General features: G+C 56.7%; 45 protein-coding genes. 29 read left to right on the top strand and 16 right to left on the bottom strand.

All coding sequences use genetic code 11. The features are described from left to right. Positions 1–96: 96 nt before the first annotated feature. On the bottom strand, positions 97–1,218 hold the full coding sequence (locus AB1L88_RS25940; RefSeq protein WP_367099623.1) for a DUF4917 family protein: 1,122 nt from the start codon (positions 1,216–1,218) through the stop codon (positions 97–99). 261 nt (positions 1,219–1,479) lie between these two features. On the opposite strand from AB1L88_RS25940, the gene mobF reads away from it, so the two are divergent. Both mobF and AB1L88_RS25930 read left to right on the top strand, forming a co-directional pair. Beyond that, on the top strand, positions 1,480–4,191 hold the full coding sequence (mobF, locus tag AB1L88_RS25935; protein ID WP_367099622.1) for a MobF family relaxase: 2,712 nt from the start codon (positions 1,480–1,482) through the stop codon (positions 4,189–4,191). Beyond that, a complete protein-coding gene (locus AB1L88_RS25930) occupies positions 4,163–4,570 on the top strand; it encodes a hypothetical protein (RefSeq protein WP_367099621.1) in 408 nt (135 codons plus the stop codon). The genes mobF and AB1L88_RS25930 overlap by 29 nt, the downstream gene beginning before the upstream one ends. Positions 4,571–4,584: 14 nt before the next feature. Here the strand turns inward: AB1L88_RS25930 and AB1L88_RS25925 are convergent, their stop codons facing one another. From AB1L88_RS25925 to AB1L88_RS25900, 6 genes are all read right to left on the bottom strand, one after another. Next, positions 4,585–4,827, bottom strand: a complete 243-nt coding sequence (locus tag AB1L88_RS25925) for a hypothetical protein (protein WP_367099620.1) — start codon at positions 4,825–4,827, stop codon at positions 4,585–4,587. After that, complete coding sequence (locus tag AB1L88_RS25920) at positions 4,821–5,405, bottom strand: hypothetical protein (RefSeq protein WP_367099619.1); 585 nt, start codon at positions 5,403–5,405, stop codon at positions 4,821–4,823. Before AB1L88_RS25920 ends, AB1L88_RS25925 begins: the two co-directional genes overlap by 7 nt. Positions 5,406–5,407: 2 nt before the next feature. Next, a complete protein-coding gene (locus AB1L88_RS25915; protein ID WP_367099618.1) occupies positions 5,408–5,821 on the bottom strand; it encodes a hypothetical protein in 414 nt (137 codons plus the stop codon). 37 nt (positions 5,822–5,858) lie between these two features. After that, the gene (locus AB1L88_RS25910) at positions 5,859–7,742 is read right to left on the bottom strand and encodes a ParB/RepB/Spo0J family partition protein (RefSeq protein WP_367099617.1); all 1,884 of its coding nucleotides are present in this window, start codon (positions 7,740–7,742) and stop codon (positions 5,859–5,861) included. A 79-nt stretch (positions 7,743–7,821) separates the two neighbouring features. Then, positions 7,822–8,175, bottom strand: coding sequence for a hypothetical protein (locus AB1L88_RS25905; protein ID WP_367099616.1), 354 nt, complete (start codon positions 8,173–8,175; stop codon positions 7,822–7,824). Positions 8,176–8,258: 83 nt separating this feature from the next. Then, on the bottom strand, positions 8,259–8,516 hold the full coding sequence (locus AB1L88_RS25900) for a hypothetical protein (protein WP_367099615.1): 258 nt from the start codon (positions 8,514–8,516) through the stop codon (positions 8,259–8,261). A 1,095-nt stretch (positions 8,517–9,611) separates the two neighbouring features. On the opposite strand from AB1L88_RS25900, the gene AB1L88_RS25895 reads away from it, so the two are divergent. From AB1L88_RS25895 to AB1L88_RS25885, 3 genes are all read left to right on the top strand, one after another. Further along, positions 9,612–10,751: a hypothetical protein gene (locus AB1L88_RS25895; protein ID WP_367099614.1), complete on the top strand. Its 1,140-nt coding sequence runs from the start codon at positions 9,612–9,614 to the stop codon at positions 10,749–10,751. Between the two features lie 1,035 nt (positions 10,752–11,786). Further along, entirely contained in the window at positions 11,787–12,719 is a 933-nt protein-coding gene (locus AB1L88_RS25890; RefSeq protein ID WP_367099613.1) for a DUF1559 domain-containing protein, read from the top strand. 18 nt (positions 12,720–12,737) lie between these two features. Further along, on the top strand, positions 12,738–13,820 hold the full coding sequence (locus AB1L88_RS25885; protein WP_367099612.1) for a DUF1573 domain-containing protein: 1,083 nt from the start codon (positions 12,738–12,740) through the stop codon (positions 13,818–13,820). Positions 13,821–14,290: 470 nt separating this feature from the next. Here the strand turns inward: AB1L88_RS25885 and AB1L88_RS25880 are convergent, their stop codons facing one another. Together AB1L88_RS25880 and AB1L88_RS25875 are read right to left on the bottom strand one after the other, a co-directional pair. Beyond that, positions 14,291–19,468: a DEAD/DEAH box helicase family protein gene (locus AB1L88_RS25880; RefSeq protein WP_367099611.1), complete on the bottom strand. Its 5,178-nt coding sequence runs from the start codon at positions 19,466–19,468 to the stop codon at positions 14,291–14,293. A 320-nt stretch (positions 19,469–19,788) separates the two neighbouring features. Next, positions 19,789–20,112, bottom strand: a complete 324-nt coding sequence (locus tag AB1L88_RS25875) for a hypothetical protein (protein ID WP_367099610.1) — start codon at positions 20,110–20,112, stop codon at positions 19,789–19,791. A gap of 327 nt (positions 20,113–20,439) precedes the next feature. Here AB1L88_RS25875 and AB1L88_RS25870 point away from each other — a divergent pair, with 327 nt between their 5' ends. The 13 genes from AB1L88_RS25870 to AB1L88_RS25810 all read left to right on the top strand — a co-directional run bounded on the left by AB1L88_RS25870 (position 20,440) and on the right by AB1L88_RS25810 (position 29,299). Then, positions 20,440–22,365, top strand: a complete 1,926-nt coding sequence (locus AB1L88_RS25870) for a HEAT repeat domain-containing protein (protein WP_367099609.1) — start codon at positions 20,440–20,442, stop codon at positions 22,363–22,365. Positions 22,366–22,405: 40 nt separating this feature from the next. Beyond that, complete coding sequence (locus AB1L88_RS25865; protein ID WP_367099608.1) at positions 22,406–22,792, top strand: hypothetical protein; 387 nt, start codon at positions 22,406–22,408, stop codon at positions 22,790–22,792. Positions 22,793–22,951: 159 nt separating this feature from the next. Continuing rightward, positions 22,952–23,173, top strand: a complete 222-nt coding sequence (locus AB1L88_RS25860) for a hypothetical protein (protein ID WP_367099607.1) — start codon at positions 22,952–22,954, stop codon at positions 23,171–23,173. 370 nt (positions 23,174–23,543) lie between these two features. Further along, positions 23,544–24,338, top strand: a complete 795-nt coding sequence (locus AB1L88_RS25855; protein WP_367099606.1) for a ParB/RepB/Spo0J family partition protein — start codon at positions 23,544–23,546, stop codon at positions 24,336–24,338. A gap of 106 nt (positions 24,339–24,444) precedes the next feature. Then, entirely contained in the window at positions 24,445–25,824 is a 1,380-nt protein-coding gene (locus AB1L88_RS25850) for a hypothetical protein (protein ID WP_367099605.1), read from the top strand. Between the two features lies 1 nt (position 25,825). Next, positions 25,826–26,422 carry a hypothetical protein gene (locus AB1L88_RS25845; RefSeq protein WP_367099604.1) on the top strand — a complete coding sequence of 199 codons (597 nt, stop codon included), beginning with the start codon at positions 25,826–25,828 and terminating at the stop codon, positions 26,420–26,422. A 44-nt stretch (positions 26,423–26,466) separates the two neighbouring features. Then, on the top strand, positions 26,467–26,727 hold the full coding sequence (locus AB1L88_RS25840; protein WP_367099603.1) for a hypothetical protein: 261 nt from the start codon (positions 26,467–26,469) through the stop codon (positions 26,725–26,727). Positions 26,728–26,809: 82 nt separating this feature from the next. Next, positions 26,810–27,004 carry a hypothetical protein gene (locus AB1L88_RS25835; RefSeq protein ID WP_367099602.1) on the top strand — a complete coding sequence of 65 codons (195 nt, stop codon included), beginning with the start codon at positions 26,810–26,812 and terminating at the stop codon, positions 27,002–27,004. 58 nt (positions 27,005–27,062) lie between these two features. Next, a complete protein-coding gene (locus AB1L88_RS25830) occupies positions 27,063–28,172 on the top strand; it encodes a hypothetical protein (RefSeq protein WP_367099601.1) in 1,110 nt (369 codons plus the stop codon). Continuing rightward, positions 28,169–28,627 (top strand): hypothetical protein, encoded by a 459-nt coding sequence (locus AB1L88_RS25825; protein WP_367099600.1) that lies wholly within the window; start codon positions 28,169–28,171, stop codon positions 28,625–28,627. The genes AB1L88_RS25830 and AB1L88_RS25825 overlap by 4 nt, the downstream gene beginning before the upstream one ends. Next, positions 28,624–28,863, top strand: a complete 240-nt coding sequence (locus tag AB1L88_RS25820) for a hypothetical protein (protein WP_367099599.1) — start codon at positions 28,624–28,626, stop codon at positions 28,861–28,863. The genes AB1L88_RS25825 and AB1L88_RS25820 overlap by 4 nt, the downstream gene beginning before the upstream one ends. Beyond that, the gene (locus tag AB1L88_RS25815) at positions 28,860–28,982 is read left to right on the top strand and encodes a hypothetical protein (RefSeq protein WP_367099598.1); all 123 of its coding nucleotides are present in this window, start codon (positions 28,860–28,862) and stop codon (positions 28,980–28,982) included. The genes AB1L88_RS25820 and AB1L88_RS25815 overlap by 4 nt, the downstream gene beginning before the upstream one ends. 32 nt (positions 28,983–29,014) lie before the next feature. After that, positions 29,015–29,299 carry a hypothetical protein gene (locus tag AB1L88_RS25810; RefSeq protein WP_367099597.1) on the top strand — a complete coding sequence of 95 codons (285 nt, stop codon included), beginning with the start codon at positions 29,015–29,017 and terminating at the stop codon, positions 29,297–29,299. Here the strand turns inward: AB1L88_RS25810 and AB1L88_RS25805 are convergent. Both AB1L88_RS25805 and AB1L88_RS25800 read right to left on the bottom strand, forming a co-directional pair. Further along, positions 29,296–29,478: a hypothetical protein gene (locus AB1L88_RS25805; protein WP_367099596.1), complete on the bottom strand. Its 183-nt coding sequence runs from the start codon at positions 29,476–29,478 to the stop codon at positions 29,296–29,298. The genes AB1L88_RS25810 and AB1L88_RS25805 overlap by 4 nt on opposite strands. 182 nt (positions 29,479–29,660) lie before the next feature. Beyond that, entirely contained in the window at positions 29,661–29,843 is a 183-nt protein-coding gene (locus tag AB1L88_RS25800) for a hypothetical protein (RefSeq protein WP_367099595.1), read from the bottom strand. Positions 29,844–30,070: 227 nt separating this feature from the next. Here AB1L88_RS25800 and AB1L88_RS25795 point away from each other — a divergent pair, with 227 nt between their 5' ends. Together AB1L88_RS25795 and AB1L88_RS25790 are read left to right on the top strand one after the other, a co-directional pair. Continuing rightward, positions 30,071–30,670: a ParA family protein gene (locus AB1L88_RS25795; protein ID WP_367099594.1), complete on the top strand. Its 600-nt coding sequence runs from the start codon at positions 30,071–30,073 to the stop codon at positions 30,668–30,670. Continuing rightward, positions 30,667–31,050 (top strand): hypothetical protein, encoded by a 384-nt coding sequence (locus tag AB1L88_RS25790; RefSeq protein WP_367099593.1) that lies wholly within the window; start codon positions 30,667–30,669, stop codon positions 31,048–31,050. Before AB1L88_RS25795 ends, AB1L88_RS25790 begins: the two co-directional genes overlap by 4 nt. A gap of 1,279 nt (positions 31,051–32,329) precedes the next feature. On the opposite strand, the gene AB1L88_RS25785 is transcribed toward AB1L88_RS25790, so the two are convergent. Beyond that, positions 32,330–33,820, bottom strand: coding sequence for a hypothetical protein (locus tag AB1L88_RS25785; protein WP_367099592.1), 1,491 nt, complete (start codon positions 33,818–33,820; stop codon positions 32,330–32,332). Between the two features lie 708 nt (positions 33,821–34,528). Here AB1L88_RS25785 and AB1L88_RS25780 point away from each other — a divergent pair. The 4 genes from AB1L88_RS25780 to AB1L88_RS25765 all read left to right on the top strand — a co-directional run bounded on the left by AB1L88_RS25780 (position 34,529) and on the right by AB1L88_RS25765 (position 37,182). Further along, entirely contained in the window at positions 34,529–34,930 is a 402-nt protein-coding gene (locus tag AB1L88_RS25780) for a hypothetical protein (RefSeq protein ID WP_367099591.1), read from the top strand. Positions 34,931–35,038: 108 nt separating this feature from the next. After that, positions 35,039–35,989, top strand: a complete 951-nt coding sequence (locus tag AB1L88_RS25775; RefSeq protein ID WP_367099590.1) for a DUF1559 domain-containing protein — start codon at positions 35,039–35,041, stop codon at positions 35,987–35,989. Between the two features lie 187 nt (positions 35,990–36,176). Then, a complete protein-coding gene (locus AB1L88_RS25770; protein ID WP_367099589.1) occupies positions 36,177–36,641 on the top strand; it encodes a hypothetical protein in 465 nt (154 codons plus the stop codon). A gap of 109 nt (positions 36,642–36,750) precedes the next feature. After that, positions 36,751–37,182 carry a hypothetical protein gene (locus AB1L88_RS25765; protein WP_367099588.1) on the top strand — a complete coding sequence of 144 codons (432 nt, stop codon included), beginning with the start codon at positions 36,751–36,753 and terminating at the stop codon, positions 37,180–37,182. Positions 37,183–37,604: 422 nt separating this feature from the next. Here the strand turns inward: AB1L88_RS25765 and AB1L88_RS25760 are convergent, their stop codons facing one another. Genes AB1L88_RS25760 through AB1L88_RS25750 form a run of 3 tightly spaced genes read right to left on the bottom strand, consistent with a single transcriptional unit; the run spans position 37,605 to position 38,735 of the window. Further along, positions 37,605–38,165 carry a recombinase family protein gene (locus AB1L88_RS25760; protein ID WP_367099587.1) on the bottom strand — a complete coding sequence of 187 codons (561 nt, stop codon included), beginning with the start codon at positions 38,163–38,165 and terminating at the stop codon, positions 37,605–37,607. Positions 38,166–38,187: 22 nt separating this feature from the next. After that, positions 38,188–38,487 carry a type II toxin-antitoxin system RelE/ParE family toxin gene (locus AB1L88_RS25755; RefSeq protein WP_367099586.1) on the bottom strand — a complete coding sequence of 100 codons (300 nt, stop codon included), beginning with the start codon at positions 38,485–38,487 and terminating at the stop codon, positions 38,188–38,190. Then, positions 38,487–38,735 (bottom strand): ribbon-helix-helix protein, CopG family, encoded by a 249-nt coding sequence (locus AB1L88_RS25750; RefSeq protein WP_367099585.1) that lies wholly within the window; start codon positions 38,733–38,735, stop codon positions 38,487–38,489. The genes AB1L88_RS25755 and AB1L88_RS25750 overlap by 1 nt, the downstream gene beginning before the upstream one ends. Positions 38,736–38,979: 244 nt before the next feature. Between AB1L88_RS25750 and AB1L88_RS25745 the strand changes: the two genes are divergently transcribed. The 3 genes from AB1L88_RS25745 (at position 38,980) to AB1L88_RS25735 (ending at position 40,340) form a co-directional block, all read left to right on the top strand. After that, a complete protein-coding gene (locus tag AB1L88_RS25745; RefSeq protein WP_367099584.1) occupies positions 38,980–39,204 on the top strand; it encodes a hypothetical protein in 225 nt (74 codons plus the stop codon). Between the two features lie 40 nt (positions 39,205–39,244). Then, positions 39,245–39,574, top strand: a complete 330-nt coding sequence (locus AB1L88_RS25740; RefSeq protein ID WP_367099583.1) for a WGR domain-containing protein — start codon at positions 39,245–39,247, stop codon at positions 39,572–39,574. Positions 39,575–39,692: 118 nt separating this feature from the next. Continuing rightward, complete coding sequence (locus AB1L88_RS25735) at positions 39,693–40,340, top strand: hypothetical protein (RefSeq protein WP_367099582.1); 648 nt, start codon at positions 39,693–39,695, stop codon at positions 40,338–40,340. A gap of 278 nt (positions 40,341–40,618) precedes the next feature. Here AB1L88_RS25735 and AB1L88_RS25730 read toward each other — a convergent pair whose 3' ends face one another. After that, entirely contained in the window at positions 40,619–41,737 is a 1,119-nt protein-coding gene (locus AB1L88_RS25730) for a DUF4238 domain-containing protein (protein WP_367099581.1), read from the bottom strand. A 112-nt stretch (positions 41,738–41,849) separates the two neighbouring features. Here AB1L88_RS25730 and AB1L88_RS25725 point away from each other — a divergent pair, with 112 nt between their 5' ends. Both AB1L88_RS25725 and AB1L88_RS25720 read left to right on the top strand, forming a co-directional pair. Further along, positions 41,850–42,110: a hypothetical protein gene (locus tag AB1L88_RS25725; protein ID WP_367099580.1), complete on the top strand. Its 261-nt coding sequence runs from the start codon at positions 41,850–41,852 to the stop codon at positions 42,108–42,110. Continuing rightward, the coding region (locus AB1L88_RS25720; RefSeq protein WP_367099579.1) for a Dna2/Cas4 domain-containing protein at positions 42,107–42,541 on the top strand (435 nt) is incomplete at its 3' end. The genes AB1L88_RS25725 and AB1L88_RS25720, both read left to right, overlap by 4 nt.

Genomic DNA, 42,541 nt, shown 5'->3' with positions numbered 1-42,541 from the left:
GTGCATCCGAGCCCGGCCCAGTGCCGTGCCTGCGGGGGGCGCGGTGCTTGCACGCAAAACTGCGTGTAATGAATAAGTTGCAGGAGTTAGATCGCTTTAGTTTCCCCAAACATTCGCAGATGCAGCGTCGTAGAAAGTTACTTCTAATGGGTAACGCTCACTCCGCTGACCAGCGATTAGCTCTGCCCGCCTCCTAATGGCCAGATTGCCTTCCGAGTCGGGATCACCGTATAGGCTGACATAGAGCGAACGGAGCCTTCCTTTGCTTATCTGTCGAAAAATATGTGCGTCATTTTCAGCGAGAGAGTGCCCGAAGATGAAAAGTGTATGATTTTGCGTGTTGCATGCCCCTCGAAATTTCCGAAGCCCAGTGTGCAGATAACCGGAATGCCTGATGCGCTCGAATTTTTCGTCTGTGTGGCCCTCGGAGACGAACAAGGGGAATCGGCCATCATCTAATGATTGGCGAATCTGGTCGATTAACGGTTTTCCTCCGGAGCGCTCCCAGCAGAGCTTTTGCAGCCGTGATCCGTAGTCATACAAATGCAATGCACCGTGCAGATAGTAGATGCACTGGTTGTAGGCTTCCTCCCCATCCCAAGTCACATATTCTGCTTCTGGTTCGTCTTCGGGGCTGCGAAATCCGTCATCATGTTGCAATGCTTCGAGAGTGATGATGGATGGGTTTCCCTCATTATCATGATGGATTAACCGGTCATGCATAGAAGTCCAGTAGAGGAGCATGTCATAATTTAACGTGCAAATGTAGCCACGCAAATCTCTCCCCCCAGTGTTATCCCCAGTTCGACGCTCACCTGCGAAGTAGGATAAAAACTCGCGGCATGATCGGTATTGAGCATCGGTGATCTCCGATGGACGAGCCGGATGCTTTCCAGCAATTGTTCGTACAAAAATGTCTTTCAAACGTTCTGCATGGAGATTCAGCCGCTCACAGAGTTCGGAATCATTATGATAGAGCGGTAGGATTGCCATTGTTTGCCTAAGCGCATGGATCACGGACTCGAAATCTGAGGTTTTTAATAGATCAAATGCCTGGCGAACTTCCGGAATGTCGCTGAAGTCGGCTTCCTCCAGGAGGGAACCGTAATGGAAACAGCCTGGAAACAGGCTGATACTGAAGCCGTTACCTAACAGCAAATGCCGCTTCTGGTGCGCGGTGAGGCTTAACGCTTCATTAAAACTGAGTGTTTCTGTCATCTCGCATGGGTCACTAGAAATTGGTTAGCAAGTTGCCGAGCCGGCATCGAAACGCGGCAATTGTACGCGATCCTATCAACAAAGTCAGCCGACTAACTCAAACGTCGATTTCCCGGGGAAATTTCCCCCTGCCTCGTGTCGAGGGGAGGGGTCTGTAAGAAAAAATATCTCAGAATGGCCGATTGATAATTCGCTTGGCAAGGGCGAATAATACGCTAGGATGTGCAACCGTTTGTTGTATCCATTCGGGCGTTCCTCCCCATGCTCAATCTTGAGATCCCTGCCAGTGCCGGGGCCGCCAGGGCGTATTATGCCAGGGCGGATGCGGGTGATTATTACGCGAAGGAACGCGGCGGCGACTATGCCGGGAGCTGGCAGGGCAAGGCTGCTGAACAGCTCGGGCTTTCCGGCCCGGCCAGTATGGATGACTTCCATGCCCTCTGCGATAACCGCGATCCGGCAACGGGCGGGCAGCTTAGCGGGAGTAACCGCGAGGACAGGCGACCATTATTTGACCTGACCTTCAGCGTGCCGAAATCTGTTGCCGTGATGCGCGGCCTGTTCGACGACAAGCGGATTGAGCGGGCGGTGATGGATTCGGTGAACGAAGTGATGGCCGGCATCGAAGCCGGGATTAAAACCCGGGTACGGCAGGATGGCAAAAACGAAGACCGGCTGATCGGCGGCGGCGTGTGGCTCCCCTTCTACCACAAAACATCGCGGCCGGTGGATGGGAAAGTCGATCCGGGTGATCACGTCCATGCCTGCCTGATGAACCTTTGCTATGATGCCACGGAGGAGCAATGGAAGGCCATCCAGCTTGATGACATCTGGAATGCCGCACCGCACTGGCAGGCGGTCTGGCATGCGAACCTCGCCCGCAAGCTCGAAGGGCTGGGCTTTTCAATCGAGCGGCGGGGCGATGCGTTTGAAATCAGCGGCGTGGACCGAAGCATCGTCGAGGAATTCTCGAAGCGCAGCGAGGTGATTGAGAAAACGGCGAAGCGGCTGGGTATCACGGATAACGACCGGAAAGCCGGACTGGCCGCCACTACCCGCGAAAAGAAGCTGTCTGATCCGGAGCCGGAGAAGCTTCAGGGCGAGTGGCGTGACCGGCTGGAGCCTTCGCAGCTGGCATCGCTCGAAGCCCTTCATGCGGAAAGCCTGAAGCGGGAAGGAAAGCCTGCACCGGAGCGATCGGATGTGGCGCTTGGCTGGGCGCTGGAGCATTTGCTGGAGCGCCAGAGCGTGGTGACGGAAGAAAAGCTGCTGACCGAAGCACTGAAGGAAGGTTTGGGCTCTGCGAGCCTGGAAGGCTTAAGACACGCCATGAGTCAGCGTGCTGACTTGATCCGGGCGGAGGTGGATGGCGTAAAGATGGTATCGACCAGGGCGGTGATTGACGAGGAAATCGCCGTGCTCAACTTCGCCAAAGACAGCCGTGGCCGGATGGAGCCTTTGAACCCCGGCGGGCAAATCCGCGATCCGATTCTCTCGGAAGAGCAGCGGCTGGCGGTGCGGCATATCTGGCAGGCAACCGATGCGGTCATCCTGTTTCGCGGCAAGGCTGGAACCGGCAAAACGACCACGGCAAAAGAAGCGGTGCGGGGCATTGAAGCTGCCGGCCGCGAAGTGCTGATGCTGGCCCCGACCGCCGAAGCCAGCCGTGGCGTGCTGGCTTCGGAAGGGTTTGAGCATGCCACGACCGTCGCCGAATTCTTAATCAGTGGAAACCTCCAGGAGCGGGCACGCGGCAATGTCGTCTGGGTGGATGAAGCCGGGCTGATGCCATTCCGCGATATGGCGAAGCTCACGCAGCTTGCGGAATCGCTCGATGCCCGGATCGTGCTTTCCGGCGACCGGCGGCAGAACCGGGCGGTGGCCAGGGGTGAGCCGCTGGCGGTGCTCGAGGATCTGGCCCATTTGCCGGTGGCGGAGCTGAAAACCATCCGCCGCCAGAAGGGTGATTACCGCAGCGCCGTTGAAAAGCTGGCCAGCGGCCAGACGGAAAAAGGTTTTGCCGCGCTGGAGCAGCTCGGGGCGATCAAAGACATGCCGGAATCCGATCCCTACCGGCCGCTGGTGGATGCGTATCTGGAAGCGCTTCAGGAGAAAAAATCGGTTCTGGCGTTGAGCCCGACCCGGAGCGAAGGCCAGGTGGTGACGGAGCAGCTCCGGGAGCGGCTGAAAGCGGCCGGGAAAATCGGGGCAGAAGACCATTCAGTCGGGCAACTGAAACCGCTGCATCTGACCGAAGCGGAAAAACGCGATCCGAAGCGGCTGGTCGGCACGACGGCCGTGTTTGTGAAGCATTCCGGCAAGTTCCGCTCCGGCCAGCGGGTGGAGGTGACGGAAGCCATTGCCGGGCAGGTTGCAGCGAAGCCGGATGCGTTTGCGGTTTACGAGCAATCGACGCTGAACCTCGCCAAAGGGGATACGATCAGGATTACGGCCAATGGCTGGAGCAGGCCGGAGGGCAAAGCGAAGCGCGGCCACCGGCTGAACAATGGCAGCCTCTATCAGGTCAAATCCATCGGCAAAGACGGCATTACTTTAAACAACGGCTGGGTGCTGCCGGAATCGTTCGGGCATGTTTCCCACGGCTATGTGCTGACCAGCTATGCCGGGCAGGGCAAAACCTTTGATCGGGTGCTGGTGGCAGCCTCCAGGAAATCGCTGGCGGCCGTCAATGCCCGCGAGCTCTATGTGGATGCCTCCCGTGGCCGCGAAATCGTCACCATCTTCACAGACGACCAGGAAGCGCTCCGGATGGCCGCAGGCCGTGAGGAGAAGCGGCTGCATGGGCTGGAGTTGCTCCGGCAGCAGGAAGTGAAGGCAGAGCCGCCGGCCCGGAAAGCGGGCTGGAAGGAGCGGATTGTCACGCATCTCCGCCTCATGCGGCGGGTGTTCGAACACCAGAAGCGTATGCTGGAGGGACTGAGGGATGGAAGAGCGCCGCAAATTGCTCGATGACGATCACGAGCTTCAGCTGATCGAAGGCAAAGCCATCCGGCATCGCAGCGGGCCGGTGGTGGGAGCGAATGCCAGGCGTGACCAGATCGCCTTCATCCCGAGAAGCGGCAATAAAGCCTTCAACGGCGGCGAGGGGCTTTCCATCGAGTATCACTATCTGGTGAAGATCAGCTTCCTGCTCGACTACAGCCGGCTGACCATCATCTTCTCCGATTGCAGGGTCATTCTCGAAGGGCCGAATCTGAAGCCGCTCTATGACCGGATTCGCATTCATCATGAGGATTTGGTCGAGGAAGCCGATCCGATGCATGCGATGCACGATCCGCTCGGCTGTTCCGTGACTTGCCTGATGCTGGAGCCGCTGAAGGAGGGGTCGTAAGATTTGCCGCAAAATCATGCGGGTTGCTCGCGGAAAACCCGCCCGGTGATGCGAAAAAACATCTCCTCGGCCGCTTCCCGGCTGATGTAATCGCCGATGGCCAGGACACCCTCATCCGGGATATGGCCGTAGAGCGTCCAGAACATGGCCTCTGCGTCGGGGCAGGTTTCGACATAGGAACCGCACTTGTCGGGATTGCCGCAATCATCGATCTGCTGGCAGCCGTGGATTTCGTAATGGTCGAAGGGTTTTAACATGATGACTCCGCGTGCTGGTGGTGAATGGATGCTTCGGCTTCGGCGAGGCAATGCTCCAGCCCGTAGAAACCCCAGCAGCTCTCCAGCGATTCAGCTGGTTGGCTGCCGGAAAGGATGCGCTCGATCTCAAATCCGTAAACCTCGCCATTGGTCCAGGCGGTGTAGGTGTCGAGGAAGCTTCTGGCTGCCGCCTCGCGGGAGGGGTAATCGGATCCCAGGTCATTGGGTGCGCCTTCCCAGAGCAGGATGCCGGCGACTTTCACGCTATCCCAGCGGCAGTACGGGCCCTCGCCCATCAGCGACCAGCGGCAGAGCCCGTGTTCAAAATAACTCAGCCAGTAGGCCGTGCCGCAACTCAGCTTCCGGCTCAGGCCGATACTGGCCGGAAGCGGCGAGCCACATCGGTCCAGCCCTTTGCAGTAGCGTTCAGGCTTGTCATACGCCGTGTGCCGGCGGCCGAATGAAATCAGCCGCCAGCTCTCCCACTCGGAAGGGCATTCGCAATCGTGGTCGGGATAGACGGAGATGCGGTAGGTTTTGCCTGCCAGCTCGATGGTTTTGGTGTGAATCGCTTCCATTTCTAGCCCTCCCCCGCTTCAGCGGATTCGGGTGCATCGCCGCATAGATGGCTGGCGTGGCAGCTCAGAACATCCCAGTTGATGCCGATATTGGCATCGTGCTGCTTTTCAGCCTGGAGCAGGATTTCCCATGCCTGTTCGTGGCTCAAATCCGGCCTGATGGAAATCACATCATCGATGCCCCAGATGCTGGCGATCTGGCTGCGTCCGGCAAGCAGGGCATGGACATCGATGATGGCCACGCCGGCTGCTGTTGCCTGCCCGATCGCGGCTTTGCCGATCCGGATGGCGGTTTCAGTGCCTGCGTCTTTGATATTGCCGAGCTGCCAGAGCTCCAGCTCGTGGATGGTGCGCCCCAAAGCCTCCAGCAGGAGCGCCGCCGCATCGGCATGCGATTGGGTTTCGTGTTGTTCCATAAAGAATCCTTTCTTCTTTGTTGATGGATGAAAATATTCAGGCAGCTTCCGCTGCCTGATCGCCTGATCCGCCGGAACCGGCGGTCAGGAATGCCATGCCTTCGGGCAGCCAGCGTTTCAGCCGCTCTGCCTGCTCAGTGGTGCGATCCGGTGCTTCCGGCTCCGCAAACGCCCGTTCCAGCTTTGCGGCGAGTTCGCCCTTCTTGTCTTTTGCTCTGGCCATCGCCCATGCGTCGCCGAGCAGTTCGCGGCCGAGCATCAGCAGCTGGTCTTTGGTGATGCGGGTGAGGAAATTCTGCTGGTCCGGCCGCCAGCAGGCCGCGACATCGCCATTGGTGCGTGAAAGCGCCCGCTCCACCGCCGAGGATTCCCGGCCGGTGGAAAGCTGCGGCTGGAGGGAATGCGCCACGCACCAGGCGAGCAAAGCCAGCTTCGATTCCTGCGGCAGTTCACAAAACGCTTCAAACCGTTCGGCTTCCGATTCACCGCTGAGCCATTCGAGCGGCAGGGATAACCGCACATCCTCGAGGATGCCGGAAGCGGTAGTGCGCTCTTCCCGAACGTATCGTGTCGGCTGGTGGCTGGTCAGCCGGATATCCGGGCCGCGTCGAGCCGGTATCCCGAATTCATCGCACGCAAGCGTGAAGGCCAGCAGGTCGAAGGCGATTTCGGGGTTTCGGGCGAGTTCTCCTTGCGATATCTGAAGCCGCCAGGACTCGAGGTCGAGCCGAAGCGTGTCGGGCATGGCTTTCCGGGTTTCTGCAACCGGCTCCGCCCCATTGGAAGCGGATGCCCGCATGGTTTCGCGGGGCATCAGGCCGCGCTCGATGGAAAGGCTGCCGTCATAGCCGATGGTGACGTAGCAACCTGCTCCTTTCATCGCTTCAGGGTCGTAAGTCGCAAGCGATTCGATTTCATCATGTAGAGTGGAGAGTGCCGCATCCGCCGCTTCCATTGCAGCAAACAGCGTGTCGGATGGATTCTCCTCGTAATCCATGCGGAGTCCCTCACACTGGTTTTCGAGCGCTTCCTGCCGATCAAGGAGCTCCTGCGGCGCTTCCGCCGGGGCTGGATGGATGCGGGTGTATTCATTGAGGAAACGCCAGTCACGCTCCTCGCTCACCTCCACCCAGCCCCAGCCTTCCGCTTTGACGCGCTCCCCTTCCAGAAAGAGTTTCTCATCGGCCAGTGCCTGGAGCAGTTCCGGGTGCTCGAGAAAGATTTCTTCGCTGAAGAGGTCGGAACGCAGCATTCCACCGGCTTGTTTGTAGGTATCCAGCCCGACGAAGCGGGCGAGCTTGTGCCCGGCTTCCATCATCACGCCGGTGATGGCGGAGCGAATCGCCCTCGGATCGTTTTGCTGCCAGCCTTGCAGGCTGTGGAACACGGCCAGCTGGCGGCTATGGTCGTCGGTGATGGTATAGGCCATCAAACAATCGAGCGTGAGTTGTTCGGCCCGGTACGCGCTGAGCAGCTTAGGTGCGACTTTGCCCAGTTTGAGGCGTTGCAGCACATGCCGGGATTCAACGCCGAACCGTTCGGCGATTTCCGAAGGCGTTGCGCCTTCGTCGATCAGTTTTGCAAATGACTCGAATTCATCGGCCGGGTGCATGGCCAGCCGGACGGTATTGGCGGCGAGGCTTTTCTCCAGCGCCTGCTCCGTGCCCACCACCTGGCAGGGAACCGCATGGTCTTCCGGGAGTTTGCCCTCCGCCTGTAGTGACAGCAGTGCTTCCAGCCGCCTTGCCCCTTCGATGACGCAGTAGCGGCCTGATTCTCCTTCCGTGACCACCAGGTTTTGCATCAGGCCGTGGGCGAGGATTGAGGCTTTCAATGAGGCGGATGCACCTTTGGTGACGGTGCGCCGTGCGTTGTCGGGCGATTTATCGAGCAGGTTGATTTGAATGAGGTGATGTTGCATGGTTTTAATCCTTATTCGTTAGTTGAATGATGGCCCGGCGCGTGTGGCAGCCCGCCCCGGGCGGTGATTTGTTGAAAAATCAGTAATCCTCCGGCATTAGGATGGTGGTGGCGGAGCGGTCGGCTTCGGTGATGATCCAGAACATGCCGGCACTGCTCGCATAAACCGAAAACAACCGGCTGCCGTGTTTCAGAGCGTAGGCGTTCTGCTTCGCATCCGAGGCGCTGAGTTCGCCCCAGTCGCCGGAAGCGTGGCGGGCGAGTGCCGCGTTTACCTCTGTGAGCGGCAGCTGCTCAGCAGCGTTGGTGGTGATGATCAGCCGCCCGAGCGGGAATCTGGGATGCTCCGGCCGGGTGATGCTTACCGCATCTGAGAGGATGCCGTCACTGATCGCGTAGTCGAGCGTGTATTCGAGGATGACGTTTGCAGTCATGGTTCTGTTCCTTTTGATTTAGAATGATGGACAAGTGCTGGAAAGAAGTGCGGGCGGCTTCGCCGCCCGCATGCGGTGCCGGTTCAGGCCGCCTGCTGCTCCTTCCTCGCTTTTGCGTCGGCTTTGAGCTGGTTGGCGATGTAGGTGTGTGCCTGGTCGAGCAGCTTGGCCATGATGAGCAGATCGTCGAAGCGGAGCTGGCTGGAATCCTTCCAGGCATCGTCGCCGCTCTTGAAGCTGCGGCTCGGTACGGCGGTGTACCATGCCCCGTTTTCGCCGGTGTTCCGCCAGATGGTGACTTGCAGGCTTCCGAAGCGGAATTTGTGTGCTGGTGTGGACATGAGTGTTTCCCTTTCTGTCTGGTTGTGCGGCCCCTCCATTAGGGCCTGACGAGCACAGTTCGGGAAGCGGCCCAGGCGTGGCGAAGCGCACCGGTCAACCGAAAACCGGAGGGTTCGCGAAGCGGAAACCGGTTTGGCAGGTTTACCGGCACGACGGCTGCTTCAGAACAGGGCCCGTGAAAGGCCACTGGAGGGGCTGTATTTAGACAGATGAAAGGAATGGCGGGCTGTCAGACCGGCACGGCTTCGCGTCACGGGAAACACGCAGCCATCTGGCATCGACGGGGAAACAGCGGTGTCAGGGTTAAGGATCGATCTGAAGCCGTGAGATATGGGAGCGGGTGATTGCGGGAGGCTTGCGCCTTCGCCCTCGAAATGCTATTGCCTCTGCTTATGATTGACCGGCCGACACCGTGGGATTTGCCCCAGTTTGATGCTTATGGGGAAGGAGTGCTGCAACGCATGGCTGATAACCGAGACGTAATGGGTGATGAGCACGGGGAACCCTACTACACCGTCTATGCCGCCGGGATCGAAAGGAATGGAAACCTGCGGCTCGACCTTGAAGCGGATTGCTCTGGGCTGGGCATGCCGGATAACACGCCGATTACTATGCGGATGGACCTGGGAAGCGAACCGAACCGGTGGTCGATAAAGAATACTCTGATGCCACGACCGACCGGCAAATGTCGCCAGGGGCCCTGACCGAAGTGTCGGATCTCCATACGCTCGATCACAGGGCCCTCGACGCTGAACCGGAACAGGCCTGGCAGCATGTCATCGAGAGTGGCAATGCCGTCGGGATCGGAGCGGGCCTCAGTCGGGTCGATCGGGCTACCCAGTCGAGCACAAATCACTCAGATGGAAAAAGTAAGTGCAGGCAGGAAAAAATCGACCGATTTCAGTTGACACCACTCTAAGGAGTGTGAATTAATAATCTCCATGCATTACAACAGTGAGGTGTGATCGATCGCGTGACCCATCTCGCGAACGCATCGCGAGATAAGAAGACCCGACAAAACCCGGAGTCTTGCCTATTTCCCCTGAGTTGCCCAACAAGCTTCTAATTTTGTCAGGAAACCCCGAGGATCTTGCTTGACCGGCTACCGGCGGCAAGCTCGCCCAACCGATGCTGAGAGGTTTTCTATGATTTTTATCGAGCGACTTCAAAATATAACTTATCTCTGCATTACAATTATTCTAGCATTACCGACTTGTTCATCGGCAACGGAAACTGATCTCAGTGTAAATGACGTTATGGAACGCTGTCGGTTAGCCTGGAGATCGCTTGAAACTCTACAGTTCACTCAAAGCGAGTTCAATGTTGAAAACGATCGCATAGCTCGTGAACGCGGATTCACCCGGTACGAGTTCTCACAGGCGTCCGGAGGAAAACGGTCATTGGTCGTTTGGGGCGTGTATCCAGATCGGGAAGAACTGGTCGAGAACTTTCGGCAGGATGGCAGACGACGATACACAATCGTTCCCTATGACGGCCATCCTGAAGTCGCCGAAAAAATTGGAATAAATATACAACCAGATTCGGATGATTATTATGAAGGCACCATGTCCAGCCTTCTGTGGCTGATTGTTCCTGCCGGCAAGCCAGCTTACGTCCACCTTGAGGAAGGGGGACGACTTGTGGCCGATCACCAAGATAATGATGGAGGGCTGATAGCAGTACAAAGTACATTTAAGGAGCAGCCGCTTCTCATCCTCATTGACCCGGAACGCGACTGGTTGCCAGTCAAGGTCGAAATTGAAGGGAGTATGAGTATCGTTGCTACCAAGTTTGACACCGATAATGGCCGCTGGTTCCCCGTGGAAGGACGGATGACAAAGCGTCAGACAGTCATTATCAAACCCGACGGCACGATTGAGGAAAACCCAGGAAATCAGACGATCGAACATTATTTCAAAGTCGCAAGCTTCCGCATCAATCAGCCTTTGGCATCCTCTTCATTCTCACTGCCTCGGGTCGAAAACGGCGTCATGATGGTAGATATGACTGGCCGAGAGGTTCGTACCGAAGTCCAAGGTGGCGAGTCGGCGTACCAGGAACGCGCCGCGAGATATTCACCACCATCAAACACAACCGATGACGCCCTCGCCGATCCAATCACGGCAAGTCGTAAGAAATCGGCTTGGCTCAACGCCTATTCCTTTATAGGACTAGGAGTCGCTGCTCTCTTAGCAGCATTGGGAGTTTTGATGCATAAGTCATCGAGTGGATGACCCTGTTGACGAAGGAATCGTCGTTGCGGAACCTTAACCCCAAGGAGTCCCCTCATGCGTGCGATTTTTCAGAACAAATTCGTCGCGTGTGGCATTGCTCTCACCGCACTGCTTCTAAGTGTCGCACCCTCCATTGGCGAAAAAAAAGTTGACGCACAAACATACGACGCAATGTACTGCCAGGGAGCCCCAATGGCATGTCCGTTCAACGTGACTAACTGTCCAAGATCCGGGTATTACTGCGTGAGCCCACTAAATTCTGGCGTATGTATGGGCCCAAGTACTAGTAAATGTTCGGACTTAGGAGAAGTCCAATGCGGTAATTTAAAAGACTGCTTTGGAATGGATACTAATCCACCTCAACGATGTGGCAACATGGTTACCACGTGCAGGACTGTAAACTGAATTATAAGATCCTCTGACAAAACCTCTAGAATGCCTGGGAGAATTGGGCAGGATCCTGGGTTTTTTCAGGGATTCTAAGAAGGTTCATCGAACTATACGCCTCGCTGAAGGCCCCAATCGACCCTCTCCGTTCTCTGAGCAGAATCGCCTAGATCTGTTCCTCAGCCCGACACGGAGTCGCTCCGGGCCGAATCGCAATCACCCGATTCGGCTCGCACTGATCTCGGTCGCTCATACACCCTCATCACCTTCTTTACCTCGGCCTAACCGTGATTCGGTGTATCCGGATGGTGATATCGGTCAACGGATTCTTCATTATATTCGAAATTCATGCATTTGACTCGCGATCTTCTCGGCTCCTCACACGACCTAGCAGGGCTACCGAATCATCGCATTGCATTAAGTGCTGAGCTCCATCCGTCGCAATGATCGATTCTTGCAGGGATTTACTCCGACCAACGGCTATGCACCGGCAATCAGTCACGGCTGTTCAACCTCTAGTACCAACACCGCAATGCGAGCTGACCATCCATGTCACCACGATCACGCATCCAATCAATAAAGGCTGTCGATAGGACTGGCTTCACACTGGTAGAGTCGCTCGTCATTATTGGGGTACTATCAATCATCATGGCACTGCTTTTGCCAGCAATTCAGAGTGCCCGAGAGGCATCGCGGCGTTTGAGCTGTAGATCGAACCTCCATCAAATCGGTTTGGCTCTGCACGCATACCATGCGACCCACCATACTTTCCCCGCCGTTTGGGGTATGCCAAATCGAGACCATATTCGCGACCAGATCATCCTGCTGAAGCAGTTCTCCATTTACACCCAACTGGTCCACCACTTCGGTGAGCCGGCACTGTATGATGCAATAAATTTCGAAACAGGAGTTGATGATTTCTACTTTTTCGATACCGATCATAGCCGGGAGAGAATCGCTCCAAATCAAACCGCGATTTCGACCCAACTCAACCTCCTGACCTGTCCTTCCGACAGCGTTCGCCATGAATACACAAGCGGCGGGACAAACTACCGTGTCAATCTCGGATCCGACCGCTGGTACTACTCGGTTGACGGTCCGCTAATGGCCATGTTTCAACACACTAGTATTGGCAATACGCATGACGGATCAAGTAACACCATCGCATTCAGTGAGAAGCTTCGGAGCATACGAGACGGCAGGCTCGACCCGAGGACCGACATGATCAAGGGTGGGTTAGGGTTGCCGTTCACAGCCGAAGAATCTCGCGCCCGCTGCTTGGAAGGGCCTGACGCACCGCTTCAGTACTTCGATGTAGCCGGGCTGACTTGGTTTGTAGGTACTCTTTCCCAAACAGGTTATAACCATACCTTGGAGCCAAACAGCAAGATTCCGGATTGCATACGTATATCTAACCCTATCAATGGCCTGATCTCGGCCCGCAGCAATCACCCCGGAGGAGTGCATGCGCTCATGCTCGACGGATCCGTCCGTTTCGTTCAGGATACTGTGGACCGAGAGACTTGGAGGGCATTAGGAACTCGAAATGGAGGAGAAATTGTGAATTTGCCGATCAATTAACATGCACAGGTATCACACATGATGATTTTCCGCAAAAGGACTCGGCTAGCTGTAGCTGTATCACTAATTAGTGTGGTCGGAGTAGTTGCCCTTGCGGGTGGTTTCATCCGGCACCTTACACTATTGGGGGACTCAACACATATCGGTATCTATCCTGAGAGCCGTCGTGTAGTTGCTAAGGAAGGCATCAACTCAGTCACAGCATCCTATAGAGTTCAGAATCGCACAAGAGATAACCTGATAATTAGTGGAGTAACTACTGGTTGTGGTTGTAGCGTTGCGTCGATCGAACGCGAGATGATTCCACCAGGCGATGACGGAGAGATCTTGATCCGAGCAACTGTCCTCCCAGGTGTCGAACGGACGCTCGATATGGTTGTGAATGTTGACGGCCCCCAGAAGAAGACAATCCCATTCCAACTCACGACTGTTGGCACTGCACACATCCCGCATGTTGCGAGTCATTCACCCTCCGTACAATTTGGCGAACTCGGAGAGCAAAGTGCTCCGGTCCCGCTGGTCCTCAGTACACGAGAGCGGGCCGGAAGCGATCCCTGGATTGGTTCCGTTAATACCAACCTTAGGGGGCTTTTCGCTGTCGGTGGGATCCTCGACGAGCAACCTTCGGGCGATGGTGTCGTCTATCGTACGTATCGCTACGAGCTTGCGTTCGAGAAGAGCCCAGATCCCGGCCGTTTTTCGGGGCGAGTCGATTTCGTCGACGGTAATGGTAAGATACTTGGAATAGAGCCGATCCCAATCCTAGGTTATGTTCGCGCGGCCGTATCTGCCGTTCCTCCCATACTTTATGCAACGTGTGATTCGCCAGCCGAACTGCCACAGCTCCGCCTCCGATTAGTTCGTTCTGAGCCCGGAGGAGAGTTTAGTGCAGAATTGGTTGAAAAGGGTTCTGGCGTGTTCGTCGAACAGGTGGGAGGCAATGGCAGCGAACCAACATTTTCGGTCCAGCCAGGATCTGGCCCCGGCGCATACAAGGGAACCCTAATATTTAGCACCGACGTAAAGGGAGCTGAACGGATTGAGGTTCCATATTTATTTCAAATAAACAAGTCTGATGAACCTGCTCTACCTTCGGGCTAATCTATCATCTCCTGGGATTTCTTTCACCCTCGGTGGATCCATTGAGTTTCCTGCCCAGGCCCACTCCCGAGACGCGTCACTGCCGGCGCCGATGAGATATGAGAGGTCTCGGCGTTCCTCGACGGTTAGCGTGACGATGTGCTTCTTCAAGTCTATCCTTCTGTCGCGGATATCGCCCCAGAAGAGCTGTTCCAAGCCCGGCCCTCAAGTCGTCAGTGTCCGCCTCCTAAGCGGCCGGGCCAAATCTTTCTGAACCTTTCGACCGATCGCCACGGGTTACTCTGCTAAAGTGCTCGCCTGAACGATGGCGGTTCGGGCGTCGATCAAAATGTTGAGAATCCCCCCTTCCGCCTGCATAGGTACTACTGACAATCGGGGCGAGTCGCCCGTCAAGATCGTCTACTTCATCCGGCACGCCGAGATACTCGTCCCACTTCGACTGTATTCACCACCATTTATTGAGAATTGATTTATTGAATATATATCCTATCGCCAGAGCGGCGGCTGGCATCCACCCGGCTGCGGAAACCGCCCGGATGCTCCATCCCGGATGACAGCAGCGGGATTTCCTGCGAGGCGGCCAGTTCCGGCGTTTGCGGTTTTGGTGCATCACCGGATTCAGGCTTGACGGCAAAAACCGGAACCGCTTCGGCAGGCGGTTCCACCGCCTCCGGCAGTGCAGCGGCTTCTGCCGCTTCCGGCAAAGGCTGCTCCGCCTTGATTCTCCTCCGGATACGCCGCGTAACCGGCTCTTCCGCCCGGGAAAGGCTCCGCCCGGTGGTGCGTTCCGGGCTGGCCTCAATGGTATGGGCGGATTTCAGTTCATTGATCCGCTCAGCCAGTTCACGGGCAGTCGGGCTTTCCGGCGATGCCGGTTTGTCCGGCGTGGCCGAGAGTGCTACTCTCAGCTGATCGCGTAAACTGTTCAGCTCCTTCAGATAATCCTCGTGCCCGAAGCTGCTGCCGAGCCGGGCCTGATACCCTTTCAGCTGCGATTCGGCGATAGATTTGTCACGCTGATTCGTTTCGATCTGCTCTCCGTAGCTGGCAAGCAGGCGGGTAACCGCATTGATCACCGCCCTTGGCCCGTGATGGTCGCGGGAGAGCATGGCATGGCGGGTGGCTTTGCCTTCGAGGAAGATTTCCGGGGCTCCGACCGGATGCAGCACCACGCCGAAGCGTAATCCCCTCCATTCGCCGAGTGGATAACGGCTGGTACGCTCGACCCGCTCCGGCAGTGCTTCCAGCCTGCGGCCGAGCAGCTCCGATGCTTCCTGCCGGTTGCAGGCTTGCCCGGATATCCGGTAATCGTTTTCGGAATGGGTATTGGCCATGGCATGGTCTGCTTCGAGCGAGAGAATCCGTTTTTCGGTGCGGGCAATCGTTTCCGGCAAATCGCGTAAAGCCCGGCGGGCGAGGAACTGCTCGTCGGCGTGGTTTTTCCTGAGGATGGATAAGCGTTGCAGCTCGGAATCGGCCTCGGCCAGCGTCAATACCGCCGGATTGCCGGAGGCGATGGCTTTTACTTCCGCATACGATAATTCCTGGCCGCCGATGTCGTCAGCCGAACGCTGGGTGACATCGCCCGTCATCACCTGCCCGATGAACTTCGCTTTCGTCTCCAGTGCCTGCCACATATAGGCATCGAACGAGCCTTCGGTCACATAGCGGTAGATCGCAACTTCCTTGTTTTCATTGCCCTGGCGCATGATGCGGCCTTCCCGCTGCTCAACTTCGGCCGGTTTCCAGGGCGCATCGGCGTGATGCAGTGCCACCAGGCGCTTCTGCACATTCGTGCCCGTGCCCATTTTCTGGGTGGAACCGAGTAACACCCGGATGGAACCGCTCCGCACCCGGTCGAAGAGTGCCTGTTTCTTGCCGTCCGTATCGGCATCTCCGATGCTGGCGATCTCGGAACGGGGAATGCCGCGCTCCGTGAGTTTCTGGATGATGTCGCCATACGCGCTGTAGCCCCATTGGGTCGGATGCACGCCCATATCGCAGAAGATGAGCTGCGTGCCGCGTGTGGGCTTTGTTTTCTCCCAGATGGATGCGACATTGTTGGCCAGGGCATTCGATTTGGAATCCGGATGATCCGTTGCATCCGGGCTGATCAGCCTGGCATCAAGTGCCAGCTTCCTTCCGTCGGTGGTGATCGCGAGCGCATTATCTTCCCTCGGATCGACTTTTTCGTTGCGGATGCGCTCATAACGCTCGATCAGCCGGTGCTGGATTTCGGCCTGATCGAAGCTCATCGGGCAGGCGACGATCTGCGGCTTGCCTCCGGAAAGCTCTGGCCGGGGTAAATCCAGCATCCCGGCGGTCTGCACATCGGCGAATGTCCGGAACATCTGCTGGAGTTCGGGCAAATTCACGAACCGGGCGAAGCGGCTGCGGGGCTTGAGGGAAGCGCCATCGGGCGAGATTTCCATCGAATCGACCACCTGGCCGAAGGTGGCGGCCCAGCCGTCGAAATGCCCGAGTCCCCGCGATTCCAGCCCTTCCGGGTCGAGAAAACGCTGCATCGTATAGAGTTCCACCATCGTATTCGAGATCGGTGTGCCGGTGGCGAATGTCACTCCGTGCCCGGGATTCCGCTCGCTCAAATACCGGGCTTTCATGAAGAGATCAAAAGCACGCTCTGAGCCGCCGGTCTGGATGCCGGCCACCCGGTCCATCTTGGTCGTGGTTTCGAGGTTTTTGAAGTAATGTGCCTCATCGACGAACAAATGATCAACACCCAGCTCATCGAACACGAGCCCGTCATCTTTCTTCTCTTCTGCCAGCAAATCCTTCAATTTCTCCTCGCGGCGGGCTTTTTGTTTTTCGATGGTCTTGATGATGTTTCGTTGTGAGCGGTCGCTGCCCATGCTGGCCCGGTCGCACAGGAGCGAATCGTATTCGGCGATCTGCTGGCGTAAGAATTTCTCCTGATAGTCTTTCGACATGCCGATCCGCTCGAAGCTCGAATGGGTCACGATAATGCCATCCCAGTCATTGGCTGCGATGCGGGCGGTGAGGCGCTTGCGTTTCTCCTTCGTGAAATCCTCCTTGCTGGCGATCAAAAGCTTTGCGTTCGGATAAAGCTGCATGAATTCGCGTCCGAACTGCTCCAGCATATGGTTGGGAACCACATACATCGGCTTATGGATTAATCCCGCCTGCTTCATCTTCATCCCCGTCGCGGCCATGGTGAAGGTTTTGCCCGCACCGACCGCATGCGCCAGCAGCGTATTCCCAGCGCTCATACCGCGCCAGATGGCATCCTCCTGATGCGAGTTCAGGTGGATGTTGCGGTTCATGCCGGGAAAGTCGAGGTGCGAGCCGTCGAACAGGCGTGGGCGGAGATTGTTGTAGGTATCGTTATAAGAGCGCACCAGCCGCTCGGTGCGCTCCGGTTCCGAAAACACCCATGACCGGAACCGCTCTTTCAGCCGGGACTGTTTCTCGCGGGCGGCGAGCGTTTCTTCCTGGTTGACCACCCGCTCTTCGCGGTCGCCGTGGCTGACGGTGTCGTAAATCACCGGGGTTTTGAGGTTGAGCGCCTGCTCCAGGAGTGATACGCCATTGATCCGGGCGGTTCCGTAATCGGCGGATGCCGCCACCGATGCGGATGCCGCGTAATCGGCATCGACGCTCCAGAGTGCGTCTTTCTTTAAGTGCCCGATGCGGATGGCGGATTCGGGCACGCCGAAGATTTCCGCTGCAAATTGCCTGATGTCGGATTCCGGAATCCAGGGTGATCCGAGATTGGCATCGATGTCGCCCGGCAGCACGTCTTCCGGCTGCACGGCCCGGAGTGCCTCAATGTTCCGGGCGTATTCCGCGCCCGAGCTTTCCGCCGCCTTCAGCTTCGCCCGCACATTGCCGGAGAGATAGGCATCAGCCGTTTCAAAATGGCCGCTCTCCGGATCGCGGTAGATCAGATCGTCCAGCTCTTCGAGGATGGCACTTTGGGGTTTGCCGTAGAGTGTTGCAATGAACGGCAGATCGACGCAGCCCTTTTGGTTCAGCGAAGCCAGCAGCCCCTCCTCGGCGCTTCCGACTTCCGTAACCGGCGGGGTTTTGCCGACCACATCCTTCAGCAATATCGCCGCTTTTGTGGCTTTGCTTGTCAGTTCATCATATTCCTCGAGTGCCATCACCAGCATGGCATCCGGGTCTTCCCGGAATTTGGCCAGATTGGGCATGCGGCGAATCACGCCGCCGTCTTTGGTTTCTGAGAAGGTCGTTTTGTTGATCGGGCCGTAATGCCGGGTGAAGCGGTCGTAAGCCGCATTCAGTGCCCAGCGGGCCTGGTTGCGGGCTGATTCCGGCCAGCCTTCGTTCTGCGACTCGAGCACCCTCCTTGCTTTGTCACGCAGGTCGATCAGTGCCGCGAGCCGCCTGCCCGTCATCGTGCCATCGGATTTCATCAGCGTACCGCCGTAAGTGACCGGTTCGGCGTTTCCATCCGCAACCTGGCAGATGATGCGGTGATCGTTGACGAAGAAACTGCCCTCGGCCAGATGCGGAAGCGCTGGCGGTGTGACCATTGGTGCTGGCGGCGGGTTTGGCCGCTCTGGCATGGATTGGATGGCTTTCCCCACCGGCAGCCGGGCAATGGCCTGCTGCAACTGGGTGGCGAGGTCGCCGTTAGCACTCACGCTGTAGCCATCGCCGCCATAGAGCCTGCTTTTACGGCTCCAGTCGCCCAGCACCATCTCCGGATGGTCCAGGAAATAGGCGTTGATCGGCACGTTTGCACCTTCGATTTCTATCGGGCGGGTAGAAAGCCATTCCGGATCGGCGTGATTTGCCTGCTGGCCGGGTTCACGCTTCCGGAGGAACACAATATCGGTGACGACTTTCGTACCCTGGTCGCGGAAGGCATCCGACGGCAGCCGGATTGCACCTAAAAAATCGGCTTTTGAAGCCATTTGCTCGCGGTGAGCCGCGTTTTGCTTATCCAGCGTGTAATGGGTGGTGACCAGTGCCAGCACCCCGCCGGGTTTGAGGGCATCGAGCGATTTGGCGAAGAAATAATCGTGCAGGGCCAGCTTCTGGCCTGCGTAGTCGAGCCGGACATCGGCAAACGGGACGTTTCCGATCACGGCATCGATGCTGTTTTGGCCAAGCCTCGTGTCGCGGAAGTTTTCGATGCGGATGTCGGCGGTCGGGTTTAAGGCTTTGGCGATCCGGCCGGAGAGTGAATCGAGCTCCACGCCGATGAAACGCATCCCATCGGCTGCCTGGGTTAAGAAATTCCCCGTGCCGCAACCGGGCTCCAGCACTGTCGCCTGATTCGGAAGGCCAAGCTGTTCCAGCGCCCGGTGCATCGCAGAGATGACCAATGGCGAGGTATAGAACGCATTGAAAGTGGTGCGTCTGGCGCTCGCGTATTCTTCTGTTGTGAGCAGTGATTCCAGCTCCTCGCCGATTGCCTGCCAGCCCGCATCTTTGAACCGGCCGGTGACCGGATCGGGGAAGATGGAGAGCGCCACCTGGCCGAAGCCGTTGAAGCGTTTGAGAATCGATTGCTCTGCCAAAGTTGCGGGCCGGTGTTCGGATTCGATTCTCTTCAGCGTTTTGATAGCATCAATGATATCGCGGCCGGCGGCTTTCGATCCGGCCGGGGCGGTTTGTGGTTGGTTCAGAGTTGCTTGCACGGCATGGTTTCCTTCTCCTTGAGTAAACGGCTCCGCAACACGCGGAGCCTGACGGCAAGGAGAAGCCCCCGCCTCCAGCCGGGGCGAAGCTTCGCTGAGCGTACCGGTCAAGCTGGCAATGGGATGAAAGGGTTCCCCGTTCCTGCTTGACCGGCCCGGCGGCGGGGGCAGATTGCCGGCATCTGGCTCTGCGTGCGGTGGCAGGATTTGAGGGGAAGAAGGATCGGCGGAAGGCGCAGCCGGAGCGGTTTCCGCGTCGAAATCGAAGAGCGGCTGTTTTCTGGGTATTGGCGGCGGTGGTGGCCGGTTGCGGTGGGCGATTATTCGTTCGGCGTGGGAGGGGGAGAAAAGCCCGTCGTGCCCCCCAGGAAGATGGGTTGCAACCCGGAATCGCCCGCTAACAATCCTTCGGCTATGCGGTCCTGCAACGCCTCCACCGCCAGTTCCAGGGCCTGGCTCGCAATCTGCTCCGGTGCGGCCATCGGGTTGCGGGTGCGGAGTTGCTCCATCAGGCTTTGGTGGCTGGCTTTCAGCTCGGTCGCCAGCCGCTCCATCGTGGAAAGGAGTTGCCTCCCCGCTTTCAACCGCGCGCAAAGGGATGGATTCGCTTCCAGGAGTGCCAGCGTGATCGTTTTGTAGTGCATGCTCCCCTTCCCGCTTCTGTTGCTCGCCAGCGGCAGGGATTCCGGCATCGGAGTCGCCAAACCCCGGAAACAGGGGTGTGGAAGAATGCCTCGATGCCATGCGGAACCGCCCGTCGCCATTTGCTCCAGCTCTACAGGAGCATTCGGACGATGCCAAGCGGATTCTGCACGAAAGGGTAGGCTGATCAGCGTTGATCTGCGTTCTGCACCGAATCCATTTCCGATATTATCATTGCATGCCATCCCACCAGCTAGACGGCAGCTTGGTGGCTGTTCAGCAAATTGGACGGTTGGGAACGGATATCGCTTGAGTGTGGCGGGTCCGGAATGAGCTGGATTATGGAATCATATCGCGATACTCCCTATGAAGTTCAGAAGCCACACCAAGTGGCCTGGCAAATCATTCAATTTTTTTCCAATATGAAGGAACACCCGTCAGGCGATCACATGCAGACCGCGCAATTGCAATTGGCAAATTATGAGATCATTGACACGTCCGTCAGATGGGCAATGACGGAGATTGCCGAAGACGAAACAGTGGGCTGGCCCGAAAGGTTCATTGCCGTAAACTTTATATACTTCATTAAAGCCATCATAGTTCCCTCCTCCAATAGAGTAATTGAAAGATCCCTAGTTCTAGACGCCAACGTGAATACGGCCGAGACTGTTATCAACTGCTTGTGCTTTTTGGTTCCATTCAAACGTATTCACCCAGGATGCATCAGGTTTATCGAGCTATACTATGACAGCAATTATGATTGGCTTATTGCCATTGCAGCCTGCATCATGAAGCGGCCGGAACGTGCTTCTCTGTTAATAAAATCGCTTAAGCATGAGGAGTTGGCATTTCGCGCGTTAATTGCAGCAGGAATAGCGCAGATGGACTCGTCTCCGGAGCACCTTAAGGCGGAAGCGGCGGCGGCGGTAGCTGGATTAATCGAGATGGAACCTCCAGGATCTCCTCTGTCGCACTCTTCAATTCATACGCTGGGCGAGTTGGGAAGGCACGGCTCGAAATGGCTGGGTCTACTGGAGAGGATGGCTCGCCGTTCGCATACTCCTCCGGAAACTCTCCGCCATATCCTCCGAGCCGCGAGACAAATCGGATGTTATTCCGAGGACAAATCACGCTGCATAAGACTCTTGCACAGAGGATTAATTTCAAAAAATGCTTCAACCGTTCATCTGTCCATAACAGGATTGCATGCTTTGGACGCAACAGACGACGATACCATAAATGCTTTGATCCCGTTCCTCGGCGACGAAGACCCTGCTGTGAGGGGGTCAACCATCGTCCGACTTAAGAATCTCGGTCCGCGATCGGCAGTGGCTGTTAAGCCGCTTATCGACCTCTGGTTTCGCGAAACAGAACCCGAGATTTTGTGGCTCATAGTCGAGGCAATTGCCGCGATTGGAACAGCTTCTTTAGACAGTTTATTCGAATTGCTTAAAAGCAATAACCCCAAGATCATCCAGCTACCTCTACAGGTATTTGTATATATGGAAGATTTACCCATTGAGGAAATTGCCGAGCGGGTGTTAACCCACAAGGATCGTATGCTCAGGACTAGTGGTGCCTGGCTTTTGAGGCATATGGGGCCTAAGGCCCAAGCCGTTATGCCAACCCTGCGTTCGATGCTAATGAACTGCGACCCTGAAATTCAAGTCGATGCGGCAATCGCCCTCTCGGGCCTACGGCACGAAGCCCTTCCAGCCGCACCCGAGCTCGCTGTCGTCATGGCTCAAAGCAATGAGCCCGTTCTCCTCCACTGGGCAGCGGCGGTGCTCAGATGGATTGGGCCTAGCGCATCGAACGAGGTTGAAAGCGCTCTAGGCATTGCGACGGGTTTGGGCCGGGAATACTTGCTGGAATTGCGGAATAGGTTCGAATCGCAAGCGGAGCACACCGGCCCACACGATTCCGACCTGAGTTGGTACGGGAATAGACCCTATCTCCGCATCTTTCTTGCCGTCGCGAACATCCTGAAGCGGCAAGGACGAACCTCTTTCGATGACTTGTCGGCCATCATCGGCAAATCCATCGAACGTGGTGAACTCGATGAATCACTCGAATCATCGGGCGGCAAGCTCAGACTAGCTGTTAAGGATATCGAGACGAAACTAACCGAACGGGTCGGCAGAGACATCAAGCTCCTCGAACGTGGAAGAAAGCGGAGCCCGGAACTGACCAGCGAGGGCCAAAAGTTTGCAGACCAAATCAGGATGTTTCTAAACAGGGTTGACAATAAATAGATCTTCATGAATGATATTGGCTCATCAAGTGAGTTTCCCCGTGAAAGATGAGCCAAAACTAGACCACGCGCGTTTAACCTTTCCGAGCGATGAGATGAAGCTCGGAGCCGCTAGCTATGCGATTAAGAGGATGCACAACAAATCGCACCAGCCAAACCTTGATCTCGTTCACTCTGCATTTGACAATGTTTATGCAATGATGGACGCTGAGCGGCGGCTTGCAGAACAGGCGTTTGCAAAGCACTTAGGACGACCGGATCCATATGCAGACGATAGCTGCGACCGCGATGAAACGATCCGGATGCTTGCCCAAGACTATGAGAGGTATGGCCTGGCCAGCGGTATAAGTCACACGAAGGAACTTGCCCGCTCCATCGAAAAGCAGGCCGCTGATCAGGCGCAAGAGTATTCCGGCAAAAGCCTTTAGGATTTCGTCAGTTTCCTAATGAGGCTTTCCGCGCAACTTCGGCGCAATGCGTGACCTTCGGCATAGCCATGGTATTTTCAATCCCGGCACGGCAAGGCACGATCCGGCGGAGGGGTTCTCCGCAGTGCCTTCGGCCGGTGTCGCGGGAGATTCATGGTTATGAGCCGTCAATCCTACGCCCCCTCCTGCCCGCAATGCGGGTCTGATCAGGTCAAAGGCAACAAGATCAATACGCACAGCCTCGAACACGGCGTGGTTCACAGCGCCCGTCACAATCCGGGCGTGGCCGTGGTTGGTGCTGGCGTGTGGGTGGCGACCAAGATTGCCGACAAGTTCCGTGAAAACTGGAAATGCAATAAGTGCGGCTCCAAGTTTTCCTGAACACCACCCGGACCGGGGCTTCAGCCCCGACCCGGGAAATCACGTTTTCGGCCCGTTTTAACATGGGCTCATAGCCACCAAATCTCATCCAGAGCGGAGCGGCGAGCGATTGCATCGCCGGCGCTCCCGGTACGCGCCGAAGGCTCTTTGACAATCAGGCATCATGCTATGAAGCTTCAAGCGATTCTTTCTTCGCCGCAACCGGAAGAATTCCACAGCGGCCACCGTCAGCCGCCGGCTTCGGTTACGGCCAGTCACCTCGAGCAGGCCATTCACGAAAACAAGGAGCGATCAGCGATGAATACCAGCTTCAGAACCTCCGGATTCGGGCGAAGCCCGCCCGATGCGTCCTCAAACCGGAGGGTTTTCCGTGATCGAGTTACCGCCTGTTACCGATGTGCCGACCGCGAAAGCACATCTGGACCCGAATAATTTCCGGAAAATTTATCAGCTTGAGGGGCTGATTTCCTCCATCCGTGACCGGGGCATCCTGCAACCGATTGGCCTGCGGGCCGATCCGGAGCGTGAGTGCTTCTTTGCGATCTGGGGGAACCGGCGGCTGGCGGCTGCCAAGGAACTGGGGCTGGAAACCGTGCCGGCCCGGGTGTTTTCGGAGCCGCTGCCGCCCGGTGAAGCCGAGTGCCTCCAGATGGTCGAAAACCTCGCCCGGAGCGATCTGCTGCCTTCCGAGGAAGCGAATGGCTACCGGCAGTTGATCGACCGGCTGGGCATCACGGCCGGCGATCTGGCCACGAGGCTTGGGATTTCGGCCGGAACGGTGAGCAAAAGCCTGTCTTTGCTCAAACTCGCCCGGCCATTGCTCGAGATGGTCGATCGCGGCCAGTTGGCCAAGACCGCCGGATATGAGCTGTCGCACCTGCCGCACGAGGCGCAAATGGAGCTTGCCGAAAATTTCGGTAACTCGATGACCCGCGACGATGTGATCCGGGCAGTGAAAAACCGGCCAGGCCGGGGGAAGCCGAAGCCTGCGAAGCTTTCCCTCAAATTCGGGGAAGTGAGCATCGGCTTTGCCGGAAACCGGCTCAGCCTCGAGGAACTCGCCAGCCTGCTGGCAAGCCTTGCCGAGCGTGCCCGGCAGGCGCAAGGCGAAGGCATCAACCTGAAACAGTTCGCCCAGGAACTGCGTTCCACCGCCCGGGTGTGAATCCGGGCGATGCGATGAATCCTTATCCCGGCAGGCCGGGCGCGGCTCAGCGTGCGCCGCCTGCCCGGCCTGCCATCACCTGTCAGACCGGAGGAACAGAAGAAATTTGATCCTGAACCCATTCAGAAAACGTGAGCCGATGATCCGGCTGGGCGATGCCCGTTTTCCGCTCTCATCGGTCAGCAGTGGCATTATGATCACCGGAGGCATCGGCTCCGGTAAATCCACCGCCATGCGATCCATCCTCGGCCAGCTCATGCAGTTTCGCTGCCCGATGGTGATCGCATGTGTGAAAGTCGATGAGGCCGACCAGATGGAAGCCCTGGCCCGGAGGGTGGGGGCCCTCGACAGGTTCATCAGGCTCCGGCCCGGCCAGCCCGTCATCAACCTGCTCGATTATTTAACGAAGCGGTTCAACACTTCCGTCACCACGCAATTCCTCGAACGGCTGTGTGAAATATCGCAGAACGCGGCCGGCTCGGCCAATCAGGGGGAGCTCTACTGGCAGGCACACACGACCAGGTGTATGCACGCCTGTATCGATCTGGCCCTGATCGCGCAAGGAACCGCATCGATCGTCGATGTCGATCTGATCGCAAGTTCCGTTCCGGCATCGCCGGAAGAAGTCACCGAAGATTTCTACAACCACACCGCCTGCGGCGTCGTGATCCGGGCGGCCGAAAAATTCCAGCAGCCCGATGAAAAGCACCGCTTCCAGCGGGCGGCCGATTACCTGCGATATACCCTGCCCTCGCTGGGCGATAAGGCCATCGGGGCGATCACCTCGCAAATCCAGAATGTCGTCGGAAATCTATGTGTTGAACCGTTCCGCGACTCCTTGAGCGGCGAAACGGTCATCACGCCGGATCTGATCGAGGAGCAGCAACTGATTGTCGCGCTGGATTTTCCGGTGCAGATCAACGGGCTGTCCGGACGTTTGTTCCAGGCCGCCTTCACCATGCTCACCCAGCTCCACTGCCTGCAACGGAGTACGGAAGGGATTTCCCTCCCGATGGTCATCGTCCGCGACGAGTGCGGCCTGCTGCTGCACGGCGAGTGGGATTTGCAGTGCCAGCTCACATCCAGATCGCAGATGTGTGCTCATATCGATGCTGCTCAGGATTACAACATGCTGTTTCGGAGCCTCGGCGGCTCCACGAAAAGCGAGCACGAAGCATTGAGCTTCGCATCCAATCACCGAACAACGCTCGCCTTCGGAAACAGTAATGTTCGCACGAATGAGCATTACTCGAAACTGTTCGGTAATTCGCTCCAGATCACCACCTCCGGCGGCGGCTGGGGCGGCAGGCAGCAGATGACCGGCAACCTTGCCGACGACCTGCTCGGGGTTGGCGGCGGGGCGCAATGGTCACAGCAACAATTGCCTGTTCTTCGATCGGATGTTTTCACGCAGCTCCCGACCGGAATGTGCGTGCTGATCGAAGGCGGCCGTTTCCGCACCCTCGATTTGCGAAGGAGGCTCTGATTTGTCTGAACTGAAATACGGCCGGCCAAGCCAGTGGAGCGAGGAAACCGGGGCGCTGATCGGCTTCTTCCTGATGGTGCTGACCGCCCTTTCCTACCCGGTGCAGGTGCTGCTCCGGGTGCCGCTGGTCGAAGGGAAGAAGCATTTCGGGGCGGTCGGGCTGATCGGCACATTGTTCGGTTTCCCGCTGTTTGTGGAGATTTCCGGGCTCGATTCCCCCGTGCCACTCTCTCACATCGATCCCTGGATCGGCCCGGCCTGGATGCTGATGGGCATCGCCTATCCGCTCCGCTGGTTTCTCACAAAAGTGAACCGCTCGATCCGTCACACCCGCTTCATCGGCAAGAGCTGGGTGCAGATCGTTATTCCGCGCATCGGCCCGCTGGGCGGTGCGCTGTTCGATCTCGGCCTGGCCTACGGGCTGATGGTTCTGATCGAACCCTACAGCCGGATCGTCGGCGAGTTCCTGCTACTGAGCGCCTGCTGCAATGCCTTCAGCATCGCGATGCTCGTCGCCCGCGACCGCAGGCGGTGGGACATCGCAAGCGATGCCATGATCGAAGGCATGGCGTTCAATGAACGCATGCAGCGTTATTAACCGGATTCCGTGTCGATCCATCTCAGGATTTAAGGAGAAGTTCCATGATCCGCAAATCACTCGCTTTGATCGGCCGCACGCTCGGCCGATCGCTGGCATCGGCTCCCGGCCAGATGAAGCAGGAGCTGGCCCGGCAGGGCCGGCTGGGTGCTTACGAGATGGGGGCGGCGCTGTTCAGCCAGTCGAACGCCTATCGCGGCGATCTGGGCCTGCACAGCATCCGCCGGCCCGATGCCAGGGAGCAGGCCACCGCACGGGCGGCGGTGGCGAGAGATGCGCCCAAACGGGGTTTGGAGCGCAGCTGAGCAGTGATTTTCGAATCAGGATGATTTCCCGGGCCAGGAGGGCCCATTCCCGCTTTCCTTCGAGTTGAGGAGTGAAAAAACCGTGCACCGGGCGATCCGGTCCATCCTGCATCGGCTGCGGCCGATTCATCCGCCCTGCCTGATGGCGGCGGCGGTTCTCTATGCCACGATCATCGGTTTCATGCTCTGGGGCAGTGCCGGGACGGATTCGCAGGCGGATACGGATTCCGGCCACAAACCGGCAGACGGGCCATGGGCTGATGTGCCTGCCAATTGATTGTTTTTCCAGGGCCAGGGATGGCCGCTCCTTCTCAAACCCATTCAGGAGCGAAATCATGCCGCAGAATCCGCCTTCGCGGGCTTGTAATCCGGTTCGGCAGCCAGTCGATCCAGAACCGATTCCCATTGACCTAGGGGAATCGGAACCGCTCATGCCGGCCACTTTCGGCACGGGAAATACCCACCGGAAATCGCCCGGAATTGTGCTCGGGCTTGCGCTGATCGATTTCCTCTCCGGCCTGATGCTGCCATTTGCCGGGCCCTACCGGGTGCTCGCCTACCGGCTGAATACGTTCCCGGGTGCCGGCGGCGGCATCCTCACCTGCATCGGGATTATCATTGCATTCCCCGTCTTCCTCCAGGTGTTCACGATTTCCGAGCCGAGCGTCGGAAAGGAAATTGCCGGAATCAGCCTCCTCTTCATCTGGCTGATGATGTTTATCGCGGCCTGGGTGCAGGGCTGGGCACGCTGGTCGATTGAGCATCCTCGACGTGACCAGGCCGTTTCCCAGAGCTGGGCCGGGCCGGCGGAGCCGGTGATCGTGCTCGCCGTCACCGGCATTGGCTGGGCGGTATGCGGGAGCGGATTCGCCCTGTTCATTGTTTTTGCCTATCTGGCCAGCACGCTGCACATCAGGCTTTTCCGGCTCCGGATGCGGCTGGAATCATGGTCGGAGGAAGATTCGAACCGACTGCTCATGCCGGTGCGGAAGGCGGCGGCCAGTGCGGGCGGAACCGCCCGCACCGTTGCCACCGCCACCGGAGCGGCCGCGATACCGGTAATGAGCACCGTCAAAACTGCGCTCCGCCGGCCGGCGGCGGAAGGCAGTGTTGCAAGCGCACCTACGTTTTGGGGCTGGATCACACGCTATGTGGTCGGGCACACCATCTTTTCGCTCATCTTCGGCGGCATAAGCCTCGGGGCGATTTTCAGCATCGGCGGCTTCCTGCTGGCCATCCCGCTCTATCTGCTGGGCTGGGAACTGCGGCCGCCTGAGGAGGAACGGCAGCGTGGCCAGGAGTTTTTCCAGGGCGTGAATGAAGCGTTCCAGGATGAGCGGGAAGGCTGGAAGCTGCCTTTCCGCGAGGAACGGAAGGAAAACCGCACTCGATGGGATTCCGAGGAAGAGTATCCGTTTGGCTCCAGCCCGGGAGGGTTCCAGTGAATAAAACATTCCTGATTTCATGCGTCGTGTCGATGGCGGCGGTGCTGGCCGGCAGCCTGATGGTGGCAATGTTCGGCTACGACCCGCCAAAGAGGCTGCTCGTGCTCGAGCTGGCGCTGTTTTCGGCGGCGGCGCTGCTGCTCGGATTCGGGGCGGCATCGCCCAACCTGCCCGGATGGGCACGCTCGAAAGCGGTGCATGGCGCTGCCTGCGTCGTACTCGGCGTGGCCGCTATCTATGTGCCGGCTTCCTTCATCGTATCGGCCTGCTTCATCGGAGTCGGCACACGGCTGGTCTGGTCGGCCGCCTGCGAGCTGGAGCGGATGCCGGGTGCTTCCAGGCGGGTATTCCCCATTCGGGTACTGACCAGCAAAAACGGCATCGTGCCCTACGGGGGTAACCCTCCCTGCCCGGCAGAACGGCCGGAACCGGCATTCCCGGAGAAAAAACCATGATCGACACCAGCCGGCCGGCGGAGCCGGAGCTTCATGCAGCGGCGATCCGGATCGCCCGGAATTGCCGGCATGTGATCCAGGGGGTGCTTCGGGAAGAAGAGTGGATCGATGCCGACCGCGAATTCTACCGGGTGGCCAGGGCAGAGCTCGAAGCCTTGCAGGCAGGCGGAAAGGATTCCGCCTGCCTGGGCTCCGGGCAAAACCATTCCTCGACCCAAAACGGAGCACAGCCATGAATCCGGGAAACCTGTTTGTCTACATCTTCATCGCCTGCTTCTGCGCCCTGCTCACCGATCGGATGCTCGGCGAATTCCTCTACGAAGTCTGGAAGCGTGAGCGGCGGCGGAACCGGTAATCCCCTCCCCTTTCAACCGGAGACAAACCCTGATGGCGGTCAGGACGCTGATCAGGCAACTAATCGAACGGATGCGGGGGAAACGGCCGGCACAGGTGCAGAAACCGGTTCCGGGCAAGGATGCCCGGCCGGACAAACCTGCAACGCCGGAGCAGGACCAGCCAGGCATCTGGCGGCAAAAGATCGATCTGGAGAAAGCGGCCGGTGGCGAGCGAAGCGGATACGGGCTGAAGCGGGGCCGGGTCAAGCCGGTGGAGGAACGGCAGCAGCGAAAGGCCATTGAACGCGGCCGTGGCCGGGATGGGCCGGGACGCTAATTCCACTGCGCCTGCTGCCAGTGGAAACAGGCTTCCATCGCATCGACCTCACGCCGGATTTTCCGGTGCTTCGGGCAGGTGAGCAGCTCCGGCTCGGCGGCCAGCTCTTCGCGCATCTCCTGCCGTATCTGATCGATCCAGAGCAGCACCTCGAGCGGCGATTCTCCGTCATCCAGCATCCGGTAGTTCTCATTCGCCGGTACGGGCGGCGATGCATCCCCGCCGGAGCATTGCTTTCGTCTTTTGAATCGCCGTAACAGTTCCATACCACCCCACAAACCCAAAGTCATTTCGACTTATATCATAACTCCGATGATGCGCCAAGAGGGAGCATCATGCTTGGGCAAGGATGGCTCTTTCCCTACCTTCTTTCCGGAACCATGCCATGCCTGATCTTCGTTACAGCGTTGCCATGCATGCCGCCCGGCAAATCCTCGAACGACTGCTCTTCCCGCCCGATTCGGACAGGCAGAAACGCCTGCCAGAGGTCGCCTGCTTCGTACTTGGGGCAATCAATCAAATTGAAAGCGGCCAGGCGGAGCATGTTGCCTCCTCGCGTGGGAGTCACATCCTGAAAAGCCGCTTCCGCCGCAAGCGTTGACTTATCCTGCACAAAAGCGGCTATCCGCGTAGCGAGATAGGCGGATAGCCGCTTTTCAGATTCCGCTTGCCAGGCCAACTGGATTGAGGTAATAGCCTAGCTGAATAACCCGCTAGCTGCGTATCCGGGTATGCGGCTAGCACTGAACAGAACACAGGACGAAGACGGTCATGATACTCACGGTTGCATCGTTGAAAGGAGGCGTGGGAAAAACGACCACCGCTATACATTTGGCAGCCTATTTACAAACGCTCGCCCCGACACTCCTCGTGGATAATGATCCAAATAAATCGGCCACCGGCTGGCAAGCGCGTAGCGAAAACGGCCTGCCCTTCCGGGTGGTGGATGTCAATCAGTCGCTTAAAGTAGGCAGGGATTACGAACACGTTGTGTTCGACACCAAAGCCCGGCCCGACAAAGGCGAGCTGCAAACCCTCGCCGAGGGGTGCGACCTTATGGTCATCCCGACGACTCCGGATGCGATGTCGATCGAGGCTCTGATGGCAACTGTGGAGATGCTGAAGGGTTTGGGTGTTGGCCAGTTCAAAGTGCTGATCACGATCATACCCCCCTACCCCGAGCGGGATGGCGAAGATGCGAGGGCTATGCTCGATGCCAATGGCTATCCACTGTTCGCATCCGGCATTCGTGAAGCCAAGGTGTTCAAACAGGCTTCGCTCCGGGGGATGATCGTCAATCAGCTCAAAGGGCAGCGTGCGGAAATCTGCTGGCAGGATTATGTCCGGGTCGGCGAGGAGCTGGTAGCATGAACGCGAGCAAGAAAGAAAACCTCTTCGCCAGGCTCGCCCAGCAGACTGCGAAGCATGAGGATAGCGGGCCCGCAACGGAACCGGTGACGCAACCGCCTGCTCCGGAGCCGGTGGCGATTGAGCCACCCCCCTCCCCTGCCCCGCCGGAACCGGCTCCTTCTGAAGAACGGAAGCCGAAACCGGCTCCGGTAAAGCGCAAGACAGAGCCGGTGACTGGTAAGCGTACCAACCCGGAATATTGCCAGGCCAATGCCTATGTTCCGAAGGCCCTCCGCCGGGAAGTAGACCGGGCATTGCTGGATATCGACGGCCTGGATTACAGCACCTTGGTTGAGGATTTGCTCCGCAAGTGGTTGAAATCAAATGGCGTATCCGCCTAGCCGGGTATCCGGCTATTCAGAACACCAGATAGCTTCCTCCCCGGATACGCGGTGCAGCGCATCACTGGCTAGCCGGGTCGCTGCATCCTCGGGTATTCGACAAGCTGCGTATCCGGCTAGCTGAATAGGCAGTTCTCCGGGTTTGAAATGCTGTGAAGCAGGGCAGGGGGGAAGCCGATTGAGTTTTTAGGGTCTGCCTTCTAGATGGCAGAATGGCGAAACGGCCGGGATTCAAGGAGTCAATCCGCTATGGATGGAGAGCACCCTGAACCGGTAACGGGTAAACCTCGCAGGCGGTCAGCCGCTAAAACGGTAAGCCGGCAACCGGTTAAAAAGGTGAAATGCACAATCCATCTTTCAGTCGAAGCATCACAACGCTTAGACATTCACGCGACAATGATGGGTTTCGACCGTTCCGGCCTGGTTGAAAAACTGATCAACGAATCGCTCCGGAGATTCGTCGTGTCAGACCGTGGCGGGTATGAACAGACGGCAGGCGATGAAGCGGCCTGATAGGGCAGGGGGGGCACTTTGGGATACGCAGCAACCCGGATAGCTGGCTAGCCGAATTTCCGGATATCCGCTTAGCTGGTTATTCGGGTAACCATCCGATAAACAGATAGTATTTCCCTCCTGCTTCTGTGCCTCCGTCCCCTTCTCCCTCGCCTGCGGTCCCCTGCCCCGGAGGGGCTATAATTAGCAGGCGAGGGAGAAGGGGACGGAGGCACACCACACCGGCCAGATGGCGGGCTGCCGCGTCACCGGTTCCGCTTCGGCCGTGCCTCTGTTTCCGATCCCGAGCCCTCAATCACGAATATGTGCGGCCGATAGGCCGCTCGATATAATCCGCACCAGCGGGCGAAAGGGGGCCGGCTGGCCGTCGCGCGAATGCGCGACCGGAGCGAAGCGGAGCCCGAAAGCATGCGGCCCGGCGGTAGCCGGGGGTGTCAGCAGAAGTTGCCGCGATGGTTTTGCTTTCGGCCGAGCTGCCCGTTTACAGCTTTCGGGGCGCTGCCCCAAACCCCGGGATATTTTGACAAGGGTGAGCGAAGCGCTATGCTCATGATCGCGGTACAGGCTGGGAAGCCGATGACCGCCAAGGGTGAGCGATCACCGGGCCGGGGGTTCATTCCTCCGGCCTTCATGGATGGGTGATAAGGAATGGGTAGTGATTGCTGCTTAGAATGCCGCTGAGGGCTTTCAGAAAGCCGTAGGGAGTGAGGGGAGGGGGAAAACGCCTGAGAGTACCGGAACTGCCTCTGGCGGGCTTCTCTAAGCTTTAGAATAAGGCTTCGTCCAAAGTGGCAAGTTTTCCTTCGGCCTGAAGGAGTTTGCGGATATGGGCCCGGCGATACATCGTCTGGCCGATTCGCTTCATTGGACCTTCAGCGAGCTGGAGCATTTCAGGATCGGCTTGGCTGCGGGCGGCTTCATCAAGTGTGGCCTGATCCTCTGGGCTCAGACCTTTCCAGTAAGCGTCAAGCAGTTCGATTTCAGCCTGCTCGCGCTCCTGTTGCTCGCGTTCCTTTCGCTTGGCTTCCCGGGTTTCCTGTTCCTTTTTCCGTTTGGCATCCAAACGGCGTTCCCGCTCCGCTTTGGAGACGAATCCCTTAGGGGCGGCATAATCGTTTCGGATGGCTCCGACCAGATAGGCGGCGGGGTCTTCGACTTTCGCGGGCTTTTTCTCGATGAGCCAGTCGATCCGCTCCATCTGTGCCCGGATTTTCTCTTCCGGGTTGCAGCGTACCAGCTCAGAAGCGATGGCGGGCGTGATATTGCGTGCAATCAGCTCATGCTCGAGTACGGTGATTTCCGGGATATAAACCGGCGGTATCGGCTCAATTGCTTCGATTTCAAGGACGTTGGGGCCGCCGCGCTTGTTGAATGCCCGGAATTCTGTCAGGGCCTTGGTTCCGGGTTTGTAGAGCATCACCCAATCGGGCTTACCGTCCGCATCTACGGTTTCCTGATAATCCACACCGGCAATGTAGCCGGATTGCAGGTGCGGCCGGTGCACCTTGTACATCTGGAGGCGGGCACGCTCCCACTCAAAGTGCCGGGTTTGCGGGGCATGGGCGCAGAACTCGGAATAGGTGAGCTTGGCTCGCGGCCGGTCGTAGCGAAGCGCCGCATACATCTGGTAGCTGAGCAGTTCGTAGAAACGTTGCGGGGCAGGGGGGAGGCTTTTCAGGTAGTCGTAATCAAGCGGCCGGGTCATTGCGCCATTGATTACCTGAATGAACGTGTCGTTCAGGATGATGTAGACGCCATCGGCCTTGCGCCCGTCTGGTAGCTTCTCACCCGTGAGGATGACGCTGTAGCGGGTAAAACCAGCTTCGAGTGATCGTTCAGTGCCATCGGCCAGGCGGTAAAGCGTCTTTGCGGTAATGCCGGCAAATGCGTTCTGGAATAGGGATTTTTTGATGTGGCTCCGGTTCTTTCCGCTATCGGCAAGCCCCAGCTCTTTGCAGATGTCGCTGAGCGACCCTAGTTTCAGCATCCGGGGGATGGGACGGCGGGCTTCTTCGATACGCCGGTTGATGATGAGCGTATCGAGCTTGTAGGCAAGCGGACCCGGCTGGCCATATTCGCTGTTGTAGCTGACTTTCCAGTGAATGGAGCCTTCGCCCGGGATATTCTCCTTGGTCAGGTCGATCTTGATGCTGCCCTTCCGGGCCAGACGATGGACGGGATAACGGGAGATGGCAGTTTCAACGCGAATCGTGTTTTGAGGGGCAGGGACGGTGGGGAATTGTTCTTCTGATTCCATAAACTAGCTCGCGATAAAAAACACCACCAACCGGATTTCATTCGTGTTGTTGTCTTTCATAGTCTAACAGAGTCTAATAGTCTAGCAAGAAATGGGATTACCGTAAGTTTTTATATGACAGATACTTACGGAAAAATCTTGGTCGTTTTTCGTTCCTCAAAGTGCCGGAAACCATACCTCAAAGTGCCGAGAGGCGTACCTCAAGGTTCCGGAAGCAGTACCTCAAGGTGCCTGATTCAGTACCTCAAGGTGCCGAGTAAGTACCTCAAAGTGCCGATGGCTAGCAAAAGCCTGGAGCCGCTGCGTACCCTGAAGTGCCGGGAGCAGGCTTCGGGTTATCCGGCCGTACCTCAATGTTCCGGCACTCGGAACATGGCATTGGGCGGGATTGATTTGGCAGGTTGATGGTCAGGGAAGGGAAGAATAGGGATCTTTCCCGGGGAAATTGTGCCTGAGGATGGCTTGTCGAGGTATCCAGAGGCAAAAGGCACAAGGCCGGAGCGGTAAAGCGATACCTCAAAGTGCCGGGCAGCACCGGAAATGGCTAAGCGGAAAGTTCCCCAAAGTGCCGGTAACTGCGGGATAGAGCAGGGCGGGGATAGCAGGAGTTAATAGTGAGTAGCAGGCTATCCGGGTAGCTGCGTATCCGAATAGCCTGCGGTTCCGTGATGCTGGACACCCACTGAAAAAGCAGGAATCATCTGGTGAGTGATTTATCAGATCGCCACGGTCCTGGGCGACCTGACGGCACGCCACATCGATCCGCAGGGGCGATCGCTGCTGGTGCTCGACGATTCGCCGACGAAGCGCTACGGCCCCGAGGTCCAAGGGGCCGGCATCCATCACAACCCGACGCCGGGGCCGCCCGGTGGAGCAGTTGAGCGACCGAACGGACCGCCCATGGGACGATCCGGAGCGTCGGCCATCGCACGCCGATCGACGCAAGGTGTTGCGGTGGATGATGATCGAGGAGGAATTTCAGCGGATCGGCATCCCGGTGCCGTGGTTGGAGATATTCCGTCCGCTCCTGGAGGGCGTGGTCCAGAGGGTGGCATGACGCTCGTCACTTCTGGGAAAGTGCAGATTGAACCGTACAAGCTCAAAATTTGAAACAACCTAATTATTATTCTTGGCACTTGACAGCCGAAGTAACGCTTTATAAGTTGCTCATGCAACGTGTGGTAATGCAACGTCACAAGCAACGAAGCAGATGGCAGCATGAATCCTAATTTACGCGTAAAAACTGGGTTTACAGCAATCGAAGCTCTCGTTGTTGTTGCAATTGTAGGGTTGTTATTTGCGTTATTACTTCCGGCGGTTCAATTTGCCAGAGAAGCATCTCGCCGTTCAGCTTGCGCGAATAATTTGCGACAAATTGGAGTCGCTATTCAACAATATGAAGGAACCACAGGCGTCCTCCCTCCGGGATCAAATGGATTAAGAGCATATTCTGCTCACGCAATGATATTGCCGTACATCGAGGAATTGCCAATCTTCAATTCTATTAATTTCAGTTCATTTCCACAGGAATCCAATCGCTCGAACAGAACTTCTATATATTCAAAAATCAACTTATTCACCTGTCCAAGTCAGCCTGCCCTCGAAATGCCAAATGTGCCTGGAGTTAATTACGCCGGAAACACGGGAATCAGTTCGCTTAAACCAAATTTAGAAGGGCTATTTTCACAAGGGCGCAATCAAGCCATCACATTTTCAAGCATCAGAGATGGAATGAATGCGACGATTATGTTTTCCGAAATTACTTCGGGGTATGTTCAAAATAGCCAATCCTCATTCAGGCATAGAGTTGTATTTTCAACAATTGGAGTTTATTCTGGTGATGATTGGCCAGGCGATCTTTTGCGGGAATGCAATTCAATGGACATAAACTCTCAGAGCCAAATCTCCGCAAAAAAAGGGGGATACTGGATCAAAGGAGATTACTCAGAAACTTTATATAATCACTTAAATAACCCTAAATTAAACAGTTGTAAAAACCAGTCGCTAGTGGATAGCGGCATATGGACCGCAGGCAGCGAACATGGACCATTTGTCCACTCTTTGTTCGCGGATGGGCATGTTTCCAGGATTAGCGAGAATATCGATCCATCGATATGGAAAGCCATTGGTACACGGTCAGGTGGCGAACTCGTTTCAGAGGACTTCTAGATACTCATAAGCTCTTAACCCAGCATTAATTTGCCCCTTAAATCATTATGCCTGGAGTCATTCAAAAGTTGCGACGGCTTATGCTTTCGTATTCTCGACTTCGTGGGTAGCCGAGATAACAGATTCACGCACAGCTCGATTTTCGTTCCACTCTACCTCGATCTCCCGAGACATAAGGACTTTAAGGATGCAAAACGCCAAGATCTCTCTGCATGCTCTTCTTGCGAGCTTTATTATCCTACAGTTTCCCATCACAAGTCATGCGCAAGCTATCCAATCGGATTTTGGGTGCTTCGAAATATCTTACCCTTCTCCAGGAAGCCAATTCTTACAATTAACTCAATTCAGAGTTGAAGTTGATTGGAATATCTTCAACGATCATGGTAACCCAATGGAACCAGGCGACAAAGTTTACGTTCAAATTCGTCGGAAAAGTGACAATGTCCTTTCTGGAGAATCTGCTGACATCCCGCTTACATTTGATTCTGACGGCTTTCCAGAGCAGTCAGTCATTTTCATGACAGCCCCGCCAGTGTCCTCTGCCCCAGGAGAAACCAATGAATTTTATGTAGAAGTCATGTATCTACCATATTCATTTGGTAATTCACCAGCAGATTGGGCACTCGTTGAGTTTATTAAATCGATAGAATGACATACTCATATTATAATGCTTGACGAATATCAACTCGGCTGACTGTCTTTCTTCTCGCATTTTGAACAGTCGAAGTGAGGCAGTCGATCATTTAACAGGAGAACAAGCCTTGAGGTCATATTTTTGCCTCGCTGCCTTAACTATCCCATTGATTGGTTGCAGCGGGAGTGATTCGGACCCACACGTCCCTCCTGCTTTGCCTCAGGAAGTTTCGATCAAGATTGTCGACCCGAAGGACGGGGAAACACTTCGCCCAGGACAGACATACACATGCAAAATCAATATCCTGATCCCAGAAAAATCTGAATTGCCTAAAAGGGTTTATGTGGATTTCTACAAGGGTGCCGCTGCTGCAGGCCAGTTCCAATCGTTTCCTGCCAAGTTTGAAAAAATAGGAGATTACCATTACGAATGCGGAATTGAGGTCCAAACACCCAAACCTCAAAGCGAATATACGCTTAAGGCTAGTGCTCATTGGAGCAAGCGGGAGGAGAACGATCCGGAAGACAAGATCAAAGTATTGATAAAAGACATAAAATGACGTTCCACTGGATGAATGCCCGATTGGATGGTGGGCGGGAGAGCGACCGCCCCTAGTAACCTGTACGTCTGAGGCAACCGTCTCCGTATCGGTTCCTGCGAGGGATCCTTCAAGACCCGAGCCGTCGGCCAACCGTCAGTTCTTGCAAAGTGCAGTCTCTTAGGTCCAGCTTCAAACCTTTTACAAAGGCATGTGCAACTAGAATTTGATGTCCATTCCTGGGATCTAAACTCTCTCGCCTTCCAGGCGATGGCATCAGTACGTCACAGGAGGCATCGCATTTCGGAAGCCGTTGTTTGGAGGATGCCGATCCGTCTGGCTCGGCCGATCGGGTGGTGAGGAGTGGTCGGTCTTTCTTCCCCGCCATACTGTCGGGCTTGTAGCCGACCGTTGAACCCACCGGCTTACAGTCGGTCGGTGCTTCAGTTGGTGGATATTTCACGAATATACGCATAGAGAGTCGGCCTGCTGATTCCGAGCATGGCGCAGATTTCCCCAACCGAATGTTTCTTCTCCTCGTAGAGCTGCACCGCCAGCGCCCGCTGCTTTGCATCCTTCTTCTTCGGCCTGCCGCCTTGCCTGCCACGGGCGCGGGCTGCTTCCAAGCCCGCCCTGGTGCGTTCCCGTATCAGGTTCCGCTCGAATTCCGCCAGTGCCCCGAAGATGTGGAAGATGAGCTTGCCGCCGGGCGTGGTGGTGTCGATGGCTTCGGTGACGCTCTGGAAGCCGATCCCCTGCTCTTCCAGCTCGTTCATCAGCTCTATCAGGTGTTTGAGCGATCGCCCAAGCCGGTCGAGCCGCCAGACTACCAGCACATCGCCTTTCCGTAGCTGCTCCCGCACCTGCTCCAGGCCGATGCGGTCACGCCTCGAGCCGCTGGCCTTATCGACGATGATCTTTTCGCACCCAGCCTGCTTCAGGGCATCCTGCTGGAGGTCGAGGTTTTGCTCAATCGTCGAAACGCGGGCGTAGCCGATTTTCATGGCAATCCCCCTGGCAATGGGGCTACTCGAGTTCCTCCAATGCCCAGGAGGCAATATCGCGGGCGGCATGGACGATACGGTAGAGCACCACTTCGCCTTGCGCTTCTCCGTATATGATCAGATAGGGCAATCCCGACAGAACCAGCTCCCGCGTGTGTGCGATGCGGCCGGGTCGTCCCTGCCGGGGAAATGTCAGCAAAGCTTCGGCGGCTAGCAGAATGCGGTCTTCGACCGCGATGGCTGCCTGCGGATTGCGATCCATCAGATAATCGGAAATCTCGAAAAGATCGGCCTGAGCAAGCGTGGTCCAGCGCAGGCGCATCAGGAAAGGCGCGAATGTCGGCGGCGATGCACCTCAGCCACCACATCGGCATGATCGACCACTTGCCCGGCATGGTAGGCATCGATCCCTTCTTGGATGACATCCAGAAACTGACGTTCCGAGGTGACATAGGATTCAAGCGCCTGCTGGAGCAGCCAGGACTTGCTCCGACCGAGGGCTGTGGCCAGATGTTCGACCTGCTCGGCCAGTTCGCCATTGATCCGGGTGGAGAGTGTAATTTCGCGCATATAGTAGATAATGTCATAATATGTAGATTATGTAAACAAATATTGCGGTATACGCTGCTGGTTTGTTAAGAAACTTGTGGGAAGCGGCTGTAACTTTACCTTGATTTCCTGACTGGCTTACTTTACACCGAAATGCAAGGGAAATCGACCCGGCGGCCTGGTTGCCATCTTCTGTAAAGAAAACGAGCGTTTTGTTTACAGGATCGCGTAGTTTGATTATGAAACAATTTGGGAGAGTGATTGCATGGAAAAGGTTAGGTTGAATCTCGTCGGTATCGACGGTAACGCATACAGCCTGCTCGGGGCGTTCGCCGCGACTGCTCGGGAGCAAGGCTGGAGCGATCAGGAAATCGAAGCAGTACGGGAGGAGGCGACTTCGAGCAACTACGATCATTTGGTGCGGACTCTCGTGGGCTATACCGACCCTCCGGACGACGATGAGATGGAAACCGCCGGATTCCGGCTTTAGGGCAGGGGCGATCCGCCAGCAATCGAGAAGGAGCCCGGCCATGAACCGTTTCTATGCGATGCTCGAAGCCTCCAATCCGGAAAGGGGGCATCAGCGAGCCTACCGGCTGGAAGCTGGAACCGATCTGTTCGGCGAGTGGCTGGTCGATGTGACTTACGGGCGGATTGGGGCAGGGGGGCGCACCATCCGCTATCTGGCCCGCGATGAGGCGGAAGCCCGGAAACTGGTTCAGCAGAGCCTGAAACGGCGTGGCACAGCCCGGAAGCGGATTGGCGTTGGTTATCAGATAAAGGAGCTGAGCGACCCGGCGGGGTGGTTACCCGCTTTCAGCCCCGGGGCTCCACGGTCTGATAATCAAGTTTATGCCTGATGTGTTCATGTTGCGGTGATTGTGCTGGTCGCGCCGCCGGGGTTCGCGTGCGTCTTTCTCAAAAATAGCAGCAGAGAAGCGCCCATGCATGGCAGGTTGAAGCTGGGAGAGATTGCTATTGGCCGGCTCGTTCGATAGGATGCCCGGTTTGTATCGTAACAGAAGAATCATAAAGGATTTGCAAAAACGCTGTATGAGTGGTCCGTATTTCCAAAAGCAGAGTTGGCCGCCCTTTGCCTATCAGGGGGTTACATACGAATTCACGCACCTCGATGAATATCAGGTCGAAGTCGCAGATTCTTCAAACGTGACGCGGCAAATCGCCATCAGCTTCAGCGATCACTGCTTCACGAGAGATGCGGAATACGGTGAGAACTCGATGTTACGTTATCCGGCCAGCACGCGGCCGGGCGGGCTGTTCTGCCAGGAGCGGTATCAGCACTCACTTCGGCTTAGAGAGCTGATCGGCGAGGCGATCGAAGGCAGGCAGAAAATCTGGGTGATCGAGAGCGACAACTTTGCCGCCATTCCCACCGTGGATCATCTGGGAAACCGTGTACTCTACGGCATTATCTTCAGCCTGGACCGGGTGAAGAAGATGCCTGTGGATTTAGACATGCGGGTGCGGACCGCTTACCCGTGCGACGAAAAGGCGATCAATACCTACGGGCACGTGCGGTTTGCCCACCTGGTCACGCTGCGTATGCAAAGCAAGCGACCAAACCGTAGGCTGGAACGGAACCGCCCACGCCCCCGGCTAAGCTAAAGCTCAGGGCAAAAAAATAGGCCCTTTCGGGCCTATTCCGACACATAAGTGTCTTGGGGCGAACCACTTACCTGTTTCCAGGCTATCCAACCCATCCGGGTCGGACTCGACTTTGCAATCAAGCGGGGCTGGCTATTCGCACGCCCTTCTGTCCAGCGGTCTAGAGACTAGTATCGCTCCAAAAAGCCAAAAAGTCAAGTAAGAAGAACGATTTGCCCTTGACTTGGGGGAAATAGGGTAGATAGGAGATTTCATTGGCGACTTCATCTAATCGGAGATTATATCCGCCTGGGAAATCCGCCCTCTTCTGACAGATTGACGAAACTCGTCCTTCCTGCGTAGAACGCTTCTGAAGATTCAGAGGAACCTTGCTGGGCATGTCTGCGAAACGGCACATGACCATTGAGTGCTACAGCCGAATCACGCAGAAGCTTGTTGAACCCAAATTTCACCTGGTTGTTCACATCCTTGCGGTACGAGTGAATCACTTGTGCGGTCTTGGTCTGGTGCACCACGCGTAAACCGCTTTGCGAGATGTCCCGCTTCGCCAAGGCACGGCGAGCCGTGCATCGCACCTCCGATTCGGCCGAAGCAGATGCAAAGTAAAGGTTTTCTCGCGCGATTATCGCTTGCAGCAGATTCAGGGTACGCACGTCACGTTCGTTGATGGAGACGAAATGCTGCCTGCGATCCCCCACTTTGTAGGTGCTGGAGTCGTAGATAAGGAGCGTGAGATCCTTACTGAGAGGAAGGAATATCTGGATGCCTTGCGAGCAAAACCCGGTTGAGCTGCCAGGAACCCTTCCGTGGCCAAACTGATTATAGAGCAGCACTGGATTATCGCTGGTGATGAATTCGACAGACGTTTTCCGTTCCAGCACTTTAAACCCCAAATCCATCGCCGCCGGGATCGCCTGGACCGCTAGCGATACGGAAACTCGCTCAGGTTCGTCATAGCCGAGTGTGCTTCCCTCTAGGTGCTCCCTAGCAATACCGCGTTGTTGTGCGAATACCGCGAATTGCTCCTTCAAAATGTGCTGATATAGCTGATCGACTACTTCATTAAGGCCGGCTCCTGCTGCCAGTGTCCGGCCCCACTGAAGGATAACGATGGAAAGCAATTCGAAATGCTTCTCCGTCTGTGGTCGCGGCAGGTGACGGCGGTGGATGATGTCGCGGATAATCAAGGCCGCCCGGCCTTCGATGTTTTGAAGTAGCGTTTCAACCTTTCCGTCTTTGCCATAGAGGTAACTGCGATAGCACTGGTTTTTCAAATTGCCGTTAAGGATTATCCTTCTACAAGGAATGTTGAACAGGTTGATCGATTTGCCTTCGTGGCTGCTGAAATTCTTGAGGTAGAACCTCGACACATAATGCTGTTTCTTCTTCTCGGCCATGGGGAGCCGCCTTTGTGGGTTGATGCAATCGCAATCCGTTTGCGGCGATTGCATTGTAGCATTTTTCGTGATGGTGTACAAAGTAGTCGTTCTGCTACCATGAGGAGGCGGCATGCCAAGCGGTCAATCGCCGAGTAATCTGGTTTCTGCCCATGAAATCGCCTGCTTCGCATATTGCCCGGAGCAATGGCGGTTGCAGTATGGGCTGAAGATTCCGCCGGCAAATCAGGAACAAATGCAGGCCGGAACCCGGCATCATGAACGAAAAGCGACTGTCAAGCGGGTGGCGGAGCCTGCGATCGGCCTTGGCCGGTGGATAGTTGCTGCCGGGCTAATCGGGATTCTGGCCCTGCTCTGGCTGCTTCTGCGATGAGCCTTGAGTTTGGGCTGCTCCTGGCCGTCTGCCTGCTCTTCCTCGGGCTGTTGCTGCTGCTTGGAGGCCAGGGATTGCGGCGAAGCGTTGGGCTTGGGGAAGGCAGAACCGTTTCGCTCGACCGGGTGACGCTCACCTCAGAGCGGCTGGGGCTTACCGGCAGGCCCGACCGGATCATCCGGCAGGGTGATTCAGTGATTCCGGAGGAATGGAAATCCGCCTGGAGGGTGTATCTGTCGCACCGGGCGCAGATGGGCGTGTATTTCCTGCTGATTGAGGACCAGCTCGGCAGGCGGCCGGAATATGGTTTCATCGTGCTCGGCGATGGCAGCCGTCACAGGATTGAGAACACGGAAGCGTTGCGGGAATCGGTGCTCGGAATGGCGGAGCAGATCAGGAATGCCCGGAAGCGGCTGGGAATACCGGTTCCG

It is taken from the genome of Tautonia sp. JC769 (assembly GCF_040717455.1).
Taxonomy (GTDB): Bacteria; Planctomycetota; Planctomycetia; order Isosphaerales; family Isosphaeraceae; genus Tautonia.
This window is presented reverse-complemented; position numbering and strand designations above follow the sequence as displayed.

Excerpts from the sequence above, each read along its gene's own strand:
- AB1L88_RS25940 (WP_367099623.1), bottom strand. The coding sequence starts at position 1,218 with ATGACAGAAACACTCAGTTTTAATGAAGCGTTAAGCCTCACCGCGCAC.
- mobF (WP_367099622.1), top strand. The coding sequence starts at position 1,480 with ATGCTCAATCTTGAGATCCCTGCCAGTGCCGGGGCCGCCAGGGCGTAT.
- AB1L88_RS25930 (WP_367099621.1), top strand. The coding sequence starts at position 4,163 with ATGGAAGAGCGCCGCAAATTGCTCGATGACGATCACGAGCTTCAGCTG.
- AB1L88_RS25925 (WP_367099620.1), bottom strand. The coding sequence starts at position 4,827 with ATGTTAAAACCCTTCGACCATTACGAAATCCACGGCTGCCAGCAGATC.
- AB1L88_RS25920 (WP_367099619.1), bottom strand. The coding sequence starts at position 5,405 with ATGGAAGCGATTCACACCAAAACCATCGAGCTGGCAGGCAAAACCTAC.
- AB1L88_RS25915 (WP_367099618.1), bottom strand. The coding sequence starts at position 5,821 with ATGGAACAACACGAAACCCAATCGCATGCCGATGCGGCGGCGCTCCTG.
- AB1L88_RS25910 (WP_367099617.1), bottom strand. The coding sequence starts at position 7,742 with ATGCAACATCACCTCATTCAAATCAACCTGCTCGATAAATCGCCCGAC.
- AB1L88_RS25905 (WP_367099616.1), bottom strand. The coding sequence starts at position 8,175 with ATGACTGCAAACGTCATCCTCGAATACACGCTCGACTACGCGATCAGT.
- AB1L88_RS25900 (WP_367099615.1), bottom strand. The coding sequence starts at position 8,516 with ATGTCCACACCAGCACACAAATTCCGCTTCGGAAGCCTGCAAGTCACC.
- AB1L88_RS25890 (WP_367099613.1), top strand. The coding sequence starts at position 11,787 with ATGGCACTGCTTTTGCCAGCAATTCAGAGTGCCCGAGAGGCATCGCGG.
- AB1L88_RS25885 (WP_367099612.1), top strand. The coding sequence starts at position 12,738 with ATGATGATTTTCCGCAAAAGGACTCGGCTAGCTGTAGCTGTATCACTA.
- AB1L88_RS25875 (WP_367099610.1), bottom strand. The coding sequence starts at position 20,112 with ATGCACTACAAAACGATCACGCTGGCACTCCTGGAAGCGAATCCATCC.
- AB1L88_RS25870 (WP_367099609.1), top strand. The coding sequence starts at position 20,440 with ATGAGCTGGATTATGGAATCATATCGCGATACTCCCTATGAAGTTCAG.
- AB1L88_RS25860 (WP_367099607.1), top strand. The coding sequence starts at position 22,952 with ATGAGCCGTCAATCCTACGCCCCCTCCTGCCCGCAATGCGGGTCTGAT.
- AB1L88_RS25840 (WP_367099603.1), top strand. The coding sequence starts at position 26,467 with ATGATCCGCAAATCACTCGCTTTGATCGGCCGCACGCTCGGCCGATCG.
- AB1L88_RS25830 (WP_367099601.1), top strand. The coding sequence starts at position 27,063 with ATGCCGCAGAATCCGCCTTCGCGGGCTTGTAATCCGGTTCGGCAGCCA.
- AB1L88_RS25820 (WP_367099599.1), top strand. The coding sequence starts at position 28,624 with ATGATCGACACCAGCCGGCCGGCGGAGCCGGAGCTTCATGCAGCGGCG.
- AB1L88_RS25815 (WP_367099598.1), top strand. The coding sequence starts at position 28,860 with ATGAATCCGGGAAACCTGTTTGTCTACATCTTCATCGCCTGCTTCTGC.
- AB1L88_RS25810 (WP_367099597.1), top strand. The coding sequence starts at position 29,015 with ATGGCGGTCAGGACGCTGATCAGGCAACTAATCGAACGGATGCGGGGG.
- AB1L88_RS25805 (WP_367099596.1), bottom strand. The coding sequence starts at position 29,478 with ATGCTGGATGACGGAGAATCGCCGCTCGAGGTGCTGCTCTGGATCGAT.
- AB1L88_RS25800 (WP_367099595.1), bottom strand. The coding sequence starts at position 29,843 with ATGCTCCGCCTGGCCGCTTTCAATTTGATTGATTGCCCCAAGTACGAA.
- AB1L88_RS25795 (WP_367099594.1), top strand. The coding sequence starts at position 30,071 with ATGATACTCACGGTTGCATCGTTGAAAGGAGGCGTGGGAAAAACGACC.
- AB1L88_RS25790 (WP_367099593.1), top strand. The coding sequence starts at position 30,667 with ATGAACGCGAGCAAGAAAGAAAACCTCTTCGCCAGGCTCGCCCAGCAG.
- AB1L88_RS25785 (WP_367099592.1), bottom strand. The coding sequence starts at position 33,820 with ATGGAATCAGAAGAACAATTCCCCACCGTCCCTGCCCCTCAAAACACG.
- AB1L88_RS25775 (WP_367099590.1), top strand. The coding sequence starts at position 35,039 with ATGAATCCTAATTTACGCGTAAAAACTGGGTTTACAGCAATCGAAGCT.
- AB1L88_RS25770 (WP_367099589.1), top strand. The coding sequence starts at position 36,177 with ATGCAAAACGCCAAGATCTCTCTGCATGCTCTTCTTGCGAGCTTTATT.
- AB1L88_RS25760 (WP_367099587.1), bottom strand. The coding sequence starts at position 38,165 with ATGAAAATCGGCTACGCCCGCGTTTCGACGATTGAGCAAAACCTCGAC.
- AB1L88_RS25755 (WP_367099586.1), bottom strand. The coding sequence starts at position 38,487 with ATGCGCCTGCGCTGGACCACGCTTGCTCAGGCCGATCTTTTCGAGATT.
- AB1L88_RS25750 (WP_367099585.1), bottom strand. The coding sequence starts at position 38,735 with ATGCGCGAAATTACACTCTCCACCCGGATCAATGGCGAACTGGCCGAG.
- AB1L88_RS25745 (WP_367099584.1), top strand. The coding sequence starts at position 38,980 with ATGGAAAAGGTTAGGTTGAATCTCGTCGGTATCGACGGTAACGCATAC.
- AB1L88_RS25740 (WP_367099583.1), top strand. The coding sequence starts at position 39,245 with ATGAACCGTTTCTATGCGATGCTCGAAGCCTCCAATCCGGAAAGGGGG.
- AB1L88_RS25730 (WP_367099581.1), bottom strand. The coding sequence starts at position 41,737 with ATGGCCGAGAAGAAGAAACAGCATTATGTGTCGAGGTTCTACCTCAAG.
- AB1L88_RS25725 (WP_367099580.1), top strand. The coding sequence starts at position 41,850 with ATGCCAAGCGGTCAATCGCCGAGTAATCTGGTTTCTGCCCATGAAATC.